The sequence below is a fragment of the Hanstruepera ponticola genome, from assembly GCF_012931685.1.
Lineage (GTDB): Bacteria > Bacteroidota > Bacteroidia > Flavobacteriales > Flavobacteriaceae > Hanstruepera > Hanstruepera ponticola.
The window spans coordinates 230,687-288,357 of record NZ_JABANC010000003.1; the positions used below are offsets into that span (position 1 = coordinate 230,687).

The following is a 57,671-nucleotide window of genomic DNA, read 5'->3' on the forward strand; positions in this document are numbered from 1 at the left end:
ATGCTGACTAGATTTAACAGATTACCACTTTCTTCACCTTTAGTCCACAAGCGTTGTTTACTTCTGCTAAAAAAAGTTACTAATTTTGAATCCATTGTTTTTTGTACTGCTTCTTCATTCATGTAGCCAAGCATGAGAACCTTGTTGGTTATATTATCTTGAACAATTGCCGGAACAAGTCCGTCATTATTTTTATTAAAATTTATATTCATAGTCTAACTGCTATTTTATTCTTTTTCAATTCTTTTTTTAAATCTATAATATCTATTTCGCCAAAATGAAAGACACTAGCCGCCAAGGCAGCATCTGCATTCCCATCTTTAAATGTTTCAACAAAATGTTGTTTTGTTCCTGCGCCTCCTGAAGCAATTATTGGGATATTAACTAATTGCGAAAATTTAGACAAGGCATCATTAGCAAATCCGGATTTAGTGCCATCATGATTCATAGATGTAAATAGGATTTCTCCAGCACCTCTTTGCTCTACTTCTTTTGCCCATTCAAATAGGTTTAATTTTGTTGGAACTGTGCCTCCAGCTAAATGAACAACCCACTCATTGTTTACTTTTTTAGCGTCAATGGCTACCACAATACATTGACTTCCAAACTTATTAGATAATTCATTTATTAAATTAGGATTTTTGACAGCCGACGAGTTCACAGAAACCTTATCTGCACCCGATTTCAATAGTATGGCAACATCTTCAACAGAAGATATTCCACCACCAACCGTAAAAGGTATATTGATTTGCTCAGCTACTCTCATAACCATATTTCGCATGGTTTTGCGACCTTCAATAGTAGCAGATATATCTAAAAACACCAATTCATCGGCACCCAGTTCTGCATACTGTTTGGCTAATTCAACAGGATCGCCAGCATCTCTTAAATCAATAAAGTTGATTCCTTTTACTGTCCTTCCGTTTTTGACATCTAAACACGGTATAATTCGTTTTGCTAGCATTGATTAAAAATAGCGTTGAAGTTCTTTTAAATTAATCTTGTTCTCATAAAGAGCTTTTCCTACAATTACAGCTTCACAGCCTATTTCGTTTAGTTTATCAATATCTTCAATACCAGAAATACCACCCGAAGCTATTAGTTTTAAGGTTTGACCTTTACTTTCGTTCATAAAGCTCTCTAGAATCTCATTATATAATTCAAAAGAAGGACCACTTAACATACCGTCTTTATTAATATCCGTACAAATAACGTATTGTATTCCTTTCTTTTGATATGATTTTATAAATGGAATAATTGATCGATCGCTAGTTTTTTGCCAACCATGAATAGCTATTTTTTTATCTAAACAATCTGCGCCCAGAATTATTTTCTCGCGACCATATTTAGAAATCCATTCTTCAAAAATATGAGGATCTGAAACTGCAATACTACCTCCAGTTATTTGTTTAGCACCTGAATTAAAGGCAATATGCAAATCTTCAGTACTTTTTAAACCACCTCCAAAATCTACCTTAAGGTTCGTTTTTGAGGCAATTTGTTCTAATATTTTATAATTAACAATATGTTTAGCCTTTGCACCATCTAAATCCACAACATGTAAATACTTGACACCTGAATCTTCAAATGCACGCGCAATTTCAAGTGGGTTTTCATTATAAATTTTTTTTGAATTATAATCACCTTGGGTCAATCGTACACATTTGCCTTCAATGATATCTATTGCTGGTATTATTCTCATTCTCTAATATTTATAAAATTTTGTAATAGTTGTTGACCTGCTAAGCTACTTTTCTCTGGGTGAAACTGAACACCGTAAAAATTATTTTTGTGAAGTGCAGTTGCATAACTTAATTCATAATTTGTTGTGGCAATCGTTTGTTGGCAGTTAATAGCATAATAACTATGAACAAGGTACATGTATTCTTCTTCTTTAATGTTGTTAAACAGATTTGTTTTTAAATTTTGAATTGTATTCCAACCCATTTGAGGTACTTTCACTGAATTTGTAAATCGTTTAACTTTCGTATTAAAAACACCAAGTCCATTGGTATTTCCTTCTTCTGTTTCCAAACACATTAATTGCATACCCAGACAAATACCTAATACGGGTTGTTTTAAAATTGGAATTAATTTATCAAGCCCACTTTTTTTAAGCTCTGTCATAGCTGAACTGGCTTCGCCAACTCCAGGAAATATAATTCTATCTGCAGTTTTTATTAGGTTATAATCATTTGAAGCTATGGCTTCAACACCAAGTCGCTGAAAGGCAAATTGAATGCTCTTGATATTACCTGCTCCGTAATCAATTATTACTACTTTCATTATAAAACACCTTTAGTTGAGGGTAAAATCATTTTTTCTATATCTCGTTTCACTGCCATTTTTATGGCTTTAGCAAAAGCCTTAAAAATGGCTTCTATTTTATGGTGTTCATTAATACCCTCTGCCTTAATGTTTAGATTACATTTAGCACCATCAGTAAACGACTTAAAAAAGTGCATAAACATTTCTGTGGGCATTTTACCAATCATTTCGCGTTTAAAATCGGCTTCCCAAACCAACCAGTTTCTTCCACCAAAATCTATGGCTACTTGAGCTAAACAATCATCCATTGGTAAGGCAAAACCATAACGTTCTATTCCTAGTTTCTTTCCTAATGTATCAGCAAATACTTCTCCCAATGCTATTGCCGTATCTTCAATGGTGTGATGTTCATCAACTTCCAGGTCACCAATAACCTTGATGTCTAAATCTATTTGACCATGTCTTGCAATTTGGTCAAGCATATGATCAAAAAATACTATACCAGTATCAATTGAACTTTGCCCTGTACCATCAAGATTTAATTTGATTTTTATCTTTGTTTCGTTTGTGTTTCTTTCAATAAAACCAGTTCTAGCATCTACTTTTAAGTAGGTATAAATAGACTCCCAATCGTTACTTTCTAAAGCAATAAATGGATTCAATTCTTCACGTTTTACAGTTATTTCGTCGGTTCCAAGATTTGTATGATCATTTATAAAAATACCTTTAGAACCTAAATTTTTAGCCAATTCCATATCTGTTAAGCGATCACCAATTACAAAGGAGTTTTGTAAATCGTATTCTTTTGATAAATATTTAGTTAGTAAACCTGTATTTGGTTTTCTTGTAGGTGCATTGTCTTTGGTAAAAGTTCGGTCAATAAATTGCTCATCAAATCTAATGCCTTCATTTTTAAATGTTTCAATTATAAAATTGTGAACAGGCCAAAAGGATTCTTCTGGAAAAATAGATGTTCCTAAACCATCTTGATTAGTAATCATGACAATTTCAAAGTCTAACTCATTGGCAATTTTACTTAAATATTGAAAAACCTTCGGGTAAAATTCAAGTTTTTCAAAAGCATCTATTTGCTCATCTGCTGGTTCTTTAATCAGTGTTCCGTCTCTATCTATAAATAATACTCTCTTTCCCATTACTGAATGTTTTTTAATGTTTTAATTAGTGTGTTATTTTCTATTGCTGTACCAACGGTAAAGCGTAAACAATTTTTACAATTAGGTTGGTGTGTTCTATTTCGGACCACAATACCATTTTCCAATAGCTGATTATATCTTTTATCGGCATCATCCACTTTTATCAATATAAAATTTGCATCGGAAGGATATACCTTGTCAACAAAATTAACTTCGGATAACTCCTGAATTAACTTATCTCTTTCATTTAAAATAGTAGCTGTTTCAGTTTTTACTATTCCTATATCTAGCAACCGATCTAAAGCTTTTTGCTGTGTTAAAGCATTAATATTATATGGTGGCTTTATTCTATTTAGTGTGGAGATAATTTTTTTTGACGCATAACAAACACCAAGTCTAATCCCAGCCATTCCATAGGCTTTTGATAAAGTTTGAGTCACAATTAAGTTTGGAAATTCATTAAGCCGACCTAACCAGCTTGCCTCATTTGAAAAATCAATATAAGCTTCATCTATCACAACTATTCCTTGAAATGATTTTAGCAATTCTTCAATAATGTCAGCCTTTAGACTATTTGCTGTTGGATTATTTGGTGAGCATAAGAATAAAATTTTTGAATTCGTATCAGCTTTGTCTAAAATGGCTTTAATGTCTGGTTGAAAATTATCATTTAGCATTACAGATTTAATTTCTACAGCATTCGTGTTGGCCAATACCTCATACATACCATAGGTTGGCGGTAACGTGATAATATTGTCAGCATTTGGTTCACAAAAAACTCTAATAATTAAATCTAAAATTTCGTCACTTCCATTTCCTAAAAGAATATTGTCGATTGAAATATTCTTAATTTCGGATAGTTTTGACTTTAACGTCATCTGTAACGGATCAGGATAACGATTAACGCCATTATCAAAAGGATTTTCGTTTGCATCAAGAAATATAAGATCACTAGAGAATTCCTTAAACTCATCTCGAGCAGACGCATATGGTTTTAGTGATTTGATATTGTCTCGTATTAAATTATTTATGTCCATTATTGTAAATCTTTTAATCGTAGTGATACGGCATTTTTGTGAGCTTGAAGACCTTCTGCTTCAGCCATAAGTTCGATGGCATTTCCTATATTCTGGATTCCTGACTTTGAAATTTTTTGGAAAGTGATGCTTTTAGTAAAACTATCTAGATTAACACCAGAATAAGCTTTACTAAACCCGTTTGTTGGTAAGGTATGGTTCGTGCCAGAAGCATAGTCCCCAGCACTTTCAGGTGTATAATTACCAACAAATACTGAACCAGCATTTTGTATGTTATTTACAAAATAGTCTTCATCTTTTGAGCAAACAATAAAATGTTCAGGTCCATATTCATTAATTAACTGAATAGCCTTTTCGTTTGTACCTATGTATATGGCTTTTGAATTCACAATTGCAGCTTCGGCTATTTCTTTTCTGGGCAGTTGAGATAATTGGCTTTCTAGTTCTATATTTACTTTTGCTAAAAGCGATTTCGATGTTGAAACCAAAATAACTTGACTATCAGAACCGTGCTCTGCTTGACTTAATAAATCTGAAGCCACAAAACTTGGTGTTGCAGAATCGTCGGCAAACACTAATAATTCACTTGGTCCTGCAGGCATATCGATTGCTATGCCATATTTTGTAGCTAATTGTTTTGCTACGGTTACAAATTGATTTCCTGGCCCAAATATTTTATACACTTGCGGAATATTTTGAGTACCGAATGTGAGTCCTGCTATTGCCTGAATACCACCAACTTTAATTATTTTTGTCACACCACATATACTAGCTGTATACAATATTTCATCAGCAACCTTCCCTTCTTTATTTGGTGGCGTACATAAAACAATATCCTTGCAACCAGCAATATTCGCTGGAATTGTTAACATCAATACAGTAGAAAACAAAGGTGCAGTTCCTCCAGGTATGTATAGTCCTATCTTATTAATTGGTCTTTTTTCTTGCCAACAAGTAACTCCAGGCATTGTATCTAATTTAACTTGAGAAGTTTTTTGGGCAGAATGGAATTTGGTGATATTGGATTTTGCCAATTGAATGGCATCTTTTAGTTTGTTTGAAACACGAATAGAAGCAGCTTCTATTTCCGAATTCGCAACAATAAATTCATCTAAAGTGACACCATCAAACATTGCTGTGTACTTTGAAATTGCTTGGTCACCATTACGCTTAACATCATCAAATATGAGTTCTACGGTATTTTCAATATCATCAACAGTTTGCGTAGGTCTTAATAACAATTTTGACCAATCTTCTATTTTTGGGTTTTCTATTATTCTCATATTACCATGTTTTCAATTGAACATACTAAAATACCTTCAGCACCATTTTCTTTGAGTTCGTCAATAACATCCCAGAACTCATTTTTATTAATCACAGAGTGCAATGAACTCCAACCCTCTTTTGCTAATGGCAAAATTGTTGGACTATTCATGCCAGGCAAAATTTTAACTATGTTCTCTAATTTATCATTAGGTGCATTGAGCAAAACATATTTGTTTTGTCTTCCTTTGAGGACCGATTGTAATCTAAACTGAAGTTTCCTTAATGTTGATTGATTCTCATCAGAAATCTTTGGAGATACAGCTAAAACTGCTTCCGATTTCAAAAGCACTTCGGCTTCTTTTAAACCATTTTTAAATAAAGTACTACCACTAGATACAATATCTACAATAGCATCTGCCAAGCCAATATTAGGGGCGATTTCAACCGAACCGTTTATAATGTGAAGTTGGGCATCAATACCTTCTTTTTCTAAAAATTGATTAACCGTATTGGGATACGATGTTGCAATACGCTTTCCGTTTAAATCATTTAGAGAAGTATATGGCTGCGCTTTTGGAATAGCCACTGAAACTTTGCATTTAGAGAAACCTAATTTTTCAATTATTGAAATTTCATTTCCTTTTTCAATTAAAACATTTTCACCAATTATAGCAGCATCTACAATGCCGTCTTTTAAATATTGTGGAATGTCTCCATTACGCAAATAGAATACTTCTAACGGAAAATTTCTAGCTGATGCTTTTAGTTGGTCTTTACCATTGTCAATAGAAATCCCTATTTCTTTAAGGATTTTCATGGAATCATCATGTAATCTACCTGATTTTTGAATTGCAATTTTTAATTTACTCATTTTTCTTTCTTTGATGTTTGAGTAAATCTTTCCGAGAAGTGCTTAAAAAACAAAACCGCTTGATTTACTCAAACGGTTTTAAAATATTTTGGTTTTATTCAATACATTTTCAGTTCGCTTGAGTGCAAATATGAAAATGATGATGATGTAATTGAATAAAAGTCATGTCGTTTTGTTAACTGAACAAAGTTTCAGAAAATTAATTTATAAATCCAAATGTTTTTTACTTTATTTTATATCCTACTGATTTCCAAGTATAAGAGGTAATCCGCTATCACCAGAACCTATAACAATTACCTTAGTATTTGGAGATTCTGATAATTTAATGGTGGCATCAATACCTTTATCTTGTAAAATTTTATCTGTTAATGATGCACTTAAAATTCTGTTTGATTCAGCCTTACCTTCTGCTTCAATAATTACCTTTTCAGCTTCTTTTGCAGCAGTAACCAATCTAAACTCGTATTCCAGAGATTCCTGTTCTTGTTTTAATTTACGCTCAATGGCATCTTTAATGGTTGGCGGCAACGTCACATCACGAACCAGTACTTCGTTTAATTGAATGTATTGATCTTCGACAATTTTTTTAGTTTCTTCAAATATCTCTTGCTGAATGGCATCACGTTTTGTAGAGTACAATTGTTCAGGTGTATAACGTCCAACGACACTACGAGCTGCTGAACGAATGGCAGGAAGTAATACACGCTCTTTGTACATTTCACTTTTTTCTTGGTGTAATTTTCCTAAATCAGTGTATTTTGGTTGAAACCAAACTGAAGCTTCCAACTTGATATCCAATCCGTTTGAAGACAAAACGTTCATTTTTTCAAGTACTTCTTGTTGTCTTACTTCATAAACAAATACCTTGTTCCATGGTGCAACAATATGAAATCCTTCGCTCATTGGCGGTTCATCTATAACAACACCATCTCCAAATGTTTTAAATAATACGCCTGCTTCACCAGAACCAATAGTTACTGCAGATTTTGCAATGACAACAATTAATACGATTATTGTAATAATTATTGGTAATCCAATTTTTGGTAATCTTTCCATTTTTTATTTTTTTAGTTAAATAAGTCCGTTATATTTTCTAATAAACCATTCTGAAGTTAAACATATGGCTATTAAGGCAAGTAAATACTTCCAATCTATCAAAGGTACAGTATTTTTAGTACTTTTCTCAATTATAGCAAACCTAGAATCATTAAGCAGATCATCAATCAAATCGTCGGTTTTATCTGGAAAATAGGTATTGCCGTTAGTATTTGATGCAACTGTTTGCAATTTTGACATATTAGCATTTAAAAACTGTTCTTCAATATTATAGGCAATAATTTTAAAAGATCCAGATTTTGAAATATTACTATTGGTCGCTGTTACAGTAAAACGATAATCAGAAGCAGGTAAACTGCTCAAATCAACTTGATAACTGTTGTTTTTCAAAATGAAAGGGTATGATTTTTTTTCTCCCGAAATATCATCTGTAACATTAATGATTAGGTTCTCTCTATTATCAAACTCATAAGTTGTATTAAAATACTGTGCGCTTATAACTACATTAGAGCTACCATTGTAAAAAGATTCAAATTCAACATTTAATCGTTCTCTGCGCTTTTTTGAAGCCAGATATTGCACGAGCTTTCCAATAAAATCATCGAATTGATCAAAAGACCCTTGATTCAAAAAACTTTGCGCACGCCACTGCCAAATGTTTTCGCCCAATAATAAAGCTTCTCGTTGTGAATTGTATTCCAAAGTTGCCAACAATACATCATCTGTAATGACGTTTCCTATTTTTTTTGTTAGAATGACTTTACTAGGAACAGAAAAATTTATGTTTCCAAATTTGCCTATTAAGGGAGGAAATGATTCAAAATCAAGATCAGGAATTATAAATTCAGAATAATTGGTGTTAATGACAGCTTGATAATTTTCTGTTTGATTACTTATATCATGCTTATAATTATTTTTGGTATTATTAATAAAATTCCAATCTGTTTTTGATCCAGAAACAATCAAACTGTTTAAAGGTGTTACATTTAGAGCATCAAAAGCAGGCTTAAACCTACTATTTGGTTGATACAATATAACCATTTGATAATCTGTTATTTTAGAAACAAATTCATTAATACTCAATATACTTACTGATCGCTGTTCATTACTTTCAATACTCTTTTTTAAGGCACCTAAATCTGGGTGGACAAAATCACTTACAATGGCTATATTAGATTTTTCATTAACAACTTCTATGGCAAAATTCTTTGCGTTATTGTTAGTGTTTTTTTCATTACTCAACGGTTCAATAATCGCTTTGTATGTAAAAAGGCCAATTTGATTAGCTGGCAATGAAAAATTTAAGATTTTTGAATTGTTAATTTGGTCAAAATCTACTGTTTGTGACCATACAACTGTGTTTCCATTTAATATTTTGAAAGATGTACTTACCTTTTCTTCACCATTATAACTTATGATAGCTTCTATTGGAAAGTTGTTCTTATAAAAAGCGTATTTATTGACGTTAAGTTGTTGCAACTTAATATCTACATGTTGAGTAGTATCGCCTAAAACTATTGGATAGACAGGTTGTTTGAACTTTAATGACGTATAACCATAGTCACTACCATAGGTTTGATTACCATCAGAAAGCAATATGGTAGGTGCAATATCACTTTTATAAATATCTTGCAGTTTATCAAAGGCATTAGCAACATTTGTCTGTCTGCCCTGAAAACTTAATGAATCAGTCATTTTTAAATCTTCATCAAAGCTGAAAAAGTTTAAGTCAAACTTATCATTAAGTTCTTGATTTTCTTTTAAATTATTTATAACTCGTTTTATATTCTCCTCTTGTTCAAGAAAAGAAAGAGAACTTGAATTATCTGTAGCAATTACCAACTTTGGCTTTTCTTTATAAAATGTTTCTTTCTCAATTTTTGGATTCACCAATAAAATTAAGACTGCAAAAATTGTAAGAAACCTTAAAAAGGCTAATAAATTAAATATTGATTTCTTTTTTAATCTATGCCAATATTGAAAAAGCGCTAGTGATAGCGCTATAATTCCAGATAATATTATAAATAAAAGAGTAATCGAACCCATTAATTTTTAAGCAATTAAGTTAACATGCCACCATCTACATTCAATGTTTGACCTGTTATATAATCTGACATATCACTTGCTAAAAACACACAAGCATTTGCAATATCTTCAGGTGTTCCTCCTCGTTTTAAAGGAATAGCTTCACGCCATCCTTTAACAGTGTCTTCATCTAATTTTGCTGTCATTTCAGTTTCAATAAATCCTGGAGCAATAACATTGCTTCGTATATTTCTTGAGCCCAATTCTAAAGCCACCGATTTTGAAAATCCAATAATCCCTGCTTTTGATGCTGCGTAATTAGTTTGTCCTGCATTACCTTTTACACCTACAACCGAACTCATATTAATTATAGAGCCTTTACGCTGTTTGAGCATAGTACGCTGTACAGCTTTTGTCATATTGAAAACAGACTTCAAATTAACTTCAATAACTTTATCAAAATCCTCTTCACTTATACGCATTAAGAGATTATCTTTTGTGATTCCTGCGTTATTTACAAGAATATCGATACTTCCAAACTCACCAACAACAGCTTCAGCTAAATCTTGAGATTCTTGAAAACTAGCAGCATTACTTTTATATCCTTTTGCTTTTACTCCTAAAGCCTTTAATTCGTCTTCAAGTTCTTTAGCTGCTTCAACTGATGAACTATACGTAAAAGCGACATGAGCACCTTGCTGGGCAAATACTTGAGCAATTCCACGACCAATTCCTCTACTCGCCCCTGTTATAATAGCGGTTTTTCCTTCTAATAATTTCATTTTTGTTGTTGAGATTAGTTGTTTGTCAAATATAATAAATACAAGTTGCATCAAATAAAAAAACCTTACAAGATTTTGTAAGGTTTTTAACAGTTCAGTATTTGTTTATTAAGCTAAAACTTCAGCTACTTTTTTACCAATTTCAGCAGGAGAATCAACTACATGAATACCACAAGCTCTCATAATTTTCTTTTTAGCTTGTGCTGTATCATCACTACCTCCTACAATAGCTCCAGCATGTCCCATAGTACGGCCTGCAGGTGCTGTTTCACCAGCAATAAAACCAACAACTGGTTTTTTACTACCACTTTCTTTATACCAATTAGCCGCATCTGCTTCTAGTTGTCCACCTATTTCACCAATCATTACAACTGCTTCAGTTTCAGGATCGTTAATTAAAAGCTCAACAGCTTCTTTTGTTGTTGTTCCAATTATTGGGTCACCACCAATTCCAATGGCAGTAGTGATTCCCAATCCCTGTTTTACCACTTGATCAGCTGCTTCGTAAGTTAATGTTCCAGATTTAGAAACGATACCTACTTTTCCTTTTTTGAAAACAAAACCTGGCATGATACCAACCTTTGCTTCTTCTGGAGTAATAACGCCAGGACAATTAGGGCCTATCAATCTACAGTCCTTACCTTTTATGTAATCTGAAGCTTTTATCATATCAGCAACAGGAATTCCTTCAGTAATCGTGATAATCACTTTTATACCAGCATCAGCAGCTTCCATAATAGCGTCAGCAGCAAAAGCTGGCGGTACAAAAATAATACTGGTATCTGCACCAACTTGTTTTACAGCCTCTTCAACTGTATTAAAAACTGGTTTTTCTAAATGAGTTTGGCCACCTTTACCAGGTGTTACACCACCAACTACATTTGTACCATATTCAATCATTTGACCAGCGTGAAATGTCCCTTCGCTACCAGTAAAACCTTGTACTATTATTTTTGAATTTCTATTAACTAAAACGCTCATTGAAGTTTAATTTTTTAATGTTTTAAAACGATTACAAAAGTAATCTTTTGAATAGGATTAGTAAAGTGTTTTTAAATTTTTATTTCTTTGAAAGAATTTGAATGTATAGTTGATTCATCTGCCAATTGGCTAATCTCATGGCATCTAAACAGTTGGTTATCTTTCACTTCCCAAATAGATATAAAATGCGCCAAAGCAACTTCTTCATCAGGATTCTCAATTGTGTTAGCAAATAAAGTGTGTCTGCTTGTAACAAATGGGCCATCTTCTAGTAAATGACTGAAAACAAACCGGAGGCTTTCATAAGCTTGTCTAGTTCCTTCAAAAAAAGAGACGATATCATCATATCTTAAAACCGTAAAACCACGACTACTATTCCAATGCAACTCACATTCCTTGTGAAAAAATTGTGGTATAATTGATTCATCATTTGCTAAATCAGAATTGTAAAATCTTTTTACGATATCTTTTGCAGACATGTGTTTATTTTTTTAGTTTTTTTAGAATTTCGGGGATTTGTTTGATGTAAGCCATTTCCTTGAATTTTTCTCTTGCATCCATTGCTGGTGAACCAAAATAGGTTTTGCCAGCCTCTGTAGTATGGCCTAAACCAGATTGAGCATATAAAACTGTTCCTTTAGCAATGGTTATACCGCTTTTCACACCCACTTGCCCCCAAAGCGTTACTTCATCTTCGACTACCACACAACCAGCAATTCCTGTTTGTGATGCAATCAAGCATTTTTTGCCTATTACGGTATCGTGACCTATTTGAATTTGATTGTCAAGTTTAGAGCCTTCTCCAATAGTTGTATCAGCAGTTACACCTCTATCAATAGTACACAAAGCACCAATATGAACGTCGTCTTTAATAACCACACGACCACTAGACAATAATTGATCAAAACCTTCAGGGCGGTTTTTGTAATAAAAAGCACTAGCGCCTAATACCGTACCAGCATGAATAACCACATTATTACCAATGACAGTGTCATCATAAATGCTCGTATTAGCATGTATAATGCAGTTCTTACCTATGGTGACATTATTACCAATAAAACAGTTTGGTTGAATGATAGTACCCTCACCAATAGTTGCTGTATCAGATATTGCAGCATTAGCAGAGTGAAAAGGTTTGAAGTGATTAGTTAATTTATTAAAATCACGAAAAGGATCATCACTGATTAATAAGGCTTTACCTTCAGGACACTCAACTTTTTTATTGATTAGAACTATGGTAGCTGCTGAATTTAAAGCTTTGTCATAATATTTAGGATGATCTACAAATACAATATCTCCTGACTCCACCACATGAATCTCATTCATACCTAACACAGAAAAATCATCAGAACCAACATAATCCACATTAATTAGACTCGCTATTTCCTTTAAAGTATGTTTTCTTGGGAATTTCACCTTATTCTTTAATACGTTCTTTGTACGTACCTTTTTCGGTTTCTACCTTAATCTTGTCACCTTCATTAATGAAAAGTGGCACGTTTACTTCAGCACCTGTTTCTACTGTTGCAGGTTTTGTTGCATTGGTAGCTGTGTTCCCTTTCACACCAGGCTCTGTATGAGTGACTTCAAGAATAACACTTGCTGGCATTTCTACTGAAAGAGGCATGTTGTCTTCTGAATTAATAAGAATAGTTACAACTTCACCCTCTTTCATTAAATCAGGTCTGTCTAAAGCTGCTTCTAGCAATCTTATTTGTGTATAATCTTCCTGATTCATGAAATGATAAAACTCACCATCATGATACAGAAATTGAAATTTATGTGTTTCAACACGAACATCATCTATTTTGTGACCAGCAGAAAAGGTGTTATCGATAACTTTTCCTGTAGTAACACTTTTAAGTTTCGTTCTTACAAATGCTGGACCTTTCCCAGGTTTTACGTGTAAAAACTCAATTATTTTAAAAATATCATGGTTGTATCTAATGCACAATCCGTTTCTAATATCTGAAGTACTAGCCATAAATTAATTTGATTTAAAATATCCTTTCATAATACCACGTTGTGAATCTTTAATAAACTGAAGAATTTCATCGCGCTCTGGAGTTGCTTCCATTTCCGCTTCTATAATTTCAGCTGCTTGGGTATTATTATAATTTTTTTGATATAAGATTCTAAATATATCCTGAATTTCTCTAATTTTTTCTGTCGAAAAACCACGACGTCTCAATCCTACTGAATTGATACCAACATATGATAATGGTTCTCGTGCAGCTTTTACAAATGGAGGAACATCTTTACGCACCAATGAACCACCTGTTACAAAAGCATGATTTCCAATTGAACAAAACTGGTGTACAGCTGTCATTCCTGCCAAAACCACATAGTCACCTACATTAATATGTCCTGCCAACGTACTGTTATTTGAGAAAATACAATTATTACCAACAATACAATCATGGGCAATATGACAATACGCCATAATCAAACAATTGTTTCCAATTACAGTTTTCATTTTATCTGTAGTCCCTCTATTGATTGTAACACATTCTCTAATGGTTACATTATCTCCAATTTCAACTGTCGTGTCTTCATCATTGTATTTCAAATCTTGAGGAACAGCAGAAATTACGGCACCAGGAAAAATATTACAATTTTTACCAATTCTGGCACCTTCCATAATAGTGACATTACTTCCAATCCATGTTCCTTCACCTATCACGACATTATTATGTATCGTAGTAAAAGGCTCAATCACAACATTTTTTGCGATTTTTGCTCCAGGATGTACGTATGCTAATGGTTGGTTCATTTTCGTAATTTTGTTTTTGATAAATAGGAGAAAATGTGTTCGCCTATTAGATTAACCGAATAACTCAATATATAAGGATTGGCTCGGTTCATATTATTTTACTTTTGAAATTTGTGCCATTAATTCGGCTTCAGCGCAAAGCTTTCCATTGGCATAAGCATAACCTTGCATGTGGCAAATACCACGACGAATTGGTGAAATTAAATCACATTTAAAGATTAGAGTGTCACCGGGAGTTACTTTTTGTTTGAATTTAACATTGTCTATTTTCATGAAGAATGTTAAATAGTTTTCTGGATCAGGAACAGTACTTAATACTAAAATGCCACCTGTTTGTGCCATAGCCTCAACAATTAAAACACCAGGCATAACTGGTGCTCCTGGGAAGTGACCAGCAAAAAAAGGTTCGTTCATAGTCACGTTTTTCATACCAATGACATGAGACTCGCTTAATTCGAAAATTTTATCAATCAATAAAAATGGTTGACGATGCGGAAGCATATTCATAATTTGATTGACATCCATTAATGGATCCTGATTTAAATCAATATTAGGAACATTGTTACGTCTTTCATTCTTGATGATTTTGGACATTTTTTTTGCAAATTGTGTGTTTACAAAATGTCCTGGTTTGTTGGCAATAATCTTACCTTTTAAATGTGTTCTTATTAACGCAAGATCACCTAGAACATCCAGCAATTTATGCCTTGCAGCCTCATTTGGATGATGCAAGGTTAAATTATCTAGAATTCCGTTAGGTTTTACGGCTATATTATCTTTTTTAAATGCAACACGCAACTTGTCCATGGTCTCTGGTGACAATTCCTTATCAACATAAACAATAGCATTATTTAAATCACCTCCTTTAATTAAGCCATGTTCTAAAAGCATTTCAATTTCGTGTAGAAAGCTAAACGTTCTTGAGTCCGAAATTTCATCTTTAAATTCTGAAATGTGCTTTATAGAAGCATTTTGGGTACCTAATACTTTAGTTCCGAAATCGACCATAGTAGTAATTTGATACTCACTGGAAGGCATAACCAAGATTTCACTTCCTGATTCCTCATCGGTATAAGAAATAACATCAGTAACCTCATAAACCTCTCTAGTTGCCTCTTGTTCAACTACTCCTGCTTTCTCTAAAGCTTCAACAAAAAACTTTGAAGATCCATCCATAATTGGTGGCTCGGAAGCATCAATTTCTAAAATAGCATTATCAATATCTAGACCTACTAAAGCTGCTAAAACATGCTCACAAGTTTGTATGGTTACACCATTTTTTTCTAAACACGTGCCACGTTGTGTATTAGTAACATAATTGGCATCTGCTTCTATTAATGGTGATCCTTCAAGATCTATTCTTTTAAAAGCAAAACCAGAATTTTCTGGCGCTGACTTAAATGTTAATGTTACATTCTTTCCTGTATGCAACCCAACACCTTTAAGGGACACCTCATTCTTGATGGTTTTTTGCTTAATATTCGTGTTAACTATTCCCATTTACTTTCTTTTCTATTTCGTTTATGGACTTCACAATTTTCGGAAGATTTTTAAAATAAACATAAGATTTGTTATAGTCTCCATAGCCCAATGCAGGCGAACCTTGTAACATTTCATTATCAGCTACATTTCTACCTATTCCTGATTGCGCTTGAATTTTTACGTTATTGCCAATTGTTATGTGACCAACAATACCAACTTGACCACCTATTTGACAATTTTCACCAATTTTAGTAGATCCAGCAATTCCTGTTTGAGCGGCAATAACTGTGTTTTTTCCTATCTCAACATTATGAGCAATTTGAATTTGATTATCCAATTTAACGCCTCTTCTTATTATTGTTGATCCTAATGTGGCTCTATCAATTGTTGTTGCGGCTCCAATATCAACAAAATCTTCGATGATAACATTACCTATTTGAGGTACCTTGCTATACTCACCTACTTCATTTGGTGTGAAACCAAAACCATCAGCGCCAATTATGGCTCCAGAATTTATCACACAATTACTACCCACAATACATTCAGAATAAATCTTGGCGCCTGAAAAAACGATAGTATTATCCTTTATTGTAACGTTGTCGCCTATATAACAATTTGGGAATATCTTTACGTTATCACCTATTTTCACATTATCACCAACAAAGGTAAAAGCTCCTAAATAAATATTTTCTCCAAGCTTTGCAGAATCTGAAACAACAGTCTGTTGATCAATTCCAGATTTATTTAGTTTTATCTGGTTATAATATTCTAATAATTTAGAAAAAGACTTATAGGCGTCATCCACTTTAATTAAAGTAGAATTGATATCATGTTCTGGCACAAAGCTTTTATTTACAATTGCAATAGATGCTTTGGTGGTATATATATATGGTGTATATTTTGGATTGGCTAAAAAGGTTAAAGAACCTTCTGTACCTTCCTCAATTTTAGATAGTTTAGAAACTTCAACTTGAGAATTACCTACAATGTCTCCTTCTAAAATACCGGCTATTTGTTCTGCTGTGAATTTCATTAAGCGCAAAAATAGAAAAAATGTGTCACATTTTATCTTTGGGATAGCATATAAAATATTTAGTGACTGGTTTTGTTAATGCTTTTAGGTTAAGTTGGTCTGAAGCTTTAACAATATCCTGAATTTTACCAGTCTTGTATAAAATGTTTATATTCTGTGAATTTAGTTCGTATGCCTGATTTGATATCTCACCTGTAAAAACAAAATAATTAGCTTCAATTTCTGATATATCATACTTTTCTACTAACGCTTTAACATGGCTATGCTTACGATCTTTTTTTATGGGTTTCTTCTTAATTTTTATCTTTAATAAATCCCTGTTTATAATCATTTCACAGAGATTACGCAACACAAAATCATCATGGAATTGCCATGATTTCATAGCAGAAATAATGTCATAATCATCCAATTGCGCAAATAACTGTAAGGCTTCATTATTAAATGCTTTTAGTGTCACATCATTCTCAAGAAAATAATCCAAGGCTTTGCTCGATTGCAGTTTAACGCCATTTGAAACAAGTTCTTTAGCGCGTTGCAACATTCTAATAAGTAATTGCTCCGCAACCAAACCTGTTTTGTGAAGATAGACTTGCCAATACATAAAACGTCTAGCAATCAAAAATTTCTCAACACTATAAATGCCTTTTTCCTCTACAACCAATGAGTCATCCACAACGTTTAGCATTGTGATCAATCGCTCTGTATTTATATTACCTTCTGATACGCCTGTATAAAAACTATCACGTTTTAGGTAATCTGCCCGATCCATATCCAATTGACTGGAAATTAATTGACAAAGGAACTTTCTTTTATAATTACCCTTAAAAATTTCTATGGCTAGCGTTAAAGTTCCGTTAAATTCAGCATTCAGGTTTTCCATAAAAAGCAATGAAATTTCCTCATGACTAATACCATTTACAATACTATGCTCCATGGCATGTGAAAAAGGACCGTGCCCAATATCATGAAGTAAAATTGCAATAAACAAAGCCTCTTCTTCGGCTTTTGAAATATCAACTCCCTTAAAACGAAGTGTTTGCACAGCTTTTTGCATTAAATGCATGCACCCTAAAGCATGGTGAAACCGCGTATGATGTGCCCCAGGATATACTAAATATGACATACCCATTTGCGAAATGCGACGAAGACGCTGGAAATATCTATGCTCAATTAAATTAAAAATTGTAGAATTAGGTATAGTAATAAAACCGTAAATTGGGTCGTTAAATATTTTAAGTTTGTTTTTTGAAATCAAGCTGCTTAATTACTTTAATTATATAAACAAATATACATGAACAATATAAATATTCTTTGGGTTGACGATGAAATTGATTTATTAAAACCCCATATCCTTTTTTTAGAACAAAAAAACTATCAAGTAACCACTTGTAAAAGTGGTACAGAAGCCATTGAGATTTTAGACGATAAAAACTTTGATATTGTTTTTTTAGATGAAAACATGCCTGGATTAACAGGTCTTGAAACTCTAAATGAGATTAAAGAAAAACGTGATACGCTTCCAGTTGTAATGATTACTAAAAGTGAGGAAGAATATATCATGGAGGAAGCTATTGGGAATAAAATAGCTGACTATTTGATAAAACCTGTGAATCCAAACCAGATTTTATTAAGCCTCAAAAAGAATTTAGACCATTCTAGATTGGTTTCTGAAAAAACGACGTCAAACTACCAACAGGAATTTAGAAAAATTGCTATGGACTTAACTATGGTTAATAGTTTTGAAGAGTGGGCCAATCTTTACCAAAGGCTTATTTACTGGGAAATGCAATTGGAAGATATTGAAGATACTGGCATGTTTGAAATTCTTGAATCGCAGAAAAACGAAGCCAATACGCAATTTGGTAAGTTTATAGATAAGCACTATCCAAGCTGGTTTGAACCACATGTTGATGCGCCTACCATGTCACATACACTATTTAAAAATAGAATAGTTCCAGAATTAAGTAAAGAACAACCCACTTTCCTGGTTGTAATTGATAATTTACGTTATGACCAATGGAAAGCTTTTGAGCCTATTGTAAACAATTATTATAAGAAAGATAAAGAAGCACCATTTTACAGCATACTACCAACGGCAACACAATATGCCAGAAACGCCATATTTTCTGGATTAATGCCTGCTGATATGGAAAAAATGCATCCTGATTTATGGAAAAATGACACTGATGAAGGCGGCAAGAACCTACATGAAGCTGAATTTTTAGATGCTCAAATGAAACGTTTAGGACTAAATCATTTAAAACATGAATACTACAAAATAACCAATTTAAAAAACGGTAAAAAATTAGTTGATAATTTTAAAGGACTAAAAGATAATGACCTGACTGTTGTGGTTTATAATTTTGTAGATATGCTTTCTCATTCCAAAACTGAAATGGACGTGGTTAAAGAATTAGCATCTAATGATAAGGCGTATCGCTCACTTACACAGAGTTGGTTTAAAAACTCACCACTACTTGAAATGATTCAACAAGCACAGCAATTAGGGTTTAAACTTATTTTGACTACAGATCATGGTACTATTAATGTGAAAAACCCGTCAAAAGTAATTGGTGATAAAGACACTAGTTTAAACTTACGATATAAAACTGGTCGTTCTTTAACTTATGAAGACAAAGAGGTTTTAGTGGCAAAAGACCCAAAAACCATACATCTGCCATCAATTACCATGAGTAGTTCATTTATTTTTGCTAAAAATGATTTGTTTTTTGCTTATCCAAATAACTATAATCATTACGTAAGTTATTACAGAAACACATACCAACATGGTGGCGTTTCGTTGGAAGAAATGATTATTCCATTTGCTGTTTTAAGCCCTAAATAACTCCGTGTAATGCAAAAAAATCCGACGAAATACACTTTTTATTAGTTTTTTTCAATTTTTATACTTAATATTGCATGCAAACAAGATGTGATTTGACTATAGCATATAGTTTAAATGAGTTAAATGCTGTTGCTAATCAAGTTCTTAAATCTGTAAAATCAAAAACCATTTTATTTTACGGAAACATGGGAACTGGTAAAACAACATTAATTAAAGCTTTAATTGAGGCTCTAGGAAGTGATGATGATGTAAGTAGCCCAACCTATTCTATTGTCAACGAATATAGTTTGAGTGATAATGTGATTTATCATTTTGATTTATATCGCTTAAAATCTATTGAAGAGGCTTATGATTTTGGAATTGAAGATTATTTGCAAACTGAAGGCTGGTTATTTATTGAATGGCCAGAATTGATAAAGAATCATTTAGATGTTGAATATGATATTATTGAGTTATCAATATCAGAACAAAACAAACGAATATTAACGCTTAAATAGTGATTTATTATAAGATTGAAAACAACAAATTGCCCTAAATTGTCGCGTTTTACGGTTTTACCGTAACGAAAAAATCAAAAAATGTTGATTTTAACATTTTTTTAACATTTCGACCTACTTTCATACATACTTCATATATACATTTGGGTTATTAATTAATTAATCCCTTAATATAATGAAAGCAAAAAAGTATGTATTAGCAATCGCAATTTTTGGCGGTATGTTGTTTACAGTTCAAGCAACTAACATCATTGATTTAGATGGACAACAAACAACAAAAATCGAAGGAAAAAGAATTAAAGTTCCTGCGAACGGATAAGAAAATAAATAAAGTTATCTTAAGTGGTAGTATAATTGCTACTATAATAGCTTTGATACCTTATTTATTTTATTTATACGAAGGTGTTCCAGACACACAAGTTTGGGACACTTTTTTGTTTACATATGATAGTAAAGTATATGAAAGTGCCTATGTTGTTGCATGGACACTTTCAGGCAAGCTAATTCCTTTATTACTATTATTCATTTGGTTCTTTACTTGTCGTCATTGGTGGTACCATGTGCTGTTAGTTCCGATAATTATGTATTCTTATCAAATTATATCTTTCATTACTTCCGACACGGGTATAGTAGATGAGTTTCAATTAATCTATTTAGTTCCTATAATGGCGGTTATGGTGCCTTCTATTTATTTAATAAGAGCTAAAATGTTTGATAAATTAAATACTGTAAATAAATCTATGGAAGAGCTTGAAGAAGAATTTAAAATTAAACCCACAACCCTTTGGGGAAGAATTAAGCAGTATTTTTAAAAACAACTTAATCTTTAAAAAATTAATTCGTAATTTGACTTTCCGTTACCAACAACTAGTCAAAGTATGTCTAAATCCTTATCACCTTTTACCAAGCAGCAATTACTGCCACAAGAGGAAACACTTGAAATTTTAAAACAAAAAGGAGATCTGTTCATTGGTATTCCCAAAGAAACAGCTTTTCAAGAAAAGCGTGTGTGTTTAACACCAGACGCTGTTTCTGCTTTAGTAACCAATGGACACAGAATACTTATGGAATCAGGTGCTGGCAAAGGCGCCAATTTTAGTGACAAGGATTATAGTGAGGCAGGTGCTGAAATCACAAAAGATGCTGCAAAAGTTTACAGTTGTCCTATTATTTTGAAAGTTGAACCGCCTACTCTAGAGCAAATAAAACTGATTAATCCGCAGACTATTTTAATTTCTGCTCTTCAATTAAAAACCCAAACAAAAAAATATTTTGAAGCACTTGCATCCAAACGCGTAACGGCTTTAGCATTTGAGTTTATTCGTGATGAAGATGGTGCCTATCCAGCAGTCAGATCCTTAAGTGAAATTGCAGGAACAGCCTCCGTTTTAATTGCTTCTGAATTATTAAGCAATGTTAATAATGGTAACGGTCTCATGTTTGGAAACATTAGTGGTGTTCCGCCTATTGAAGTTGTTATTTTAGGAGCAGGAACAGTTGGAGAATTTGCAGCTAGAGGCGCTATTGGTTTAGGAGCTAATGTAAAAGTGTTTGATAATTCTATTACCAAACTTCGATGCATCCAAACAAATTTGGGCAGAACCATTTTTACATCAACCTTACAACCCAAGAATTTATCTAAAGCTCTTAAACGCTGTGATGTTGCCATAGGTGCTGTTCGCGGAAAAAACAGAGCACCAGTTCTTGTTGCTGAAACTATGGTTGAAAACATGAAATCTGGTGCAGTTATTATTGACGTTAGTATTGATATGGGAGGTTGCTTTGAAACCAGTGAGGTAACAACACATAAAAACCCAACTTTTGTTAAGCATGGGGTTACGCATTATTGTGTACCTAATATTCCTGCACGTTACTCACGTTCTGCTTCTATATCAATCAGTAATATTTTCACACCCTATCTTTTAAAAATTGGTGAAGAAGGTGGTTTAGAAAATTCCTTACGTTTTGATAGAGGTTTGAAAAATGGGTTGTACTTTTACCACGGCATTCTAACCAACAAATCTGTTGGTGAATGGTTTGATTTAAAACACAGCGATATTAATTTGCTGATATTTTAAATAAAGTAAAACTTCAAATTTAAATACGTGAAATTACTACATCGTGTTGGTTATTACCTAGGAGGCTTCTCTATAGGACTTATTATTTTAGCATTTTTTTTAAATGGCAAAAAAGTATCTTGTGATTATGGCCCTGAAGCTCGTGTGCTAAAAAACATCAATTCCAAAGAACTAAAAATACCCGAAGATATTTATAATTCCCTTATGGCTAAAAAAATGGATTCGCTAAATATCATCAACATTCTTAAACATGCAAATATTCGTTTTTTGGATAGTGATACAAGAAAAGAACCATGTGGTATTTATTATTTAGAGAACACCTTGTCAGAATCCAAAATGGATCTAAAAATTGAAAACTGCGATAGTATTGTTACTATTAAAGAAATAGTCTGGAAATGATTTCTGTAAATACTTATAAATGAAAAAGACCTGAAATTCAGGTCTTTTTCACAACTAAAAGTGGGAAAATTAATTTAGTATTAAGCGTTTAGTGAAACTTTTGCCACTTTGAGTTACTGATACTATATAAATACCTCTTGGTAAATTACTAACATTTAAATTATTAATGATTGGCTGTGAGCTTGGCTGTATAGCTTTATTAATAAGCATTCTACCTGCCATATCAAATAATTGCAAACTAGCGACACCAGTAAAATCTGTCATTTTAACATTTACTTGACTTTGCGCAGGATTAGGATATACATTAATTCCTGTATTCAAATTGCTTTCTTCTTCAATTACGTCTTCATTAGTTTCACAGTTATTCACCATGACTTCAACAGTTGCAATTTCAGATGATATTCCATTTGAAACAGTTACAGTATAAATTGAAGTTTCTTCAGGTGAAACTGTAATACTTTCGGTCATATCACCTGTGTTCCATTCATAACTTAAACCACCTGAAGCCGTTAACGTAACCGTTTCACCCATACAAATTTCAGCATTGGATCCGGCAGAGGCATTTACTGGTTCAACAACATTTACCCAAACCTCATCAGTAGAAGAACATCCATTTGAATGTACTGTTACAGAATAACTCGATGTTTGGTTAGGACTAACTACAATACTTTGATTTGTACTGCCATTACTCCAAACATATCCAGAACCTCCTGATGCCGTTAGAGTTACGGATGCTCCATTTTCAATAGTCACATCACTACCAGCGTTGGCAGTTGGTATTGGGTTTACTGTTACTGTAACAGAATCACTATCTGAAACTGTACCCTCACTTACCGTTACCGAATAAGTGGTTGTACTATTTGGGCTAACTGTAATGCTTTGAGTGGTTTCTCCTGTACTCCATTCATAAGAACCTCCTCCTGATGCCGTTAAAACTGTACTTTCATTTTCACATATGGAAACATCTTGACCTGCATTGGCAACAACAGTTACACTCGGCTCTACTGTTACCGTAACAGAATCACTACTAGAACAGTTGTTAGAACTAACTGTTACAGTGTACGTAGTTGTTTCACTTGGGTTGACCGTAATGCTTTGAGACGTTGCACCTGTACTCCATTCATAAGAATCTCCTCCTGATGCTGTTAAGGTGGTACTCTCACCTTCATTTATAGTTATATCATTTCCAGCATTGGCAGTTGGTATTGAATTTACTGTTACTGTAACAGAATCACTGTCTGAAACTGTACCCTCACTTACCGTTACCGAATAAGTAGTCGTACTATTTGGGCTAACTGTAATGCTTTGAGTGGTTTCTCCTGTACTCCATTCATAAGAACCTCCTCCTGATGCCGTTAAAACTGTACTTTCATTTTCACATATGGAAACATCTTGACCTGCATTGGCAACAACAGTTACACTCGGCTCTACTGTTACCGTAACAGAATCACTACTAGAACAGTTGTTAGAACTAACTGTTACAGTGTACGTAGTTGTTTCACTTGGGTTGACCGTAATGCTTTGAGACGTTGCACCTGTACTCCATTCATAAGAATCTCCTCCTGATGCTGTTAAGGTGGTACTCTCACCTTCATTTATAGTTATATCATTTCCAGCATTGGCAGTTGGTAATGGATTGACCGTTACCGTAACAGAATCACTATCTGTTTGTTCACCTTCAGTAACTGTAACTGTATAAATTGTCGTTTCGCTTGGACTGACCGTTATGCTTTGTGAAGTTTCACCTGTACTCCACACATAATCTGATCCTCCTGATGCAGTTAATACCACGCTATCATTATCACAAATAGTAACGTCTTGGCCTGCATCAGCTTCTATGGGAGTCGGTATCACAGTTACCGTAACGGTATCTTCGGTACTACAACCATTTTGAATAACCGAGACAGTATAAGTAGTCGTTTCTGTCGGGCTTACAACAATGCTTTGAGTATTATCGTTTGTGCTCCAAGAATAATTGGTTCCTCCAGAAGCTGTTAAAGTTGTGCTTTCACCTTCATTTATTGTTACATCTTCACCTGCATTGGCAGTTGGTAGTGGATTAACAGTAACTGTCACCGTATCAGAAACACTATTTCCAGTGTCATCAGATAATGTTACCGTATAAGTTGTTGTTTCATTAGGACTAACTTCAATATTTTGTGAGCTTTCACCAGTATCCCAAGAAAAATTATTTCCTCCTGTACCGTAGGCAGTAAGGTTAGTGGATTCACCTTCGCAAATAGTAATGTCATTTCCTGCATTAACGGTCATTCCAACGTTTCCCTGTGGAAATTCTAAAACAAAAGCTGGTGCGCTAGTTTGGTTAGTCTGTGTTGGATCATTCCAGTTACTAGCAAATATCATTTTGGTACCATTTCTATTTGGCACTACTTGTGTTTCATGTAGATAACCTGTTGGTGCCGAATGGTGTTTAGCATAACGCTCAATAGTTCCTGAATTATCAAGTTTTATAGCAAAAATTTCTCTCGGAGCTACTGGATTTGAAGAACAGCATTGCTCACTTACATAAGCCCAACCTGGTCTATCAATGTTTCTACAGCTCACATGACCACCCCAAATGCCACGACCATTTATGTATGGAAATAAATTGGTTATTCCTCCACCATCCAATCTAGCCATGTACATACTGTAACCTGCATCCCATTGAGCTTGGTCACCATAACCAACAAATACTTCATTACCATAAGCATCATAACCTAAATCACCATGAGGTGTTGTATCGGCAATGTGTATTTCGTTTTGCATGTTTATATCATAAGTTTTTAATCCCTGATTTGGACCTGAACCATCTGTACGCCAGCATAAAACAGCATATTGTCCAGATTGTGAAACTGAAAACCAATCCAAGTCACCACCAGGAATAACCATAGAACCAGTAACCACGTCGTTTTGAATATCATATACAAAAACTGTTTTAGTACTTCCGCTAGTGCCAATAAGTCCTACATATCTATCGTCATTTGACTGGTTACCTTCACCATATCCAAAATCAATATTTGAGTATTCAGTAAAAGTCCTTAAGGTTGTTCTTTGATTGGTTGTAACATCAAATGATTGAAAACTATTACTACTAGAACCATACATAATATGAGGCTCTGTATGACTCCAACGTCCATAACCAGGAATATTTGCCCAATACAAAAACTCATAGGTTTCTGCATCTAAAATAGCAGCAGGATGTCCAGACAACTTTATTAATGTTTCGTCTGAATTCCATGTTTGGTCTTTTGAATAGTTATGACGTATTCTATTAGAACTGGTTCCAAAAACATTTCTGTCTCCAATTCTCCTCACAATACTACCAGATAAACCTTCAGTAAAAGGCTCTAAATAATCGGGCATCGCTGTAGCAGGTGCCTGATAATTTTGATAATCTACATTTGGCAATTGTTCTTGTGTCGGATAATTCTGACCGTTCGTCGATAAAATACCACAAGAAATACATGTGATAATTATGAAATTCCTGAAAGCCAGGAATTTCCCGTTGGGATAAAAATTCTTCATTTGGGGCTATTTGCTATTAACTCAGGCTAAACTATATATATCAGTTTTTGTTCTGTTAAATAAATGGTTTGTTTTCGATGAAATGCATATTTTTTGTAAAATAAATACTACAAAACATGCGTTTTGAAGTCATTTTATTACACTTTATCGATAAAAATTGAATTAATAGCTGTTCTCGGAAATACAAGAGTTGCCAAATATACGGTCACTATTTAGTTTTGGATGTCCTTTAGAAAGATTTTAACATAATAAGATATCAACACCTTATAAACAAAATAGTTATCACTTAAAATTTAATAGAAAAAGTACTACAAATACCTTTAATATATTAAATATGGTATTTAGTCTAATAACAGAAATAGAATCAGGTACAGAAACAAAAAATATCTACTTTTAATGCATAGAACTGATTGTAATAAGATTTTAATAAAATTTGTTTCTTTTGAAAAAAAGTAAAATCGCTTTTTTAATTCCGAGTCTTGAAGCTGGTGGTGCTGAACGCGTAGTAGCTACTTTAGCCAATAGCCTAGTGATTACTTATGATGTTACAATAATTGTACTTTATAAAAGCCCCATTTTCTTTAAACTAAATCCAGATATTAACATAATATACTGCGGTGATGAATACCAGGCAGTATATAGCCTAAAGCATTCTATTACATCGCATTTAAAATTTATAAGAACAATCATTAAAATTATTAAATCAAATAACATTAGACTTTTAATAGGCTTCATGACGACACCAAACATCTATGCTGTTATTGCAGCTAAATATTCTGGTATTCGAAGCATAATCAGTGAACGCGTTCATCCTAAATATACCGAAGCTTCTAAAGTTTGGTTTTCAGTAAGAAGACACCTCTATCCCTTTGCTGATAAACTTGTTATTCAAACGCAAGATATTGCTGATTATTTCTCTAGGTTTATCAAAGAAAAAAACATGCAAATTATTCTGAACCCATTAAATCCTGAATTAATAAGTAAGCGTGATATCACCAATAAAGAAAATATTATTCTTAACGTTGGCAGATTGAATTATCAAAAAAATCAAGACATGTTAATTAGGGCTTTCTCAAATATAAACCCAATAGATTGGAAATTGATTATAGTAGGTGATGGAAAGGAATTGGCAAACTATAAGCGTTTAATAAACGAATTAGAAACAGCAGACAAAGTCATATTAACTGGTAATGTCGAAGATGTATCAGATTACTATAATAAGTCTAAAATATTTGCTTTTACATCGCGATATGAAGGATTTCCAAATGCGTTGACAGAAGCCATGTATTTTGGGCTAGCTTCAATAGCTACCGATTGTCCTTCAGGTCCTTCCGATTTAATAACAAATGAAGAAAATGGTTTTTTAATCCCATCTGAAAATCAAAAAGCGTTAGAAGACAAGTTACGTTTGTTGATGTCGAATTCTCCAATAAGAGAAAAAATGGGTAAGGCAGCTATGAATGACACTGATAAATTTAAAATTGAAAACATCTCACTACAATGGGAACAATTAATTAATAACCTACTTAATTAAAATGAATTTAAAATCACTTTTACCTACATATTCAAAACAAAAACCCGGAACGTATGATTACACTTTTACGGTTTTTACTCCTGTATATAATCGAGCTGACACCATAAAAAGAGTTTTTGATTCGTTAGAAAAACAAACTTTTAGAGATTTTGAATTATTAATTATTAACGATGGCTCATCTGATAATTCAAATAATGTCATTGAAGAGTTAATAAGCACTTGTAATTTTCCTGTTCGATACATAAACAATTTAGAAAACAAACACAAGATGGCTTGTCTACTACAAGGTGTGAGTTTAGCTAAAGGTGAATTTTTCCTAACTTTTGATTCAGATGATGAATGTACCGAAAATGCTCTAGAAATCTTCAAAAAAACTTATGATGCTATTCCGGATGAACGTAAAGATTCCGTTTGCAGCCTTACCTGTCTTTGTAAGGATCAATTTGGTAATTTGGTTGGTGAAAAATTTGATACTGATTTATATTACAGTTCAACATTTGGGAATATGGTGATAGATAGATACAAATCTGAAAAATGGGGATTAACAAAGACCGACATCTTAAAAGGTGTGTCTATCAATGAATTTATGTTCGCCAAAGGTTATATACCAGAAGGCGTTATATGGAATTTATTCTCTAAAGAAAATTACAAAACCCTTTATTTTAATGATATACTTCGCATATATTATATAGATACTGAAAACAATATTTCTTCTGGACAAATTAAAAATAATGCGCTCGGACTAGCAATTTACTCACTGGCAAATGCCAATTGGTTTTATAAACAATACCTTCTCAAAAATCCAACGTTATTTTTGAAACAAGTATACTTACTCTTACTAGCATCTAAATATTTAAATTTTAAAAGAACTGAATACACAAATGCTATTGATAGTAAATTTTTGAAAATGATATTTAACATATGTTGGCCATTCAGAAGACTAATCACAGCTAAACCATTATCATAATTGATAAAACTTAAGGACATAAAAGCCATAATTCGCAAGACTTACAAAAGTTCTCTGGTTGTAAATATTACTACCGTAGCATTAATAACTGTTCTTGTTAAGGGTTTTGGGTTCTACAAAGAGGTTGTAATAGCTTCCAACATTGGTCTTTCAGAATTATTAGATACATTTTTTATTGCATTGTTACTACCTGGATTTATTAATCAAGTTTTTTTAATTGCATTCAAATCTGTCTTTATACCCAACTATGTAGCTGAATTAAAAGGTGGTAATAATGTTGGCACAATACAATCGACTAGTTTTTTTATAACCTTCATAACAGGAATTGTATTAACCGGTATTGCTTTTTTATTTACTGATGTTTTTTTAGATACTTTTTTTGCAGGACATTCAGAAACTTACTATCAACTCATTAAAACACAATTTTATTATCTGGCACCATGCATAGTAATATGGGGTTTTTGTGCATTATTAGGCGGATTACTCAATATTTACAACGAGTTTAAATTTGCTTCAATCCATCCTATATTAACAAGTATCTCCATGTTGGTTTGTCTTATATTCTTTAAAGACGAATTACAAGACAAGGTATTGGCTGTAGGAATGCTAATAGGTTGTTCATTAGAATTACTACTCTTGGTTACTGTATGCTCTTATAAAAAAATTATTAAACTAAAAAAGGTTGACTTTAAGAATAAAAATGTAAAAATGATGTTCAATCAATTACCAGCTAGAATATCATCTGGCTTTTTAACTGGACTTATACCTGTAACCGATCAGTATTTTGCTGCGACCTTGGCTATTGGTTCAATAGCAGCTTTAAATTACGGTATGAAGATTCCAGCTTTTTTTTCGTCAATAATTATCATGGCATTGGGAAGTGTTCTTCTACCCTACTTTTCAAACCTCAATTTTGATAATAGAGCGCTAGCTTTTAAGAGACTAACAACCATTTTGAAGATATTATTTATTTCCTTGGTCATTATTGTTATTCCGCTTATTATTTTTTCAACACAAATTATATCATTATTATTTGAAAGAAATGAATTTAAAGCAGACGATACCGCTCTGGTTGCCAATATCCAAATGATTTTTCTTATTAGTATTCCTTTCACTATTTGTGGTGATGCAATTGTAAGGTTTTTAACAAGTATTAATAAAAATGCTTTTTTAGCCTATGTATCATTTGGAACTATGATACTTAATCTAATACTGGATTATATTTTCATGAAACTATATGGTGTCATTGGAATTGCTTTGTGTACTACAGTCGTGCAAATAATAAAAGTTCTTATTTTTATTCAATATGCCAAAAAACAGCAAACTCTGAAAGTGACTTAATATGCAAATATTAAAATACATACTGCTCGTACTAATACTGCTAAATATACCAACGTTTAGTATAGCCAACATTAGTCCAGGTCTTGGTAGTATTACCAGTATGTTACTATTATTATGTGTAATCATTTTTTATTTTTTTGAAGAAAAACTAAAACCAATTATTCCTCTTGTGCTTTTGGGATTAAGCTATTACATGATTTCTAGTTTAAGTTATACTGAAGATACCACTGAATTTCTTAAGGATGTTATTCGCTATTTTATTTTCATTTTAGGTATTAGAAAACTAGCTGCCCTGACTTCTAAACAAGAAATATGTATCATTTTATTGTTTGGCGCCATAAGTATTATAATTAATGCTTTTTTGTTTAGTAATGCTTATGGAAGATATAGCGGGTTTTATATAAACCCGAATAAAGCTGGCTTTATATGTATTATTGGTTTTGCACTTACCTATAGTTTACAAAGAAAAAGTATAAAATTGGCAGCACAATTTTTGTTTGCAATCGCTGGGCTTATGACACTTTCAAGGTCATTCATACTACTCTTTTTAATGGTAAATGTTATTGCCATATTTATTGATAAAAAAAACATTATAACCCTAATTTCTGGATCTATTGCTCTTATTCTTATTTTGAGTTTGTCATCCATAAAATTAAATACAGATAGATTTAATGCCCTAAAGAGTATATTTTCTGATGATGTTGACACAACAACCATAACCAAAGAATCCAGAGATGAAACCTGGGCTAAATATGTTGATGGTATTCTAACTAACCCTCTTTTTGGTCAAGGGTATAAAAAACTACACGGTAAGCCAAAAGGTACTTATAATAATGATGACGTAGGCGTACATAATACATTTTTAATGATTATAGGCGAAGCGGGTATTTTACCTTTTATTCTTGTGATAGTTTTATATTTATCAATGCTCATTAGGAGTTTTAAAATCTTTCATAATGAACCCCTTTATATCATAGTATCCATTCTATTATTTTCGTACTTAATGGTAAGTCATAATTATTTTGATAATTTCTTGTTGCTATTTATGACTGTTTGGCTTTATGATAAATTAAAATCACACGAAACCTTAACCCTAAACACTCAATAGTATGTGCGGTATATATGGCATAACATACAATCGATATAACGCTGATCAAATTTCTGAAAAATTAAAACGTATTAATTTTAGAGGACCAGATTTAAGTGCTCAAAAACCATTTGAAAACCGCGTTGTTTTGGCTCATAATAGGTTGTCCATAATAGATTTAGACCCAAGATCAAATCAACCATTTTCGTATGAAAACAAAGTCCATATCGTGTTTAATGGTGAAATTTACAATTTTAAAGATATAAAGTCTGAACTTGTCAAAAAAGGTTACAATTTCCGAACTGAAAGTGATACCGAAGTTATCTGTGCAGCTTATTTAGAATATGGAACCGAACTACCAAATATGCTAAACGGCATGTTTGCCTTTGTTATTTATGATGAAATAAATAATAAACTATTTGGTGCTAGAGACAGATTGGGGCAAAAACCTTTTTATTACTTGTTAAATAATGATGGCTTTGAATTTGCCAGTCAGCTTTCGGCAATACAATTACATAACAAAAACTTAAGCATTTCAAGTAAATCAATTACTCAGTATTTTGCTTGGGGTGTTGTTCCAGATCCATATACCATCTTTAATGAAGTGAACAAACTTCCTGCTGGGCATAGATTTACTTACCATATTTCAAGCAAAAAATTTAGTATTTCAAAATATTGGGATATTGATAATGCAAACACCAAACCTTTTACTGGAAGCTTTAATGAAGCCAAATCAAAATTGAGTCACCTTATAAAAGATGCGGTCAAAATAAGGCTTTATGCCGATGTCCCTGTTGGTGTATTTTTGTCTGGTGGTGTTGATTCGTCCTTGGTTTCTGCAATGGCTCAAAATGTCACAAATAGCCAGGTAAAAACATTTTCTGTAAAATTTAATGAGAAAGGTTTTGATGAAAGTATCTATGCGCAAAAAGTAGCTAATCACCTAAAAACGGATCATCACATAATTTCCTGTAATTACAATGAAGGTCTTGATTTAATTGACAGCTTCAATCATTATTACGATGAACCTTTTGCCGATTCGTCTGCCATTCCGTCCATGCTACTATCAAAACATACTCGAAAAAAGGTAACCGTTGCATTATCTGGTGATGGTGGAGACGAAATGTTTATTGGTTATCAACGATATCATTGGATGAAACAAGTCAGCACTTTATACAAAACACCTAAACAATTTCGTGACTTTACAGCTTTTTTGTTGAACGCTGCTCCTAATTATAAATTAAAAACAATATCTAAAGGACTTCGATTTAATAACCTAAACAGTCTATACCTTGCTTCAGTGACAGGTATTGATGCTAGTTGGATACAATCTGATTTTGACTATCTTGATATAGAAGAAAAGGCTTATTTAGAAAATAGTAAAAAGAATATTTACGAACGCATGTCTGATTTTGACATTAAGGCGTATTTAAACTGGGATATAAACACAAAAGTTGATCGTGCAACAATGGCTTACTCGCTTGAAGCTAGGTCTCCATTAATGGATTATCGTGTTGTGAATTTTGCACAATCATTACCAACACAATTTAAATACAAAAACAGTAATCAGAAAATTATATTAAAAAACATACTATATGATTATGTGCCTAAATCATATTTTAACCGACCAAAGTCTGGTTTTACCATGCCCTTTTCTGATTGGTTTAGAAACGAATTGAAAGATATGGTTTTAAGTGAACTAAATGATGAAGGACTAAGACAAATCCCAAATATAGATATTGATGAAGTCAAACTTCGTATTAATCAACACATGGATGGTAGTTGGAATAGATACCCCTTAATCTGGAAATTATTGGTACTTAAACAGTGGATGAACAATAATGGTAAAGGCTACCCAATTGTTTGATGAAACAAAAAAAAATTAGAATAACGTTTATTTTACCGTCTCTTGCTGCAGGAGGTGCCGAGCGTATATTGTCTTTTATTGCACAAGAACTAAATAAAGATGATTTTGAACCAACACTTTTAATTACAGGTTATGAAAAAGAAACTGTTTACCAGTTAAAAGAACTAAACATTATTTACCTCAATAAATCTCGTGTTTTAAAATCTGTATTTAGTTTAGCGAAATACTTTAAGAAAAATAAACCTGATATTGTAGTCAGCTCCATAGTGCACTTAAATACATTAACGGCATTTATTTCTATTGCTTTTCCTAAAATAAAATTTGTTGCTAGAGAAGCTAATGTATTGACAACACTTAACAAACACAACCCATATACCAAATCCTTCTTTCCAAAGTTCATGGTTAAAATAGCATATAGACTAGTTGACTGTATAATCTGTCAATCAAAAGACATGCAAAAAGATATGATTGATAACTACCAAGTAGATAAGAGCAAGGCAGTTTTAATAAACAACCCAATCACTAAATTATATCCACTAAAACCTGAAAAAAATATTAAAAAGAACGTCTTTAAATTTATTACAGTTGCTAGGTTGAGTAAGGAAAAAGGGCACGATAGAATTTTAGAAGCATTGTCAAAATTAGACTTCGATTTCAAATATACCATTATAGGAAATGGCCCAGAAAAAGAGGCTGTTTTCAATAAAATAAAATCATATCAATTAGAAAATGCCATTGAATATATTAGCTTTACAAATGAAGTTCATACATATTTATCTGAAAATGATTTATTTCTACAAGGCTCATATGTTGAGGGGTTTCCAAACGTATTATTGGAAAGTTGTGTTGTAGGCACACCCATTTTAGCGTTTGATGCTCCTGGCGGTTTAGATGAAATTATTGAACAAAAAAAGAATGGACTTGTTGCAAAAAATATTGAAGAATATGTTATGTATTTAAAAGCATTACATTCTGATTTTATTTTCAACCCTAATACGGTGAGTCAAATAGTAAAAGATAGATTTGAAAGCCACTATATTGTATCCCAATATGAAAATTTATTTAAACGTTTAGTAGCATAATCAGTGGAAAGAAAAAGAAAAATAGCATTGTTTGTTTCTGCAATTGGTTTTGGTGGCGCAGAAAAAGTTGTTAGTTTATTACTTGATGAACTAACCAAATATTTTGATGTTACACTTATTCTTCTTTATGATGAAATAAAGCTGCCAATTGCCAAGAATGCTAAAGTAATTGTGTTATCAAAACCTGGTGAAACTTTTAAAAGTTCAAAAATAGCCAGAGCGATTGATAATATTAAGTTTATTTTCAAATATCAGAAAGTGTTAAAGAAGGAGAATATTGAAGTTTCAGTTTCTTTTCTAGTTCGCCAAAATATTTTCAATGGCATTGCCAAAATGCGCAATCCAAAACTAAAAACAATCATAAGCGAAAGGTGCTTCCCTTCCATCATGTATAGTCATGATCGAACTACCTCATTTTTAACTAAAATGCTTATTCCATTTTTTTATAATAAAAATGACAAATTATTCTCTAACTCAATTTACATCAATAATGATTTGGTTTCAAATTATAATATAACAATTGACACCTCGGTTATTTACAACCCAATTTTAACAGAGAACAGAAAACCAAGATTAAAATCGTATCATGACTTGGAAAAAATCTTTAAAGTGGTTACAGTCGGTAGATTAATTCCAGTAAAAAATCAAAAGAGTATTGTTGAAAGTATTAGCATGTTGCCTAGTAATTTCTACTTAGACTTATATGGCGATGGCGAGTTATTAGAAACGTTGCAAACACAGGCTAAAGAATTAAATGTTGGAGAAAGAGTTCAATTCCATGGAAATGTTAATCAGGTAAAAAAACATATAATTGAAAACCATTGTTTTGTGTTAAGTTCTTTAACTGAAGGTTTCCCAAATGTCGTTTTAGAAGCCATGTCAGTAGGCCTTCCAGTAATTAGCACAAACTGTATGTCTGGTCCTTTAGAACTTTTAAATGACAACGAAAAAGTAACTATTCTATCTGGTTCATTTGTTAAGGCAAAGTACGGATTACTTGTAAATGTTGATGATGCTGTTGGACTATCACAAGCCATAAAGTTTTTACAAAATAATATTGAGCAAAGAGAAATGTATAGTCGCTTAAGTTATGAAAGAGCCAAGACGTATGATGTATCCAATATTGGAATTCATGTAAAAAATTTAATTGACAGTCTTTAATATGTATGTGTGGAATTAACGGTATCATAGCAGCTTCGAATGACCCAAAAGGTAATTGGTCTGCCAAATTACAGCGCATGAATGCTTTAATTGAGCATCGTGGTCCTGATGATGATGGTTTTTACCATGATGATGAGGTCTATATGGCTATGAGAAGATTATCCATAATAGATTTAGAAACAGGCAAACAACCCATTTCCAATGCGTCAAACAATATTGTTATTGTTTTTAATGGAGAAATATATAATTATAAAAAACTAAAGACATCACTCGAAAATAACGGTGTTACGTTTAAAACGAACAGTGATACTGAAGTCATTTTGAGGCTCTATGAAACATTTGGCACATCAAGTTTTAAAATGCTTGATGGTATGTTTGCTTTTAGTATCTATGATAAAACCAAAAACAAAGTTTTTATTGCTCGGGATTTTTTTGGCGAAAAGCCACTCTATTTTACCAAAAATTCAGATTTCTTTTCATGGTCATCTGAATTAAAATCTTTAGCAAGCTTACTTCATAAAAAGCCAGACATATCCAAAGAAGGGCTAAACCTATTTTTCAAACTAACATATATTCCAGCACCGTATACCATTTACAATGACATCTATAAATTGGAAGCCAATCATTTTATCGAATTTGATCTAAAAAGTCAATCTTATCAAATTAATAGGATTAATGATATATCAACTGATAAAATAGACCTATCATTTACCGAGGCCAAGTTAAAACTTCATGATTTGCTTATGCAAACCATAGAAAGTAGATCTGTTAGTGATGTTCCTATTGGCACATTTTTATCAGGTGGTGTCGATTCTTCAATAGTTAGTTTAGGCTTGTCAAAAATTACAGATTCAAAGATTGATACTTTCTCCATTGGTTTTGATAAATCTAGTTTTGATGAAACTGATAAGTCTAGATTAGTTGCAAAATTGATTGGTAGTAATCATCATGAATTTATTCTAAAAGAAGATGATATTGTTGGTGATATTGATAAGGTGTTATTGAATTTTGATGAGCCTTTTGCTGATTCATCAGCACTTCCCACCTACCTTGTATCCAAAGAAACTAGCAAGTATGTTAAAGTTGCTCTAACTGGTGATGGTGGTGATGAAGTTTTTGGAGGTTACAATAAATATTACATGGGAAAGTTGAGTAGAAACTACACCCAATTTGTTCCAGAGTTAATTCATAGCAAGAGCAAACCCATTTTAACCAAACTACTCAATACTAAAGATGATAGTAGAGGAAAACGGTTCAAGTTAAAAAAACTATTGCATGCCATTGATTACTCTGGAAATAATTATTGGAATATTATTTCATTAGGTTTTAGCAATCCAGAAAAATTATTGAACACCTCCTATTCTTACAGCAATACATTTAGTCATTATTCACAATTTGTAGCCAAACCAAAAAATCTAAATGACTATAGAGAAATTGATCGCTTAATCAGTTTAGAAGGTGATATGCTTGTTAAAGTGGACAGAACGAGCATGTTAAACTCACTTGAATGTAGATCTCCCTTTTTAAACAAAGCACTTTGGGAATTTTCAAATGGCTTACCAGAAAATTATTTAATGAAGAATTGGGATAAAAAGCACATCTTAAAGGAAACGTTTAAAAGTGAATTTCCCGATGGCTTTTTAGATAAGTCCAAGAAAGGGTTTGTTGTTCCTGTTGGTGATTGGCTTCGCAATAGCTTAAAAACAGAATTAGTTAGCTATACTGAAGATGCTTTCCTTGAAGAGCAACAAATATTTCAAAAATCATATATACAACAAATAGTAAACAATCATTTGTCTGGAAAGGTTGACAACAGCTACAAAGTTTGGACATTTTACACGTTTCAAAAGTGGTATTCTAAAATATATTTAAACCTATAAGCTATGAAAAAGAAAATTTGCCTTGTAGGTGGTGAAGATGTCCACAAAAGAATTCAGCTTTCAAAATACCTCATTGATGCTGGTTTTAATGTTACTATTATTGGAACTAGCAAACAAGAATTTCCTAGCGACATCACATATCACTCATATAATTTAAAAAGAAATTTATCACCAATTGCCGACTATAAAACTGTTTTATGGTATAAAAACTTTTTTAAAAACAATGAATTTGATTTAATCCACACATTTGATACCAAACCAGCATTTTTGGTGCCATTGGCACTCATGGACAGTAAAATACCCATAACCCGAACTATTACAGGTTTAGGGACTATTTTTATGTCCAAATCAATTTTAAGTAAAGCCCTACGCGTTGTTTACAAAAAAATGCATTTGAGAGTCAAGGATAGAGTCAGTAATACTGTTTTTCAAAATTTAGATGATCGCGATGTTTATTTAAAAAATAATTTGATTTCTAAATCTGGTTATGAACTAATATACAGCAGTGGTATTGAGCTTAAAGAGTTTAATCAAATTTCTCAAAGAAACAGTAAACCATTTACCTTTATTTGTGTTGCGCGATTGGTGTATGAAAAAGGTATTATCAATTTACTTGAAGCTACAAAAAACTGTAGAGATTTAGGCTATGATTTTAAAGTGTTATTAGTAGGTCCACTTGAAGAAAACTCAAAAAGGTTAAACAGTAAAATTCTTGACGCATATAAAGATACCGTGACTGTTTTAGGAGAAAGACATGACGTCAAAGAGTTGCTATTAAATTCTAATGCATTCATCCTTCCAACTTTTAGAGAAGGTTTTTCAAGAGTGCTATTGGAAGCTGCTGCAATAGGATTGCCTATAATCTCAACAAATGTTACTGGTGTCAGGGAGTTCGCAAGGCACAATGAAGAAGCTATCTTGATTGAACCCAGAAATTCATCGGCATTAACTCAAGCCATGATAACACTTGCAAGTGACAAAAAACTAGCAGATAAATTAGTTGAAAATGCTTTAAAAAGGGTTGAATTGTTTGGTTTAGCAAATGTTTCCAAGCAATATATAACTATCTTTGATAAAGCTATTAACGATAATTAAAATGAAGATTCCGTTTTCACCGCCATTTATAAATTCAACAGTTATTGATGAAGTAACTGATGCCTTAAACTCAGGTTGGATTACTACAGGACCTAAAGTTAAAAAGTTAGAAGATTTAGTGTGTTCACATATTGGCGTATCTAATGCTCTATGTGTAAATTCAGCAACTTCAGGACTAATATTAACGCTTAAGTGGTATGGTATTGGTAAAGGAGATGAAGTCATTATTCCGGCTTACACCTATGCAGCTACGGCATTAGCTGTAATTCATGTTGGAGCTACTCCAATTATGGTGGATGTCAATGAAGATTTTAATATTTCAGTTAAAAAAATTGAACAGGTTATCTCGCCAAAAACCAAAGCCATAATACCTGTTGATTTTGCTGGTTGGCCATGTGACTATGAAGAGTTACATAAATTGATAAATAACAAAAAGAATATTTTTAAGCCGCAAAATGACAACCAAGAAAAACTGAACAGAATATTACTTGTCTCGGATTCGGCGCATGCCATAGGAGCAAAATATTTTGGAAATTATATTGGGCTTACAGCTGACCTGACAGTATTTTCATTTCATGCAGTAAAAAATGTGACAACTGCCGAAGGTGGAGTGATTTGCATAAATTTACCTAAACCTTTTGAAAATAAAGATGAATATAATTACTTACGCTGCTATGCATTAAACGGTCAAACCAAAGATGCTTTCACAAAATCAAAAGCTGGCGGATGGAAGTATGATATTATTTATCCAGGTTTAAAGATAAATATGCCAGATGTTTTAGCTGCCATTGGCGTTGCGCAATTACCTAGTTACTTTTCAAACATTTTAAAAGAGCGAGAAAATATTTATCAGTTTTATCATGACGCTTTTAAAAATAAAGCGTGGGCAATACTACCACCTTTTAAAAGTGACACGAAAGTTTCCTCTTGTCATTTATATGCTTTAAGGATAAAAAATATTTCTGAAGAAACACGTGATAAAATTATTGAAAGTATAACTGAAACAGGAGTTGCAGTAAACGTACATTTTCAGCCGTTACCGTTGCTTACAGTATTTAAAAACATGGGATATAAAATTTCTGATTATCCCATTTCTTACAATAATTACAAATCTGAAATATCACTCCCTATTTACCCACAACTATCAGAAAAGGAATTATCATACATCATCAAATCAGTTATATATTCGGTTGAGTCACATCTATGATAAAACGTTTATTTGATATCGTGTTTTCTTTAATAGGTTTAATTTTATTATTACCTTTACTATTAATAATAGCACTTATAATAATAGTAGAATCTAAAGGTTCTGTTTTTTACAAACAAGTTAGGGTTGGTAAAGACAATACGAATTTTAAGATTTTCAAATTCAGAACCATGTTTGTTGGCTCTGATAAAAAAGGTCTGCTAACAGTTGGTAACAAAGACCCTAGAGTTACCATAACTGGATATTTCTTGAGGAAATATAAGCTGGACGAACTCCCTCAATTAATTAATGTATTACTTGGTAATATGAGCTTTGTTGGTCCAAGACCTGAAGTTAGGCATTATGTAAATTTTTATTCTAAAGATGATTTAATCATATTAACTGTTAAACCTGGTATTACTGATTATGCATCTATATACTTTAGAAATGAAGTTGAAATTTTAAAAGCATCTGATAACCCAGAAAAACTTTACATAGAGCAAATATTACCAAAGAAAATTGCTTTGAATAAACAATATATTGAAAACAACAGCCTGTTTACAGATATAAAAATTATTTTAAAAACTATTTTAACCATCATTTCATAATGAGTCCAACCAATGGTTATTTTATTGTTTCACTTGACTTCGAATTATTTTGGGGACTTTTTGATGTCAAAAAAATAAGTGATTACGAGAAAAACCTACTCAATGTTCGCAAAGTTATTCCAAGACTGCTTGATCTGGCAGATAGTTATGATGTTAAATTGAGTTTTGCTGCTATAGGTTTCTTATTTGCAAAAAATAAAGAAGAGTTGTTAGATTCATTCCCTGATTTAAAACCAACTTATGAAAACTCTACCTTCAATCCTTACAAGCTTATTGATAATGTTGGAAAAAACGAAGAAGATGATCCATTTCATTATGCAAATTCATTAATCAAACTAATACAAGCTCGAGAATCCCATGAAATTGCCAGTCATACGTTTAGTCATTATTACGTTAATGAATCTGGCCAAACTTTAGAACAATTTGATGCTGATTTAAAAGCTGCTGTTTCTATTGCAAACAAGAATAATATTTCTCTTTCCAGTATTGTTTTTCCTAGAAATCAAATTAATACTGATTATTTAGAAATATGCAAAAAATATGGTATTACGTGTTACAGAGGTACCGAAAAACATTGGATGTTTAATACTCAGAATACTAAAACACTCAGTAGTCCTGCTCATAAAGCTTTTAGGCTTTTGGATGCCTATTTTAATCTATCTGGCTACAATACCTATAAAATATCTGAAGTTAAAAATGATTCAGGTATCATCAACATTCCATCAAGTAAGTTTTTCAGACCCTATAACAAAACATTAGGTTTTATGGAGCCCATGCGCATTACAAGAATAAAAAAAGGATTAGCCTATGCAGCCACCAAGAAAGAAGTATATCATATCTGGTGGCATCCGCACAATTTTGGTAGTAATATTGAAGAGAATTTCAATAATTTAGAAGAAATTTTCAAACATTATAAAACTCTTAATTCTGAATTTAATTTCAAATCTGAAACCATGAAAGGTCTAGCAACCAAAATTCGCCATTCTTAAGCCAGTTTATGTCTTAATTTCCAGTACCAAGTATTTAAGTTTTTCTCTCTTAAAAATTGTTTGAACTTAAAATAATTAGAGAGTATATAGGCTATTAAATTAGCTCCTTTAGATTTAGAGTCATAAATTATATGCACATCAAACAGGTATGATTGATCAATAAACCTTTTTTTGTAAGCCTGATTTCCTTTAGAAAAATCAAAAACCTTGTAATTGGATTTTATGCTCCATTCTAACAATTTCAATAACTCCAAAACGCCCAGACTATAGCTTTTATAATTGATATCAAATGCTTTTACAGCACCAATAATTGAGGATTCCGAAATAAACGCTAAAGAAATAGCACCTATTTTATCATCAATACAAATTGTATTTAAAATAGCTCTTTTTTCTTTTAGCATTTGATAAGTCAAATCATGATAAAACGACCATTTCATTAAAATATCATTTTCTAAACCTAAATCATCAAAACGGTTTTCTAGAAGTAATTTAAACTGCAGCATAATGTCCAAATACGTTTCATAGGAAACGCTCTCGTCATAAACGTTGTAGGAAACCGAATGATTCTTCTCCAATTTATTGAAGTAATTCCTAAACTTGCCTCTGCTTTTTGAATTGAATTTTTGCTTTAAAAAGAAGTCTATATCCTCATATGCCTCAATATCTAACGAATAACCTTTGTATTGCTTAATTTTTTTTAGCCTAATTCTTGGGTCATCTATCTTAATTTGATGATAACTTGGCACATCATATATCAATAAAACCTTATTTTTAAGAACATCCACATCATTTGCTAGTTGATATGTGATACCATTGGTCATGTTTTTTCCGAAGTTGATAAACAAGGGAAACCAATTATTTTTAAAAAACTTTAATTTAGTAATACAGTTAAAACTTGTAACGATTTTATTATCAATAAAATGCTTTTTCCATACATCCTGGTAAGTATCACTAATAAAGGGATTACTCATCAATAAAAATTTTTAAAATTTGGTCCTTTCCTTTGACGTAATATAAGGTTTCGTCACATTTAAATAATTTTAGTTCACTAACTTTTTTAGGGTTCATATATAAAAAATCATAAAGTGCTTTACGCAGTGACATCATTGCATCAGATTGCAAATTAACTAATTCCAATTTTTCAAATTCTGGAACTACTTCGTTTACTGTTTCTACGTTAAATGGCTTAAATTCAATGCTTTTTGATTTGTAGTTTGGAAATATTTTATGCTTGTAATAGTGATATTTCTCATTAAACTTTCTTTCTCGAAAGATACGCTTCAAGTTAAAATAATGTTGCATTAGTTTTGCAGTCAAAATACTTTTTATAGATTTTGTGTCATAGAGAATGTGAAAATTGGTGTCATAAGTACTATCACTCCACCTTTTTTTATAGTCAAAGTCCCCTTGTGTATAATCAAATAATTGCAACTTATTTTCAAAACTCCATTCCAACATTTTTAAAATAGTAGTATGACCTATATTAAATCTATAAAAATCAATATCAAAAACAGTTAGGGCTTCAATCAAAATCTTATTAAAATGATAACTAAACGTAATCCCAATAGGCTTTTCATCACAATAGATTACAAAGAGAGATGCTGTTTTTTCATTTATCATGTTGTAAGCCAACTCACAATAATAACGCCACAATTCGGGCTGTAATTCACCACAGGGCTCACCTTTTTCATTATAGCGTTTTTCTAGAAGGCTGTAAAATACTCTAAATATATTATCGAAATCAGTTTTCAGAATGTTACCATAATACATTTTATAATCAACCTGAAAACATGATTCCAATCTATTAATATTTCGTCTAAACTTGGAGCGTGAATTTGATTTGTAAATGGTTTTTAGATAGTCATCAAGCGACTCATATTTTTCAACATTTGTAGTATATCCCTCGTATTGAAATACCTTTTTTAATTTAAGCCTGGTTCCTTTTGGCTTCTCAATATGATGATAAGTGGGTAAATCTCTTATTAAAAATGTTTTCCCCTTAAAATCATCAAAATCACCGTCAGTCAGTTCATAAGTTATACCGTTAGTTAAATTTCTACCAACATTGATGTAATAAGGAAAAAACTGATGTTTAACAAAGCTGATTTTATTTATGAAACGGAAAGTGAATACAGGTAATGAACCGTTAAAATGCTTGTTCCATATTTTCACAAAAGTTTGAGAAGCAAATGGGTTTTTAGACATTATTGGTTTTAATTTAAAATAAAATTAGCATTTTAAATTCAGAATTTAGAAATGATTACACTTTTTTAGACGTAACAAAAAAAATACAATACGAAAGGCACTTTGACCATTTAAAAATGCTGAAGCAAAACTTAAAGCGATTAGATTCTAAAAATCGCTTTAAATCTAAATGAAACATAAAATTGATTACTTTTAGTTTTTATTTCAAATCTTAATTTTTGTGCGACAAAGTGTTGAAAACAAAGGATTAAGTATGATATGACTATCAATGAAAAATCAAAAATCGTAGAAATTAGTTATTTATCGTATTTATTTGATGAATCTTATTTAAACCTAGATATTTACTATGATTAAAAATGCTGAAAAATTGAATTCTAGAATATGGCTATCTGCACCACATATGAGTGGTTATGAAGATGAATTTATAAAAAAAGCATTTGAATCTAATTGGATTGCACCTTTGGGTCCTAATTTAGAAGGTTTTGAAAAAGATATTGAAACTTTTTTAGGTCACCAATCGCAAGTTGTAGCATTAAACTCTGGAACAGCAGCCATTCATTTAGCATTGGTTTTACTAAATATTGGCAAAGGAGACGAGGTTATTTGTCAAACAAAAACATTTGTAGCATCAGTTAATCCAGTCACATATGTTGGTGCCACACCAGTTTTTGTAGATAGCGAAAGTGAGACATGGAACATGAGTCCAGAATTACTTGAAAAAGCAATAAAAGATCGTTTAAAAAAAGGAAAGAAACCTAAAGCAATAATAATAATCAACCTATACGGCATGCCATATCACGTGGATCGCATACAAGAATTATCAGAGCAATATCAGATTCCTGTAATTGAAGATAGTGCTGAAGCTTTGGGTAGTAAATATAAAGGTAAGCCTTGTGGTACTTTTGGAGACCTCTCTATTCTATCGTTCAATGGCAATAAAATTATCACAACATCTGGAGGTGGTGCTCTAATATCAAAAAGTGAGCAAATAAAAGACAAGGCTATTTTTTTAGCCACACAAGCCAAAAATCCTGGAGTGGAATATTCGCATTCCGAAACTGGTTACAATTATAGGATGTCTAACATTCTTGCTGGAATTGGTAGAGGTCAAATGAAAGTGCTGGAGGACTATGTTGAGTTAAGAAGAAGAAATTTTGACTATTATTTTGACGCACTTAAGGATATCAATGAAATTATATTTTTAAAAGAACCAATCAATTATTATTCTAATCGCTGGTTAACTTGTGTCTTATTGGAAACAAATAAAATGAGAAATGATTTATTAAAATTATTATCTGACAATAATATTGAAGCAAGACCATCATGGAAACCAATGCATCAACAAGAATTATTTAAATCATTTCCAAAATACTTAAATGGTCAAGCAGATAAGCTTTATGAAAGAGGTCTTTGCTTACCTAGCGGTTCTAGTTTAACTAAAGACGATTTATTAAAAATAACAACACTAATTAAAAGCTATTTTGAATAAGATTTATTACCTATTAAGAAAGTTATCCAACCGATATGCATCCAAATGGCTTGTTTTGCTGTTTGATTCATGTGTGGTTGCATTCACCTTCTTTTTAGCTTATTTAATTCGCTATAATTTTAAAATTGACTTTGATTTCTCAATGTTTTTAAAACAAATACCGTTTGTAGTATTTGGTGCAATTATCAGCTTTTTATTGGTTAGTTCGCATAAAGGTGTTGTCAGATTCACTGGTTTTAAGGATGTAGTAAACATTATCATTGGAGTCAACATTCTTGCCACTATTCTTATAATTTCGACTTTTATGAGTCGAAAATATGAGTTTAACAATGTTTTTGACATTCCAGGATCCATAATATATATTCACCTCCTACTCAATATATTCTTTCTCATTGGAGCCAAATTTTTTATAAAATCAATTTACCGAAGTCTTATTACTGATTATGATAAATTAAGTAAAGTTCTTATTTACGGAGCTGGTGATTCAGGAATGATTACCTATAATGCTATCACTAATGATGCTAAAAACAGTACGGAAGTATTAGGGTTTATTGATGATAATATTAGTAAGGTTGGAAAAAAAATAAATCTGCTTAATGTTTATCATCCAAAAAAAGTTACAAAAGAATTTATTGAAAAGTATGATATTGATGAGGTTATCATATCTATCCAAAATATTAATTCAAACCGTTTGCTTCAAATAACAAGTGCACTTTTTGCATTAAATCTTAAAGTTAAAATTGTCCCTGCTGTTCAAACATGGATTGATGGTGATTTAAGTATTGGTCAGATAAAAGAAATAAAAATTGAAGACTTATTAGGCAGAGAGCCTATTAATATTGACAACCCTTTGCTCAATAACGAATATAGCAATAAAGTAATACTTATTACAGGTGCGGCTGGTTCAATTGGAAGTGAGTTGGTAAGAAAGTTATGTCATTTTGAATTCAAGAAACTCATACTTGTTGACAACGCCGAATCACCTCTTTATAATCTTCAGCAAGAACTAGAGCAGAAAAAAATAAAGAACGTTTTTCCTATTGTGGCAGATATCAGAAACATGGTAAGAATGGACAATTTGTTCAACCAATATAAACCAGAAATTATTTTTCATGCTGCCGCCTATAAACATGTACCATTAATGGAACAAAATCCTTTTGAAGCCGTTAGTGTAAATGTTAGAGGCACCAACAATGTGGTAAATCTATCTTTAAAACATGGTGTTGATAAATTCATACTTATTTCTACAGACAAAGCCGTTAACCCAACCAATGTTATGGGAGCCACTAAACGCATTGCCGAAATGATAATTTGCTGTCAGAAAAATCTAGTTAATAGTAAGACGAAATTTATCATAACACGTTTTGGTAACGTATTAGGCTCTAATGGGTCTGTCATTCCTTTGTTTAAAAAACAAATTGAATCTGGAGGTCCTGTTACTGTTACTCATGAAGACATCATTAGATACTTCATGACCATACCAGAAGCAAGTTTATTAGTACTTGAAGCAGCAGCCATGGGACTTGGTCATGAGATTTTTGTTTTTGATATGGGTAAACCCATCAAGATTTTTGATTTGGCTGTAAATATGATTACACTTTCAGGACTTAATTACCCAGATGATATTGACATAAAAATTGTTGGCTTACGACCAGGAGAAAAAATATTTGAAGAACTGCTAATTGATGGTGAAAACACAAAGCCAACTTACAACGAAAAGATAATGATTGCAAAATGTAAAATTCTTGATACTGAAAATGTTGAAAAATTAATAAAAGAACTGTGTTTACTTGGTTCTAATTCTCAAAATATCGAAATTGTATCAAAAATTAAAGAAATAGTAAAAGAATACATCCCTAATAACTCTACTTACGACGTATTAAACTAAAACCACTAAACATGATTGTCATAAATTTTTTAAAAAAACAATTAGTTAAGACTCTTGTTATTCTTCTTGCATTAACATCATTATCCTGTGTTACAAGTAAAGAAATTATATATTTTCAGGACGAAGCCATTTCAAGAGACAATCAGGTTAGTCTAAATTCGGCCATCATTTACAAACCTAACGATTTGCTTTTTATAAGCGTTGGTGGTGATAAAGATGCTGTCGCTCCCTTTAATTTACCCGCTATTTCTTATAGTACATCATCAGTAGCTGCAAATGGCGACCTAAAAATGCCAACCTATTTAGTTGATAATAATGGTAACATTGAATACCCAGTACTTGGTACAATAACGCTTGGAGGTTTAACCAGAGAACAAGCCACCATGTACTTGAAAAATAAAATTTCAGAGTATGTTAAAGACCCTATCATTAATATACGGTTAATCAATTTTACAGTAACTGTTTTAGGTGAAGTTAAAAACCCAGGTACATTTACGATTGAAGATGAACGCATTTCGCTAACAGAAGCCCTAGGGTTAGCTGGCGACTTGACCATTCACGGTAAACGAGAAAATGTATTTTTAATTCGTGAGTTAGACGGCAAAAAGCAATACACCAAAATTGATCTCACTTCCGTAAATTCATTAAACTCTCCATCTTACTACTTGCAACAAAATGACGTTCTTTATATAGAACCAAACAAAGCAAAAGTCCGTTCGGCATCATATAATGAGAATAACGGTATTATAATTTCAGCAATTGCTACACTTGCAACTATAGCTGCCATATTTATAGCAAATTAAGATTCTTTAAATGAAACAAAAGGAAGACTTTAGAGATTTAATTCAGCCCTATTTACACAAATGGAAATTTATTCTTTTATGTGTCATTATTGCAATTGGTTGTGCTTTCGTTTATTTGCGATATGCAGATTATGAATATGAAGCTAAAGCTACCATTAAAATCAAAGATGATAAATCAAAAAACAAACTTCCTGAAATATCCTCACTTCAAAACTATGGCCTATTTAGTCAAGACCAAAACAATGTTCTTGACGAAATTGAAATCATAAAATCAAGAAACCTTATTGAAAGTGTGGTAAAAGATTTAAAATTCAATATTCAATATTTTGTTGAAGGACGCATTCAAGATCACGAAGTATATAAAAACCCTCCTTTAAACATTAATTTTAGTGCGTCTGATTCGATTATACAGAAAATTGACACATCCTTTAACATTAGAATCAATTCTTCTAAAGACTTTTATATTCAAGGAATAGTTGAGGAAAACAAATTACTAAAAGAGCTAAAAGGCAATGATGAGGTTAAAGGCGATTTATATGACTTTGGTAAAAGTGTTCCAACTAGTTTTGGCGATATTATTATTACGCCAAATATCGGGCAATATGCCACTAAAATTGGTTCAAACATAAAGATAAAAATCTCTCCAATTAATGGTGTCACGAGTAACTATAAAACAAAATTACAGATAGAAAGTAATGAACTTTCTAGTATTATTAAAATATCAGCTAGAGATAATGTTAAGGAGAAAGCGAAACTCTTTTTAGACAAGCTTATTGAAAAATATAATGAAGATGTTATAAATGACAAGAACCTAGTTGTTGAAGCTACATCAGAATTCATAAATAATAGACTGGAAGTTGTATCAAAAGAATTGGGCCAAGTAGATTTAACTGCCGAAGACCTCCAACAAGCAAACAAGCTAACAGATTTACAAACCCAATCAACCCTTGTCTTGCAAAATGAGCGTGACAATGAAGCTAAACTAGTTGCAGCTGCCAATCAAATTCAATTGATTGATTACATGAGGGATCATCTAGATGCAAATGATTCAGCCAATGACTTATTACCGACGAATATTGGCATTAGCGATAATAGCATAGCACAAGTTACACAGAAACACAATGAATTGGTATTGGAAAGAAATAGAATACTAAAAAATTCTAGTGAAAAAAACCCAACAGTTGTTAACCTAACAAATCAAATAAATCAATTAAAAAACAATTTGACTCAAAGCTTAAATAGTGTTAAATCTTCTAATGAAATAACCTATAACAGTTTACTTTCAGAAAATGCACGTATAAATTCACGCATTTTTTCGGCTCCCATAAAAGAACGCCAATTCAGAGACATAAAACGTCAACAAGATATTAAGGAATCACTATACTTATATCTATTAGAAAAACGTGAAGAATCTGCTATAACGCATGGCGTTTCATCTCCTAATGCTAAAATAGTTGACAAGGCTTACGCATCATCAGTACCAGTTGCACCAAAAAAAACTATCATCCTTTTAGCTGCTTTAATATTAGGCTTTAGCTTCCCAATTGCACTTATATATTTATTAAATCTACTGGATACTAAAGTGCATAATGTCAATGACGTTAAAAAAGCAATAGATGTACCGTTTATAGGTGATATTCCTCGATCTAGCAAAAAGAAACAATTAATTTCAAAGGTGGACTACTCACCAAAAGCAGAGGCCTTTAGAATGGTGAGAACCAATATTGATTTCATGCTTAAAAGTATTGATAAAAAAGCGAAAACTATTTTTGTAACATCCACTACTAGTAAAGAAGGTAAATCACACACTTCCATAAATTTAGCACTTTCATTTTCCTATTCAGAAAAGAAAACCCTTTTGATTGAAACAGATATTCGTGTTCCAAAAGCAACCAATTATTTAAACGTAAAAAACGAAGTGGGATTAACGAATTATATAAGTGATCCTGACCTATCACTAAAGGATATCCTAGCTAATTTGGAAGGAAATGACTTTTTAGACATTATACCATCGGGTGTGATACCTCCTAATCCTGCAGAGTTACTAATGAGTAAACGCATGAACGATTTATTCAGTTTGGTTGAAAAGAAATATGATTATATTATAGTTGATACAGCTGCTGTTGGGCTTGTAACTGACACCATGCTTATAAGTAGCCATGCTGATTTGTTTATTTACGTTATGAGAGCTAACTACCTTGACACCAGACAGCTGAAATTGGCAGAAACTATGTATCAAGAAAAGCGTTTACCAAATATGGCCATTTTACTAAATGGTGTTAATCACAAAAAAGGTAATGGTTATGGATATGGTTACGGTAAAAACCCAAACAAAAAGAAATGGTGGAAAATCAATAAATAAGTTATTTCAACTTGCGTCTTGCCTTCTCCTTTTTAATAAGCATCAATTCCCTACCTGTTTGACCAGCAACCGAAGTGTTTTCTTCAGCTCTTCTTATCAAATAAGGCATGACATCTTTTACAGGTCCAAAAGGCACATATTTTGCAACGTTATAACCCAAATTTGCTAGATTGAAACTAATGTTATCACTCATTCCAAACAACTGACCAAACCATACACGATTATCGGCGTTTTCTATATTTTTTTTCTGCATTAAATCCATTACCAAATAACTACTTTCCTCATTATGCGTACCTGCAAATAGTGAAATGGTATCTAAATTGTCCAAAATATATTTTACGGCATCATTAAAATTAATATCTGTAGCTTGTTTGCTTTCACAAATGGGAGATAGATAACCCTTTTCAAGCGCTCTATCATTTTCTTTTTCCATATAAGCACCCCTTACTATCTTATAACCTAGTAAGAATCCCTCTTTTTTAGCAACCTCATGTTCGGCTTTTAAAAAATCCATGCGATCATGCCTATACATTTGAAGCGTATTATAAACAATTGTTGATTCTGTATTATACTTTCGCATCATTTCAGTAACCAACTGGTCAGCTGCATCTTGCATCCAACTTTCTTCCGCATCAATCAATATTTCAACATCTCTTTCCTTGCCTAACCTACAAACCTTATCAAATCTATCTACTACTCTATCCCACTCTGCCTGCTCATCGGCTGTAAATGGCTTTCCTTCGCCTTTTTTTTGATAAAGATGAAATCTTCCAAATCCTGTTGGCTTAAAAACAGCAATAGGCATGGAATCCTTTTCTTCAGAAAATCGAATAATTTTCAGTGTTTTTTCCATAGCAGCATCAAAATGCGCTTCTGACTCTTTACCTTCAACAGAATAATCCAAAACTGAACTTACACCAAGTTCATACATCCTTTCAATAATATCTAGACAATCATCTTCATTTACACCTCCACAAAAGTGATCAAAAACTGTTGAGCGTATTAATCCTTCTACTGGTAAATTGGCTTTGATTGCAAAATTGGTAACTGCTGTTCCAATTTTTACCAATGGTTCAATTGATATCATTTTAAATAAAAAATGAGCTCGTTCCAGTTCGGTGTCACTTTTTAATTGAAAGGCAACTTCCGTATTATCAAATATTTTTTGGCGCTCCATGCTAGTTGAAAAATATTCACAAATATAATTATCATTCAGCTACTTTTTTATAAAAAAAACTCCTTATTTTCACTTGGTAAAATTTGTAAAGTTTTCATGAAATCCATAACAACCACAGACTACGCAATACATTTTAATTCAGAATGTTACAATCAAGTTAATTTACATTTAAAAAACTGTAGTTACTCCAAAATTTTTATTTTGGTAGATGAAAACACACACAATCATTGTTTACCCCAGTTTTTATCAAAATTAGAAACGACAGTTACTATTGAAATCATTGAAATTGAATCTGGTGAAAAAAACAAGACTATTGACACCTGTTTGGGCGTTTGGAATGTGCTTTCAGAACTTGAGGCTGACAGAAAAAGTTTAATTATCAATTTAGGTGGTGGTGTGATTACTGATATTGGCGGCTTTATTGCCTCTACTTTCAAACGTGGTATCTCTTATATTAATGTTCCGACATCACTATTAGCAATGGTCGATGCATCGGTTGGCGGTAAAACTGGTGTTGATTTAGGGCATTTAAAAAATCAGATTGGTGTTATAAATGTTGGTGAAATGGTATTGATTGACACTTCTTTTCTTAATACGCTACCACATAATCAACTACGATCTGGTTTGGCTGAAATGCTAAAACACGGACTTATTCATAGCCAAGCTTACTGGGATAATTTTGACAAGTCATTTTCATTAAAAACTGACAGTCTTGATAAATTGATATATGAATCTGTACTTATTAAAAAAGAAATTGTAGAAAAAGACCCAAAAGAAGAGAATTTAAGGAAAACACTTAATTATGGACACACATTAGGTCATGCAATTGAAACGTATTTTTTGAGCCATCCAGAAAAAGAGGATTTACTTCATGGTGAAGCTGTTGCTATTGGTATGATACTAGCAACTTATCTTTCCTATGAATTGTTAGGCTTTGATAAAACAAAGTGTGATTTGATAAAAGATAAGATTATTTCTATCTACGGGAATATTGATTTTAAAGACACAGATATACTACCAATTATTGACCTTTTGAAGTTTGACAAAAAAAATGAACATGGTAACATTAACTTTGTCCTTCTTCATGACATCGGAAAAACTCAAGTAAACTGTAAAGTAAGTAATGATTTAATTTTCAGAGCCTTTGAATATTACAGTGCCTAATTATTAAAAAATAATTTGTAACTTTAAGAAAATGCTATTAAACAGATTGTTGGAATTTCTTAAGACCTAATTATTTTAACAATGAAAAGAGTTATCGTTGATTACAAAAAGCTTACTCCTGAAATTTTGAATCTCCTGACAGAGAAGTTTCCCGATGGTTATGATGATGACGACATCATTACTTTTGACAATCACAAAAATGAAACCATTGAAGCGGTTGAAGTAAAAACCGAAGACTGTATTTATCTAGTAAAAGTTAGCAGCAAACTACACTATACCATGACTAATTTTGAAATTGGTGATGATTTGGAGTTAAACGATTTAGGACATATCATCGTGGTCAATGAAGACATTAAAATAGAAGATGACGAAGAAGAATAAATCTAATTATCCAAGTAGCGCTCTTTTATCACTTTACAATGATGCGTTTCGTGACCAATAATTACAAAGCCCAAAGCTCTCACTGACATTTTAGAGTTGCTTGCAGTCCCTATATTCTGTAATGTTTGACTATCAAAGCTCTTGAATAAATTTATTGTAAATAAACGCAAGGCTCTATAACTGCTTAATAAATCGGCTTTAGTTTTCTTATTAGCTGAACTCATTTCGGCATAAAAATTCTCATCAAATCCTGGTAATTCTGTTTTGTCATTACGAGCAAATCGCAAGGCACGATAAGCAAATACAACTTCAGCATCCATTAGGTGCTGTATAATTTCTTTAATAGTCCATTTACCATCAGCATATCGATATTCAAGCTTGTTATCTGGAATGGACTCCAAAAAAGTAACAGTTTTATCTAAACTAGTTTGCAATCCACTAATAAGCTCATTGCCTATCGCTAAATCAATGTAGTTTTTGTAATATGTGTGATACTCGTTTGTATTTAAATCTAAAACCGTCATGTATTGAAATTACATATGCTTGAAAATAGAATGCATCAAACGTTTTTTGTCATTAATGCTCTCTTCCAATGAAATCATAGTTTCCGTTCTGTAAACGCCTTCAATGTCATCTATCATGAAAATCACTTCTTTTGCATGCTCAGTATTCCGAGCCCTTATTTTACAAAACACATTGAATTTGCCTGTTGTAATATGTGCTACAGTAACGTAAGGAATTTCATTAATACGCTCTAAAACAAATTTGGTTTGAGATGTTTTTTGAAGAAACACACCAACGTATGCAATAAAAGAATAACCAAGTTTTTTATAATCTAAAGTAAGTGAAGATCCTTTGATTATTCCTGCTTCTTCCATTTTCTTAACGCGTACATGAACAGTACCAGCAGAAATCACTAATTTTTTAGCAATATCTGTGAATGGAACACGCGTATTATCAATTAACATATCTAGAATTTGATGATCAACATCATCCAACTTGAATTTAGCCATTTTTACAATTTAATTAAATAAAAATCAAAAATAGTACATTATTGTTAGATATTCTCCATCAAAAATCAAGTATTTATTAATTTTAATGAATATTTTTCATTATTTATAAAAACGAAATCGTTTTCGTAATTCAAATAAATAGGCTGAAAATCGTTTGTTAACACCTTATGTTCTTTGGCATCTAGTTCCCGATGTCCATAAAATCCATTTAGCCTTTCAATTTTTTCAATTTTCGGTACAAACAACACATTTCCTTCAGACAAAATTTCCTTATACTGTATTCCGATATCTACTATTTCAAATTTTTCATCTTTGAATACCGAAGCATTTCTAATGATTATATCAAAAAACGATTTTTCGTTATTTGGAATGTTTAAATATGGCTCAAAACCCTCGCCTGATATAGTGTTATTGAAAATGTAATCAATAGCTAATAACAACGATTGATAGATAAAGAATCTTGTTGTTTCTCTTGAATAATCATCTTTAAAATGACCAGCTTCAAACAATACGGTTACAGATCCTAAACTCTGAAAAGTATCGCCCACACAGTTAATGTTAAAGGAATCGTCATAAATTCCAACCTGACCTGGAATCTGATTCTGCAAAATAGTATTCAAAAATGAAATAATCTCCATGGCTTTCTTTCTCGTATCTGTAATAGAACGTTCTTCATCTTCTGAAGGTGCCAAAAAAGAAACGGTTGCTGATTTATTGGTTGCACCTACCCCAAAAATAGTACGTTGCCCGTGCAAATTAAAACAATAATGCGGCATGAAATCATCATAAACTGATTTCAAGATACGAGACTCTGGCTGCGTTAAATCTTGAGCATCCCTGTTCAAATCAACTTCGTTAGCATTTACTCGCGTGTAAGCTCTTGCACCATCTGGGTTTAGTATAGGAATTATAGTAATGGTACACGAAGTTCCAACAGAATTGAATAAATCGTCATTAGCGCTCAACGTGTTCAGTAAATCAAAAAGCGCTTTAGTTGTTGTAGATTCGTTTCCATGCATTTGCGACCAAAGAAGAATTCGTTTACTCCCGGTTCCAAATTTTATAGCATGTATTTCTTCTCCTTTTACTGAATGACCAATAGTTGAAACTTCAAACTTATTAGACAATTCTTTTATTAAAGTTAAGACATGATCATTACAAATGTATCTATGAAATAAACGCGTTTCCTTGTGATTATCAAATAGTGATTTTAGGTTTTTAACTTGCATATTAAAATTTAATATTCACAAAGGTAAACATTTGATATTTTACAATTGTAAACATGCTGTTTCTTTAAAATTGATACAATGTTAAACAAATAACCAAACAGGCATCTTATTAAATTAAAGAAAATGCAATAACAAAAATATAACGAATATAAATAATTGTTATTCAATTTTTTATCAAACATTATATAAAGTTTATAATTATATATAAAACACATATTATTGCTAATTATAGCTACTAAAAATAATATTTCATTACATTTGTAACACCTCAAGCCACAAATTTAAGTTTACAATGATAAACAGTAGAGATTTTTCAAAAAGACTAGAAAAAGTAATTGATTTTTATGGTGAAACCGCATCGTCTTTTGCAGAAAAAATTGGCGTACAACGATCAAGCATTTCACATATTCTTTCTGGTAGAAATAAACCAAGTTTAGATTTTGTTATGAAAGTTTTATCCTCCTATCCTGAAGTAGAATTGTATTGGCTTTTAAACGGAAAAGGAAATTTTCCAAAAATGGTAGAACCTACTATTTCAAAAAATGAAAGTAGCGAACATCAAAATTCTTTTCAAAAACAAATCACAAGCGACCAAGATATTGAACGCATTGTCATTTTTTTTAAAGATGGTACTTTTAAAAATTTCACTAACTTTTGATTCTATATTTAATTATTAAATGATTTCTTATTAGTTATTCCAATTGATAGTTTTGTAATTTTGTGAAAATATTTTAAATGAAACCCCTTTATTACTTTTTATTATTATTGAGTTTAACTGGCTGTTATCAGATAGAACGCAATTGTCAAGATTATCAATTAGGAACTTTTAAAAGTGAAGTCAATATTAACGACTCACTTTATGTATCGTCATTTACCAGAACCAAAACACTCCAAATAGAAACGTATAACAATAAAGTCGATTCTTCTCAAGTACGTTGGATTAATGACTGTGAGGCTATTTTTAAAACAATCAACCCAAAAAATAGAGTTGAAAAAAAAGATATCCATTTAAAAATATTAACAACCACTGATTCAAGCTATACATTTGAATATTCATATGTGGGTGATAAAATAAAACAAAAAGGTGTCGCAATAAAATTGAACTAATATGCTGGACTTTCTGTTGACAAGTGATGCCATTATAGCATTATTAACTTTAACTTTTTTAGAAATCATATTGGGAATTGACAATATTGTTTTTATATCAATAGCTGCTAATAAATTACCTGAAAACCAACGCGCAAAAGCCACTAATATAGGACTGGTTTTGGCCATGGTACAACGTATAGTTCTGCTATTTTTTGTCTCTTTTCTAATTGGTTTAAAGGAACCTTTTTATAAGATTGAACTATCTTGGTTGGAAATTGCTATAAGTTGGCAAGCTATCATATTATTTGCTGGAGGGCTGTTTTTAATTTACAAGAGTACATCAGAAATACGTGAAAAAGTAGAAATGCCAGACCATGATGAAAGTAGAATAAAACAGTCTAAAATCACATCATTATCAAACGCGATTACCCAAATTTTGCTAATAGATTTTATTTTTTCAATTGATTCAATTCTTACTGCAGTAGGCATGACAAATGGGTTGCACGAAAACCACAATTACAATTTGGTACTTATGATTATTGCCGTCGTTATTTCAATAATCATTATGATAGCTTTTGCAAACCCCATTAGAAAATTTATCGAGACACACCCAAGTATTCAAATGTTAGGTTTAGCATTTTTAATACTTATTGGTTTTATGCTAATTACAGAAGCTGCTCACTTGTCAGAAACCAAGTTTTTCGACAAAACAGTTGGAGCCATTCCTAAAGGATACCTCTACTTTGCAATCGCTTTTTCTTTATTTGTTGAGTTTCTTAATTACAAACTTGTTAGAAAGAAAAATTGATTACCTAATCATATAATGCATCCATTTCATCCAAGAACTGTATCATTTTCTTGTTCACGATTTCTGATTGATCAATAGATAAAAAATGCCCTGCATTATTAATAACCTCTGCCCTTCCGTAAGGCAATATCTCTTTGGTCATTCGAACAGTTTTTTCATTGTTTATCATATCATCATCACCTATTAAAACATAAACTGGCATTTTAAGACTTTGTAATTCCCGCTTTGAAAAAGGCATCATGTCAATAGTAAATTTATTTATTGAGTCCTTATCAACTGCAATTCTATATTGATCCAAATATGTTTTATTGACATTCCCTGGATTAACAGACATGGTTTTTAGTGTTTCTTGCATTTGTTTTTCCTTTGATGAAAAAGCATAGATGATATTTTTCAATAAATCAGTGCTTGGTCTCACCCAAATAAATGTTTGAGCAGGACTCAACAAAATCATACTATTTATTTGACTTTGGTCTTGAAGGGCAATTTTTGTTGCCAACCAACCGCCTCTTGAAGCACCGATAAGATTAAATTTTTCAAGTTTCAACTTCGCGAAAACCTCATGGTACCATAATGCAATATCGTCGGTTGACTTCATTTCTTTTTCAATAAATGATTTACCAGGCTCCAAAATAAAATCAATGGCGTAAATACGATAATCTTGAGCCAAAGCTTCAATATTTGCATACCACATGGTAGAGCTAGCATTCATACCATGCAACAAGACAACTGGCATACCGTCTTCTGGGCCTGAAACCACAACATGAGCAGTGCCATAGTTTGTAGGCACATAAAGTTCCTCAAACGGTGTTTTCCATAATTTCAAGGATTCATTATATGCCTCAAAATATGCTTTTTGCTCAAAGTCAGGATTAGATATATAATCTGGCTCCTTTTTATACTTTGAATAATCATCGTTACAACCTATAAAAACCAATAACGCTGCAAATAACAATAAAACACTGTTTCTAGTCATTCTAAAAATTTTCATCAAATTTACACAAATAAAAAAGTTTCTTTTTAATCATTAACACATTCTTTTAACTTATGCTAAATTTGCGATAACTATTAAATACTTGGCGGTATTTAACTGAAAATTGCTATGATAAACATTCATAAGAAAACACTTCAGGATTTGGAATTTGCTGCTGTTTTAGAGCAAGTAAGCGAATTATGCATTACTGCATTAGGCCA

The 57,671-nt window shown here is 32.1% G+C and carries 54 protein-coding genes (2 of these 54 running past the window's edge); 27 read left to right on the plus strand and 27 right to left on the minus strand.

Going from position 1 to position 57,671, the window contains the following annotated elements:
- The 19 genes from hisIE to HGK31_RS09945 form a co-directional block, all read right to left on the minus strand.
- Nucleotides 1-212 carry the start of a bifunctional phosphoribosyl-AMP cyclohydrolase/phosphoribosyl-ATP diphosphatase HisIE gene (gene hisIE / locus HGK31_RS09855; protein WP_191859595.1) on the minus strand. The gene continues 385 nt to the left of window position 1, outside the view, so only the first 212 of its 597 coding nucleotides appear in the window; the start codon lies at nt 210-212; its stop codon lies off the left edge, out of view.
- Nucleotides 209-964, minus strand: a complete 756-nt coding sequence (hisF, locus tag HGK31_RS09860) for an imidazole glycerol phosphate synthase subunit HisF (protein ID WP_191859596.1) — start codon at nt 962-964, stop codon at nt 209-211. The genes hisIE and hisF overlap by 4 nt, the downstream gene beginning before the upstream one ends.
- A gap of 3 nt (nt 965-967) precedes the next feature.
- A complete protein-coding gene (hisA, locus tag HGK31_RS09865; protein ID WP_191859597.1) occupies nt 968-1,702 on the minus strand; it encodes a 1-(5-phosphoribosyl)-5-[(5-phosphoribosylamino)methylideneamino]imidazole-4-carboxamide isomerase in 735 nt (244 codons plus the stop codon).
- Nucleotides 1,699-2,286, minus strand: coding sequence for an imidazole glycerol phosphate synthase subunit HisH (hisH, locus tag HGK31_RS09870; RefSeq protein ID WP_191859598.1), 588 nt, complete (start codon nt 2,284-2,286; stop codon nt 1,699-1,701). Before hisH ends, hisA begins: the two co-directional genes overlap by 4 nt.
- Nucleotides 2,286-3,422 carry a bifunctional histidinol-phosphatase/imidazoleglycerol-phosphate dehydratase HisB gene (gene hisB / locus HGK31_RS09875; protein ID WP_191859599.1) on the minus strand — a complete coding sequence of 379 codons (1,137 nt, stop codon included), beginning with the start codon at nt 3,420-3,422 and terminating at the stop codon, nt 2,286-2,288. Before hisB ends, hisH begins: the two co-directional genes overlap by 1 nt.
- Nucleotides 3,422-4,459 (minus strand): histidinol-phosphate transaminase, encoded by a 1,038-nt coding sequence (gene hisC, locus HGK31_RS09880; protein WP_191859600.1) that lies wholly within the window; start codon nt 4,457-4,459, stop codon nt 3,422-3,424. The genes hisB and hisC overlap by 1 nt, the downstream gene beginning before the upstream one ends.
- Nucleotides 4,459-5,742 carry a histidinol dehydrogenase gene (hisD, locus tag HGK31_RS09885; protein WP_191859601.1) on the minus strand — a complete coding sequence of 428 codons (1,284 nt, stop codon included), beginning with the start codon at nt 5,740-5,742 and terminating at the stop codon, nt 4,459-4,461. Before hisD ends, hisC begins: the two co-directional genes overlap by 1 nt.
- Nucleotides 5,739-6,596: an ATP phosphoribosyltransferase gene (gene hisG / locus HGK31_RS09890; RefSeq protein WP_191859602.1), complete on the minus strand. Its 858-nt coding sequence runs from the start codon at nt 6,594-6,596 to the stop codon at nt 5,739-5,741. The genes hisD and hisG overlap by 4 nt, the downstream gene beginning before the upstream one ends.
- A 240-nt stretch (nt 6,597-6,836) precedes the next feature.
- Nucleotides 6,837-7,652, minus strand: coding sequence for a prohibitin family protein (locus tag HGK31_RS09895; protein ID WP_104733726.1), 816 nt, complete (start codon nt 7,650-7,652; stop codon nt 6,837-6,839).
- 15 nt (nt 7,653-7,667) lie between these two features.
- Nucleotides 7,668-9,698, minus strand: a complete 2,031-nt coding sequence (locus HGK31_RS09900; protein WP_191859603.1) for a VWA domain-containing protein — start codon at nt 9,696-9,698, stop codon at nt 7,668-7,670.
- A gap of 14 nt (nt 9,699-9,712) precedes the next feature.
- Nucleotides 9,713-10,459 carry a 3-oxoacyl-[acyl-carrier-protein] reductase gene (fabG, locus tag HGK31_RS09905; protein ID WP_104735732.1) on the minus strand — a complete coding sequence of 249 codons (747 nt, stop codon included), beginning with the start codon at nt 10,457-10,459 and terminating at the stop codon, nt 9,713-9,715.
- Between the two features lie 108 nt (nt 10,460-10,567).
- A complete protein-coding gene (gene sucD / locus HGK31_RS09910) occupies nt 10,568-11,440 on the minus strand; it encodes a succinate--CoA ligase subunit alpha (RefSeq protein ID WP_191859604.1) in 873 nt (290 codons plus the stop codon).
- A 71-nt stretch (nt 11,441-11,511) separates the two neighbouring features.
- Complete coding sequence (locus HGK31_RS09915) at nt 11,512-11,919, minus strand: nuclear transport factor 2 family protein (protein WP_191859605.1); 408 nt, start codon at nt 11,917-11,919, stop codon at nt 11,512-11,514.
- A 4-nt stretch (nt 11,920-11,923) separates the two neighbouring features.
- On the minus strand, nt 11,924-12,856 hold the full coding sequence (locus HGK31_RS09920; RefSeq protein WP_191859606.1) for a UDP-3-O-(3-hydroxymyristoyl)glucosamine N-acyltransferase: 933 nt from the start codon (nt 12,854-12,856) through the stop codon (nt 11,924-11,926).
- A 1-nt stretch (nt 12,857) separates the two neighbouring features.
- Complete coding sequence (gene efp, locus HGK31_RS09925; protein WP_104733721.1) at nt 12,858-13,424, minus strand: elongation factor P; 567 nt, start codon at nt 13,422-13,424, stop codon at nt 12,858-12,860.
- Nucleotides 13,425-13,427: 3 nt separating this feature from the next.
- Complete coding sequence (gene lpxA / locus HGK31_RS09930; protein ID WP_104733720.1) at nt 13,428-14,213, minus strand: acyl-ACP--UDP-N-acetylglucosamine O-acyltransferase; 786 nt, start codon at nt 14,211-14,213, stop codon at nt 13,428-13,430.
- 93 nt (nt 14,214-14,306) lie between these two features.
- Nucleotides 14,307-15,713, minus strand: coding sequence for a bifunctional UDP-3-O-[3-hydroxymyristoyl] N-acetylglucosamine deacetylase/3-hydroxyacyl-ACP dehydratase (locus HGK31_RS09935; RefSeq protein WP_191859607.1), 1,407 nt, complete (start codon nt 15,711-15,713; stop codon nt 14,307-14,309).
- A complete protein-coding gene (gene lpxD / locus HGK31_RS09940) occupies nt 15,700-16,728 on the minus strand; it encodes a UDP-3-O-(3-hydroxymyristoyl)glucosamine N-acyltransferase (RefSeq protein WP_191859608.1) in 1,029 nt (342 codons plus the stop codon). The genes HGK31_RS09935 and lpxD overlap by 14 nt, the downstream gene beginning before the upstream one ends.
- Before the next feature lie 25 nt (nt 16,729-16,753).
- Nucleotides 16,754-17,983 (minus strand): HD domain-containing protein, encoded by a 1,230-nt coding sequence (locus tag HGK31_RS09945; protein ID WP_191859609.1) that lies wholly within the window; start codon nt 17,981-17,983, stop codon nt 16,754-16,756.
- Between the two features lie 36 nt (nt 17,984-18,019).
- Between HGK31_RS09945 and porX the strand changes: the two genes are divergently transcribed.
- The 5 genes from porX (at nt 18,020) to HGK31_RS09970 (ending at nt 22,547) form a co-directional block, all read left to right on the plus strand.
- Nucleotides 18,020-19,573, plus strand: a complete 1,554-nt coding sequence (gene porX, locus HGK31_RS09950) for a T9SS response regulator signal transducer PorX (RefSeq protein WP_191859610.1) — start codon at nt 18,020-18,022, stop codon at nt 19,571-19,573.
- 74 nt (nt 19,574-19,647) lie between these two features.
- On the plus strand, nt 19,648-20,070 hold the full coding sequence (tsaE, locus tag HGK31_RS09955; RefSeq protein WP_233451062.1) for a tRNA (adenosine(37)-N6)-threonylcarbamoyltransferase complex ATPase subunit type 1 TsaE: 423 nt from the start codon (nt 19,648-19,650) through the stop codon (nt 20,068-20,070).
- A 260-nt stretch (nt 20,071-20,330) separates the two neighbouring features.
- Complete coding sequence (locus HGK31_RS09960; RefSeq protein ID WP_191859611.1) at nt 20,331-20,882, plus strand: hypothetical protein; 552 nt, start codon at nt 20,331-20,333, stop codon at nt 20,880-20,882.
- 66 nt (nt 20,883-20,948) lie between these two features.
- Nucleotides 20,949-22,148, plus strand: coding sequence for an alanine dehydrogenase (locus tag HGK31_RS09965; RefSeq protein WP_191859612.1), 1,200 nt, complete (start codon nt 20,949-20,951; stop codon nt 22,146-22,148).
- 27 nt (nt 22,149-22,175) lie between these two features.
- Nucleotides 22,176-22,547, plus strand: coding sequence for a hypothetical protein (locus tag HGK31_RS09970; protein WP_191859613.1), 372 nt, complete (start codon nt 22,176-22,178; stop codon nt 22,545-22,547).
- Nucleotides 22,548-22,616: 69 nt separating this feature from the next.
- On the opposite strand, the gene HGK31_RS09975 is transcribed toward HGK31_RS09970, so the two are convergent.
- The gene (locus tag HGK31_RS09975; protein ID WP_191859614.1) at nt 22,617-26,072 is read right to left on the minus strand and encodes a T9SS type A sorting domain-containing protein; all 3,456 of its coding nucleotides are present in this window, start codon (nt 26,070-26,072) and stop codon (nt 22,617-22,619) included.
- 442 nt (nt 26,073-26,514) lie between these two features.
- Between HGK31_RS09975 and HGK31_RS09980 the strand changes: the two genes are divergently transcribed.
- From HGK31_RS09980 to HGK31_RS10035, 12 genes are read left to right on the plus strand one after another with little or no spacing between them, the layout of a single operon-like run.
- A complete protein-coding gene (locus HGK31_RS09980) occupies nt 26,515-27,606 on the plus strand; it encodes a glycosyltransferase family 4 protein (RefSeq protein WP_191859615.1) in 1,092 nt (363 codons plus the stop codon).
- 1 nt (nt 27,607) lies between these two features.
- A complete protein-coding gene (locus HGK31_RS09985) occupies nt 27,608-28,573 on the plus strand; it encodes a glycosyltransferase family 2 protein (RefSeq protein WP_191859616.1) in 966 nt (321 codons plus the stop codon).
- Nucleotides 28,574-29,914: a murein biosynthesis integral membrane protein MurJ gene (gene murJ / locus HGK31_RS09990; protein ID WP_233451065.1), complete on the plus strand. Its 1,341-nt coding sequence runs from the start codon at nt 28,574-28,576 to the stop codon at nt 29,912-29,914. It begins immediately after the preceding gene.
- 1 nt (nt 29,915) lies between these two features.
- A complete protein-coding gene (locus HGK31_RS09995) occupies nt 29,916-31,022 on the plus strand; it encodes an O-antigen ligase family protein (protein ID WP_191859617.1) in 1,107 nt (368 codons plus the stop codon).
- 1 nt (nt 31,023) lies between these two features.
- Entirely contained in the window at nt 31,024-32,868 is a 1,845-nt protein-coding gene (asnB, locus tag HGK31_RS10000) for an asparagine synthase (glutamine-hydrolyzing) (RefSeq protein WP_191859618.1), read from the plus strand.
- Entirely contained in the window at nt 32,868-33,950 is a 1,083-nt protein-coding gene (locus HGK31_RS10005; protein ID WP_191859619.1) for a glycosyltransferase, read from the plus strand. Before asnB (HGK31_RS10000) ends, HGK31_RS10005 begins: the two co-directional genes overlap by 1 nt.
- 3 nt (nt 33,951-33,953) lie before the next feature.
- Nucleotides 33,954-35,111, plus strand: a complete 1,158-nt coding sequence (locus tag HGK31_RS10010; RefSeq protein WP_191859620.1) for a glycosyltransferase — start codon at nt 33,954-33,956, stop codon at nt 35,109-35,111.
- Nucleotides 35,112-35,116: 5 nt separating this feature from the next.
- Nucleotides 35,117-36,991 carry an asparagine synthase (glutamine-hydrolyzing) gene (gene asnB / locus HGK31_RS10015; RefSeq protein ID WP_191859621.1) on the plus strand — a complete coding sequence of 625 codons (1,875 nt, stop codon included), beginning with the start codon at nt 35,117-35,119 and terminating at the stop codon, nt 36,989-36,991.
- A gap of 3 nt (nt 36,992-36,994) precedes the next feature.
- Nucleotides 36,995-38,086: a glycosyltransferase gene (locus HGK31_RS10020; RefSeq protein ID WP_191859622.1), complete on the plus strand. Its 1,092-nt coding sequence runs from the start codon at nt 36,995-36,997 to the stop codon at nt 38,084-38,086.
- A gap of 1 nt (nt 38,087) precedes the next feature.
- A complete protein-coding gene (locus HGK31_RS10025) occupies nt 38,088-39,293 on the plus strand; it encodes a DegT/DnrJ/EryC1/StrS family aminotransferase (RefSeq protein WP_104733704.1) in 1,206 nt (401 codons plus the stop codon).
- Entirely contained in the window at nt 39,290-39,880 is a 591-nt protein-coding gene (locus tag HGK31_RS10030; protein ID WP_191859623.1) for a sugar transferase, read from the plus strand. The genes HGK31_RS10025 and HGK31_RS10030 overlap by 4 nt, the downstream gene beginning before the upstream one ends.
- A complete protein-coding gene (locus HGK31_RS10035; RefSeq protein WP_191859624.1) occupies nt 39,880-40,869 on the plus strand; it encodes a polysaccharide deacetylase family protein in 990 nt (329 codons plus the stop codon). Before HGK31_RS10030 ends, HGK31_RS10035 begins: the two co-directional genes overlap by 1 nt.
- Here HGK31_RS10035 and HGK31_RS10040 read toward each other — a convergent pair.
- Nucleotides 40,866-41,840: a GNAT family N-acetyltransferase gene (locus HGK31_RS10040; RefSeq protein WP_191859625.1), complete on the minus strand. Its 975-nt coding sequence runs from the start codon at nt 41,838-41,840 to the stop codon at nt 40,866-40,868. The genes HGK31_RS10035 and HGK31_RS10040 overlap by 4 nt on opposite strands.
- Nucleotides 41,833-43,074: a GNAT family N-acetyltransferase gene (locus tag HGK31_RS10045; protein WP_191859626.1), complete on the minus strand. Its 1,242-nt coding sequence runs from the start codon at nt 43,072-43,074 to the stop codon at nt 41,833-41,835. Before HGK31_RS10045 ends, HGK31_RS10040 begins: the two co-directional genes overlap by 8 nt.
- 346 nt (nt 43,075-43,420) lie before the next feature.
- Here HGK31_RS10045 and HGK31_RS10050 point away from each other — a divergent pair, with 346 nt between their 5' ends.
- The 4 genes from HGK31_RS10050 to HGK31_RS10065 are packed head-to-tail and all read left to right on the plus strand — an operon-like array spanning nt 43,421 to nt 49,616.
- A complete protein-coding gene (locus tag HGK31_RS10050; protein WP_191859627.1) occupies nt 43,421-44,563 on the plus strand; it encodes a DegT/DnrJ/EryC1/StrS family aminotransferase in 1,143 nt (380 codons plus the stop codon).
- Entirely contained in the window at nt 44,556-46,451 is a 1,896-nt protein-coding gene (locus HGK31_RS10055) for a polysaccharide biosynthesis protein (protein WP_191859628.1), read from the plus strand. Before HGK31_RS10050 ends, HGK31_RS10055 begins: the two co-directional genes overlap by 8 nt.
- 11 nt (nt 46,452-46,462) lie before the next feature.
- The gene (locus HGK31_RS10060) at nt 46,463-47,254 is read left to right on the plus strand and encodes a polysaccharide biosynthesis/export family protein (protein ID WP_104733697.1); all 792 of its coding nucleotides are present in this window, start codon (nt 46,463-46,465) and stop codon (nt 47,252-47,254) included.
- Nucleotides 47,255-47,264: 10 nt separating this feature from the next.
- The gene (locus HGK31_RS10065; RefSeq protein WP_191859629.1) at nt 47,265-49,616 is read left to right on the plus strand and encodes a GumC family protein; all 2,352 of its coding nucleotides are present in this window, start codon (nt 47,265-47,267) and stop codon (nt 49,614-49,616) included.
- 1 nt (nt 49,617) lies between these two features.
- On the opposite strand, the gene HGK31_RS10070 is transcribed toward HGK31_RS10065, so the two are convergent.
- Nucleotides 49,618-50,793, minus strand: a complete 1,176-nt coding sequence (locus HGK31_RS10070) for a proline dehydrogenase family protein (RefSeq protein WP_191859630.1) — start codon at nt 50,791-50,793, stop codon at nt 49,618-49,620.
- A 96-nt stretch (nt 50,794-50,889) separates the two neighbouring features.
- Between HGK31_RS10070 and aroB the strand changes: the two genes are divergently transcribed.
- A complete protein-coding gene (gene aroB / locus HGK31_RS10075; protein ID WP_191859631.1) occupies nt 50,890-51,957 on the plus strand; it encodes a 3-dehydroquinate synthase in 1,068 nt (355 codons plus the stop codon).
- Between the two features lie 81 nt (nt 51,958-52,038).
- Nucleotides 52,039-52,338 carry a hypothetical protein gene (locus tag HGK31_RS10080; RefSeq protein WP_104733693.1) on the plus strand — a complete coding sequence of 100 codons (300 nt, stop codon included), beginning with the start codon at nt 52,039-52,041 and terminating at the stop codon, nt 52,336-52,338.
- A 2-nt stretch (nt 52,339-52,340) separates the two neighbouring features.
- Here HGK31_RS10080 and HGK31_RS10085 read toward each other — a convergent pair whose 3' ends face one another.
- The 3 genes from HGK31_RS10085 to HGK31_RS10095 all read right to left on the minus strand — a co-directional run bounded on the left by HGK31_RS10085 (nt 52,341) and on the right by HGK31_RS10095 (nt 54,580).
- On the minus strand, nt 52,341-52,862 hold the full coding sequence (locus tag HGK31_RS10085; RefSeq protein ID WP_191859632.1) for a DinB family protein: 522 nt from the start codon (nt 52,860-52,862) through the stop codon (nt 52,341-52,343).
- Between the two features lie 9 nt (nt 52,863-52,871).
- Nucleotides 52,872-53,351 (minus strand): Lrp/AsnC family transcriptional regulator, encoded by a 480-nt coding sequence (locus HGK31_RS10090; RefSeq protein WP_104733691.1) that lies wholly within the window; start codon nt 53,349-53,351, stop codon nt 52,872-52,874.
- A gap of 65 nt (nt 53,352-53,416) precedes the next feature.
- Entirely contained in the window at nt 53,417-54,580 is a 1,164-nt protein-coding gene (locus tag HGK31_RS10095) for a M14 family metallopeptidase (RefSeq protein ID WP_191859633.1), read from the minus strand.
- Nucleotides 54,581-54,872: 292 nt separating this feature from the next.
- Here HGK31_RS10095 and HGK31_RS10100 point away from each other — a divergent pair, with 292 nt between their 5' ends.
- From HGK31_RS10100 to HGK31_RS10110, 3 genes are all read left to right on the plus strand, one after another.
- Nucleotides 54,873-55,238, plus strand: coding sequence for a helix-turn-helix domain-containing protein (locus HGK31_RS10100; RefSeq protein ID WP_191859634.1), 366 nt, complete (start codon nt 54,873-54,875; stop codon nt 55,236-55,238).
- 77 nt (nt 55,239-55,315) lie between these two features.
- On the plus strand, nt 55,316-55,687 hold the full coding sequence (locus tag HGK31_RS10105; protein ID WP_104733688.1) for a DNA topoisomerase IV: 372 nt from the start codon (nt 55,316-55,318) through the stop codon (nt 55,685-55,687).
- 1 nt (nt 55,688) lies between these two features.
- Nucleotides 55,689-56,477 carry a TerC family protein gene (locus HGK31_RS10110; RefSeq protein WP_191859635.1) on the plus strand — a complete coding sequence of 263 codons (789 nt, stop codon included), beginning with the start codon at nt 55,689-55,691 and terminating at the stop codon, nt 56,475-56,477.
- A 4-nt stretch (nt 56,478-56,481) separates the two neighbouring features.
- Here the strand turns inward: HGK31_RS10110 and HGK31_RS10115 are convergent, their stop codons facing one another.
- Nucleotides 56,482-57,453: an alpha/beta fold hydrolase gene (locus tag HGK31_RS10115; RefSeq protein WP_191859636.1), complete on the minus strand. Its 972-nt coding sequence runs from the start codon at nt 57,451-57,453 to the stop codon at nt 56,482-56,484.
- 126 nt (nt 57,454-57,579) lie between these two features.
- On the opposite strand from HGK31_RS10115, the gene HGK31_RS10120 reads away from it, so the two are divergent.
- On the plus strand, nt 57,580-57,671 hold the 5' end (the start) of the coding sequence (locus tag HGK31_RS10120; RefSeq protein ID WP_191859637.1) for an endonuclease MutS2. 2,077 nt of this gene lie beyond the right edge of the window; only the first 92 of its 2,169 coding nucleotides appear in the window; the start codon lies at nt 57,580-57,582; the stop codon falls past the right edge of the window.

Coding starts and splice junctions, on each gene's coding strand:
- asnB (WP_191859621.1), top strand. CDS start 35,117: ATGTGTGGAATTAACGGTATCATAGCAGCTTCGAATGACCCAAAAGGT.
- HGK31_RS10030 (WP_191859623.1), top strand. CDS start 39,290: ATGATAAAACGTTTATTTGATATCGTGTTTTCTTTAATAGGTTTAATT.
- HGK31_RS10025 (WP_104733704.1), top strand. CDS start 38,088: ATGAAGATTCCGTTTTCACCGCCATTTATAAATTCAACAGTTATTGAT.
- HGK31_RS10035 (WP_191859624.1), top strand. CDS start 39,880: ATGAGTCCAACCAATGGTTATTTTATTGTTTCACTTGACTTCGAATTA.
- hisG (WP_191859602.1), bottom strand. CDS start 6,596: ATGAGTAAATTAAAAATTGCAATTCAAAAATCAGGTAGATTACATGAT.
- HGK31_RS10085 (WP_191859632.1), bottom strand. CDS start 52,862: ATGACGGTTTTAGATTTAAATACAAACGAGTATCACACATATTACAAA.
- HGK31_RS10105 (WP_104733688.1), top strand. CDS start 55,316: ATGAAACCCCTTTATTACTTTTTATTATTATTGAGTTTAACTGGCTGT.
- HGK31_RS09935 (WP_191859607.1), bottom strand. CDS start 15,713: ATGGGAATAGTTAACACGAATATTAAGCAAAAAACCATCAAGAATGAG.
- hisA (WP_191859597.1), bottom strand. CDS start 1,702: ATGAGAATAATACCAGCAATAGATATCATTGAAGGCAAATGTGTACGA.
- HGK31_RS09900 (WP_191859603.1), bottom strand. CDS start 9,698: ATGGGTTCGATTACTCTTTTATTTATAATATTATCTGGAATTATAGCG.
- HGK31_RS10080 (WP_104733693.1), top strand. CDS start 52,039: ATGAAAAGAGTTATCGTTGATTACAAAAAGCTTACTCCTGAAATTTTG.
- HGK31_RS10090 (WP_104733691.1), bottom strand. CDS start 53,351: ATGGCTAAATTCAAGTTGGATGATGTTGATCATCAAATTCTAGATATG.
- HGK31_RS10060 (WP_104733697.1), top strand. CDS start 46,463: ATGATTGTCATAAATTTTTTAAAAAAACAATTAGTTAAGACTCTTGTT.
- HGK31_RS10040 (WP_191859625.1), bottom strand. CDS start 41,840: ATGAGTAATCCCTTTATTAGTGATACTTACCAGGATGTATGGAAAAAG.
- aroB (WP_191859631.1), top strand. CDS start 50,890: ATGAAATCCATAACAACCACAGACTACGCAATACATTTTAATTCAGAA.
- asnB (WP_191859618.1), top strand. CDS start 31,024: ATGTGCGGTATATATGGCATAACATACAATCGATATAACGCTGATCAA.
- HGK31_RS10020 (WP_191859622.1), top strand. CDS start 36,995: ATGAAAAAGAAAATTTGCCTTGTAGGTGGTGAAGATGTCCACAAAAGA.
- HGK31_RS09995 (WP_191859617.1), top strand. CDS start 29,916: ATGCAAATATTAAAATACATACTGCTCGTACTAATACTGCTAAATATA.
- hisH (WP_191859598.1), bottom strand. CDS start 2,286: ATGAAAGTAGTAATAATTGATTACGGAGCAGGTAATATCAAGAGCATT.
- efp (WP_104733721.1), bottom strand. CDS start 13,424: ATGGCTAGTACTTCAGATATTAGAAACGGATTGTGCATTAGATACAAC.
- porX (WP_191859610.1), top strand. CDS start 18,020: ATGAACAATATAAATATTCTTTGGGTTGACGATGAAATTGATTTATTA.
- HGK31_RS10100 (WP_191859634.1), top strand. CDS start 54,873: ATGATAAACAGTAGAGATTTTTCAAAAAGACTAGAAAAAGTAATTGAT.
- hisC (WP_191859600.1), bottom strand. CDS start 4,459: ATGGACATAAATAATTTAATACGAGACAATATCAAATCACTAAAACCA.
- tsaE (WP_233451062.1), top strand. CDS start 19,648: ATGCAAACAAGATGTGATTTGACTATAGCATATAGTTTAAATGAGTTA.
- HGK31_RS09960 (WP_191859611.1), top strand. CDS start 20,331: ATGGACAACAAACAACAAAAATCGAAGGAAAAAGAATTAAAGTTCCTG.
- HGK31_RS10045 (WP_191859626.1), bottom strand. CDS start 43,074: ATGTCTAAAAACCCATTTGCTTCTCAAACTTTTGTGAAAATATGGAAC.
- fabG (WP_104735732.1), bottom strand. CDS start 10,459: ATGAAATTATTAGAAGGAAAAACCGCTATTATAACAGGGGCGAGTAGA.
- hisF (WP_191859596.1), bottom strand. CDS start 964: ATGCTAGCAAAACGAATTATACCGTGTTTAGATGTCAAAAACGGAAGG.
- lpxD (WP_191859608.1), bottom strand. CDS start 16,728: ATGAAATTCACAGCAGAACAAATAGCCGGTATTTTAGAAGGAGACATT.
- lpxA (WP_104733720.1), bottom strand. CDS start 14,213: ATGAACCAACCATTAGCATACGTACATCCTGGAGCAAAAATCGCAAAA.
- hisD (WP_191859601.1), bottom strand. CDS start 5,742: ATGAGAATAATAGAAAACCCAAAAATAGAAGATTGGTCAAAATTGTTA.
- HGK31_RS09895 (WP_104733726.1), bottom strand. CDS start 7,652: ATGGAAAGATTACCAAAAATTGGATTACCAATAATTATTACAATAATC.
- sucD (WP_191859604.1), bottom strand. CDS start 11,440: ATGAGCGTTTTAGTTAATAGAAATTCAAAAATAATAGTACAAGGTTTT.
- hisB (WP_191859599.1), bottom strand. CDS start 3,422: ATGGGAAAGAGAGTATTATTTATAGATAGAGACGGAACACTGATTAAA.
- HGK31_RS09965 (WP_191859612.1), top strand. CDS start 20,949: ATGTCTAAATCCTTATCACCTTTTACCAAGCAGCAATTACTGCCACAA.
- HGK31_RS10065 (WP_191859629.1), top strand. CDS start 47,265: ATGAAACAAAAGGAAGACTTTAGAGATTTAATTCAGCCCTATTTACAC.
- HGK31_RS10050 (WP_191859627.1), top strand. CDS start 43,421: ATGATTAAAAATGCTGAAAAATTGAATTCTAGAATATGGCTATCTGCA.
- HGK31_RS09915 (WP_191859605.1), bottom strand. CDS start 11,919: ATGTCTGCAAAAGATATCGTAAAAAGATTTTACAATTCTGATTTAGCA.
- HGK31_RS10115 (WP_191859636.1), bottom strand. CDS start 57,453: ATGACTAGAAACAGTGTTTTATTGTTATTTGCAGCGTTATTGGTTTTT.
- HGK31_RS10095 (WP_191859633.1), bottom strand. CDS start 54,580: ATGCAAGTTAAAAACCTAAAATCACTATTTGATAATCACAAGGAAACG.
- HGK31_RS09975 (WP_191859614.1), bottom strand. CDS start 26,072: ATGAAGAATTTTTATCCCAACGGGAAATTCCTGGCTTTCAGGAATTTC.
- HGK31_RS09985 (WP_191859616.1), top strand. CDS start 27,608: ATGAATTTAAAATCACTTTTACCTACATATTCAAAACAAAAACCCGGA.
- HGK31_RS10110 (WP_191859635.1), top strand. CDS start 55,689: ATGCTGGACTTTCTGTTGACAAGTGATGCCATTATAGCATTATTAACT.
- HGK31_RS10070 (WP_191859630.1), bottom strand. CDS start 50,793: ATGGAGCGCCAAAAAATATTTGATAATACGGAAGTTGCCTTTCAATTA.
- HGK31_RS10005 (WP_191859619.1), top strand. CDS start 32,868: ATGAAACAAAAAAAAATTAGAATAACGTTTATTTTACCGTCTCTTGCT.